Source organism: Paenibacillus sp. J5 (genome assembly GCF_054955055.1).
The window spans coordinates 518,418-572,121 of sequence record NZ_JBUEDD010000003.1 but is presented as its reverse complement, the minus strand read 5'-3'; the positions used below and the strand labels follow the sequence as shown (position 1 = coordinate 572,121).

28 protein-coding genes and 1 rRNA gene are annotated in these 53,704 nt (G+C 54.1%); 3 read left to right on the top strand and 26 right to left on the bottom strand.

What is annotated here, in order from left to right; translation table 11 throughout:
* The 5 genes from ACY1JZ_RS07555 to ACY1JZ_RS07535 all read right to left on the bottom strand — a co-directional run.
* Positions 1-92, bottom strand: a 16S ribosomal RNA gene (locus ACY1JZ_RS07555); the annotation flags it as partial.
* A gap of 362 nt (positions 93-454) precedes the next feature.
* The gene (gene ligA / locus ACY1JZ_RS07550; protein ID WP_462628701.1) at positions 455-2,467 is read right to left on the bottom strand and encodes an NAD-dependent DNA ligase LigA; all 2,013 of its coding nucleotides are present in this window, start codon (positions 2,465-2,467) and stop codon (positions 455-457) included.
* A 257-nt stretch (positions 2,468-2,724) separates the two neighbouring features.
* Complete coding sequence (gene pcrA, locus ACY1JZ_RS07545) at positions 2,725-5,106, bottom strand: DNA helicase PcrA (RefSeq protein ID WP_462628700.1); 2,382 nt, start codon at positions 5,104-5,106, stop codon at positions 2,725-2,727.
* A gap of 72 nt (positions 5,107-5,178) precedes the next feature.
* Entirely contained in the window at positions 5,179-5,892 is a 714-nt protein-coding gene (gene pcrB / locus ACY1JZ_RS07540; RefSeq protein WP_462628699.1) for a heptaprenylglyceryl phosphate synthase, read from the bottom strand.
* 216 nt (positions 5,893-6,108) lie between these two features.
* Complete coding sequence (locus ACY1JZ_RS07535; RefSeq protein ID WP_442954786.1) at positions 6,109-8,634, bottom strand: U32 family peptidase; 2,526 nt, start codon at positions 8,632-8,634, stop codon at positions 6,109-6,111.
* A gap of 311 nt (positions 8,635-8,945) precedes the next feature.
* On the opposite strand from ACY1JZ_RS07535, the gene ACY1JZ_RS07530 reads away from it, so the two are divergent.
* The gene (locus ACY1JZ_RS07530) at positions 8,946-9,914 is read left to right on the top strand and encodes a sugar phosphate isomerase/epimerase family protein (RefSeq protein ID WP_270166154.1); all 969 of its coding nucleotides are present in this window, start codon (positions 8,946-8,948) and stop codon (positions 9,912-9,914) included.
* Positions 9,915-10,194: 280 nt separating this feature from the next.
* Here ACY1JZ_RS07530 and ACY1JZ_RS07525 read toward each other — a convergent pair whose 3' ends face one another.
* The 6 genes from ACY1JZ_RS07525 to ACY1JZ_RS07500 form a co-directional block, all read right to left on the bottom strand.
* Entirely contained in the window at positions 10,195-10,413 is a 219-nt protein-coding gene (locus tag ACY1JZ_RS07525) for a hypothetical protein (protein ID WP_270166156.1), read from the bottom strand.
* Between the two features lie 324 nt (positions 10,414-10,737).
* Positions 10,738-17,202: a PKD domain-containing protein gene (locus ACY1JZ_RS07520; protein WP_462628698.1), complete on the bottom strand. Its 6,465-nt coding sequence runs from the start codon at positions 17,200-17,202 to the stop codon at positions 10,738-10,740.
* Positions 17,203-17,209: 7 nt separating this feature from the next.
* The gene (locus tag ACY1JZ_RS07515) at positions 17,210-18,163 is read right to left on the bottom strand and encodes a stalk domain-containing protein (protein WP_462628697.1); all 954 of its coding nucleotides are present in this window, start codon (positions 18,161-18,163) and stop codon (positions 17,210-17,212) included.
* Positions 18,164-18,982: 819 nt separating this feature from the next.
* Positions 18,983-21,868, bottom strand: coding sequence for an excinuclease ABC subunit UvrA (gene uvrA, locus ACY1JZ_RS07510; RefSeq protein WP_462628718.1), 2,886 nt, complete (start codon positions 21,866-21,868; stop codon positions 18,983-18,985).
* A 16-nt stretch (positions 21,869-21,884) separates the two neighbouring features.
* Positions 21,885-23,882: an excinuclease ABC subunit UvrB gene (uvrB, locus tag ACY1JZ_RS07505; RefSeq protein WP_462628696.1), complete on the bottom strand. Its 1,998-nt coding sequence runs from the start codon at positions 23,880-23,882 to the stop codon at positions 21,885-21,887.
* A 432-nt stretch (positions 23,883-24,314) separates the two neighbouring features.
* Positions 24,315-24,515, bottom strand: coding sequence for a cold-shock protein (locus tag ACY1JZ_RS07500; RefSeq protein WP_028560888.1), 201 nt, complete (start codon positions 24,513-24,515; stop codon positions 24,315-24,317).
* A gap of 452 nt (positions 24,516-24,967) precedes the next feature.
* On the opposite strand from ACY1JZ_RS07500, the gene ACY1JZ_RS07495 reads away from it, so the two are divergent.
* The gene (locus tag ACY1JZ_RS07495) at positions 24,968-25,978 is read left to right on the top strand and encodes a copper amine oxidase N-terminal domain-containing protein (RefSeq protein ID WP_462628695.1); all 1,011 of its coding nucleotides are present in this window, start codon (positions 24,968-24,970) and stop codon (positions 25,976-25,978) included.
* Between the two features lie 106 nt (positions 25,979-26,084).
* Here the strand turns inward: ACY1JZ_RS07495 and ACY1JZ_RS07490 are convergent, their stop codons facing one another.
* Complete coding sequence (locus ACY1JZ_RS07490) at positions 26,085-28,085, bottom strand: ABC transporter ATP-binding protein (RefSeq protein ID WP_462628694.1); 2,001 nt, start codon at positions 28,083-28,085, stop codon at positions 26,085-26,087.
* On the bottom strand, positions 28,082-29,842 hold the full coding sequence (locus ACY1JZ_RS07485; RefSeq protein WP_462628693.1) for an ABC transporter ATP-binding protein: 1,761 nt from the start codon (positions 29,840-29,842) through the stop codon (positions 28,082-28,084). Before ACY1JZ_RS07485 ends, ACY1JZ_RS07490 begins: the two co-directional genes overlap by 4 nt.
* Before the next feature lie 106 nt (positions 29,843-29,948).
* Between ACY1JZ_RS07485 and ACY1JZ_RS07480 the strand changes: the two genes are divergently transcribed.
* Positions 29,949-32,162 carry an MMPL family transporter gene (locus ACY1JZ_RS07480; protein WP_462628692.1) on the top strand — a complete coding sequence of 738 codons (2,214 nt, stop codon included), beginning with the start codon at positions 29,949-29,951 and terminating at the stop codon, positions 32,160-32,162.
* A 286-nt stretch (positions 32,163-32,448) separates the two neighbouring features.
* On the opposite strand, the gene ACY1JZ_RS07475 is transcribed toward ACY1JZ_RS07480, so the two are convergent.
* The 13 genes from ACY1JZ_RS07475 to ACY1JZ_RS07415 all read right to left on the bottom strand — a co-directional run bounded on the left by ACY1JZ_RS07475 (position 32,449) and on the right by ACY1JZ_RS07415 (position 53,693).
* Positions 32,449-34,617 (bottom strand): endonuclease MutS2, encoded by a 2,169-nt coding sequence (locus tag ACY1JZ_RS07475; RefSeq protein WP_462628691.1) that lies wholly within the window; start codon positions 34,615-34,617, stop codon positions 32,449-32,451.
* Positions 34,618-35,302: 685 nt separating this feature from the next.
* Positions 35,303-36,718, bottom strand: coding sequence for an argininosuccinate lyase (gene argH / locus ACY1JZ_RS07470; RefSeq protein WP_462628690.1), 1,416 nt, complete (start codon positions 36,716-36,718; stop codon positions 35,303-35,305).
* Between the two features lie 41 nt (positions 36,719-36,759).
* Positions 36,760-37,995: an argininosuccinate synthase gene (locus ACY1JZ_RS07465; RefSeq protein ID WP_462628689.1), complete on the bottom strand. Its 1,236-nt coding sequence runs from the start codon at positions 37,993-37,995 to the stop codon at positions 36,760-36,762.
* 17 nt (positions 37,996-38,012) lie between these two features.
* Entirely contained in the window at positions 38,013-38,969 is a 957-nt protein-coding gene (gene argF, locus ACY1JZ_RS07460; RefSeq protein WP_270166180.1) for an ornithine carbamoyltransferase, read from the bottom strand.
* Positions 38,970-38,983: 14 nt separating this feature from the next.
* Positions 38,984-40,186: an acetylornithine transaminase gene (gene argD, locus ACY1JZ_RS07455; RefSeq protein ID WP_462628688.1), complete on the bottom strand. Its 1,203-nt coding sequence runs from the start codon at positions 40,184-40,186 to the stop codon at positions 38,984-38,986.
* 6 nt (positions 40,187-40,192) lie between these two features.
* A complete protein-coding gene (gene argB, locus ACY1JZ_RS07450; protein WP_462628687.1) occupies positions 40,193-40,996 on the bottom strand; it encodes an acetylglutamate kinase in 804 nt (267 codons plus the stop codon).
* A gap of 26 nt (positions 40,997-41,022) precedes the next feature.
* Positions 41,023-42,261 (bottom strand): bifunctional ornithine acetyltransferase/N-acetylglutamate synthase, encoded by a 1,239-nt coding sequence (gene argJ, locus ACY1JZ_RS07445; RefSeq protein ID WP_462628686.1) that lies wholly within the window; start codon positions 42,259-42,261, stop codon positions 41,023-41,025.
* 92 nt (positions 42,262-42,353) lie between these two features.
* On the bottom strand, positions 42,354-43,403 hold the full coding sequence (gene argC / locus ACY1JZ_RS07440; protein WP_462628685.1) for an N-acetyl-gamma-glutamyl-phosphate reductase: 1,050 nt from the start codon (positions 43,401-43,403) through the stop codon (positions 42,354-42,356).
* A 214-nt stretch (positions 43,404-43,617) separates the two neighbouring features.
* Positions 43,618-44,529, bottom strand: a complete 912-nt coding sequence (locus ACY1JZ_RS07435) for a YitT family protein (RefSeq protein WP_442954787.1) — start codon at positions 44,527-44,529, stop codon at positions 43,618-43,620.
* Between the two features lie 246 nt (positions 44,530-44,775).
* A protein-coding gene (prfB, locus tag ACY1JZ_RS07430; protein ID WP_270166190.1) for a peptide chain release factor 2 occupies positions 44,776-45,889 on the bottom strand; the annotation gives its coding sequence in 2 pieces (ribosomal slippage) (positions 44,776-45,816 and positions 45,818-45,889; 1,113 coding nt in all).
* A gap of 163 nt (positions 45,890-46,052) precedes the next feature.
* Positions 46,053-48,566: a preprotein translocase subunit SecA gene (gene secA / locus ACY1JZ_RS07425; RefSeq protein ID WP_462628684.1), complete on the bottom strand. Its 2,514-nt coding sequence runs from the start codon at positions 48,564-48,566 to the stop codon at positions 46,053-46,055.
* 374 nt (positions 48,567-48,940) lie between these two features.
* Positions 48,941-49,489: a ribosome hibernation-promoting factor, HPF/YfiA family gene (hpf, locus tag ACY1JZ_RS07420; RefSeq protein ID WP_270166194.1), complete on the bottom strand. Its 549-nt coding sequence runs from the start codon at positions 49,487-49,489 to the stop codon at positions 48,941-48,943.
* A 199-nt stretch (positions 49,490-49,688) separates the two neighbouring features.
* Positions 49,689-53,693: a hypothetical protein gene (locus ACY1JZ_RS07415; RefSeq protein WP_462628683.1), complete on the bottom strand. Its 4,005-nt coding sequence runs from the start codon at positions 53,691-53,693 to the stop codon at positions 49,689-49,691.
* Positions 53,694-53,704 lie beyond the last annotated feature (11 nt).

The following is a 53,704-nucleotide window of genomic DNA, read 5'->3' as shown; positions in this document are numbered from 1 at the left end:
AAGAAGCAAGCTTCTCTTCAAGTCCGCTCGACTTGCATGTATTAGGCACGCCGCCAGCGTTCGTCCTGAGCCAGGATCAAACTCTCCATAAAAGTTATGAATAAGCTTGGTAGCTCATTTAAATTGCTGACTTGCAAATAATAGATCGACATGATCCATTTGTTCAGTTTTCAAAGAACTTGTCCGTCGCTTCAAGCCTCATCAACTTGCTGCAACGTCTATTAACTTTATCACTTTCAGACTAGCTTGTCAACATCTTTTTTTGAAGAAAAATGTTGAATGTTTGCTTTCATTAAGCTTTGTCAGAAGCGACAATGAATAATATATCATGACCAGATGAGTAATGCAAGCTTTTTTATAATATTTTTCGCGAAACCTGCTAACCCATATTATAAGACGGAGAAACCGCCGATAGGCATCGACGGCTTCCCACTATCTCCTCGCTCGAATGGTATCATTCAAGCAGCTTCATAAACTCTTCTTCATTATCAATCACGGTAATCCCCAGTTCAGCCGCCTTCTTCAGCTTGCTGCCCGCCTTCTCGCCCGCAATTACATAGTCTGTTTTTTTTGAGACGCTGCCTGACACCTTGGCTCCCAAAGCCTCGAGACGTTTGGCCGCCTCGTCCCTGGTCATGATAGACATCGTTCCCGTGAGCACCACCGTCTTACCGCTAAATAGGCTATCGCTACGCACCTCTGCGCGCGCTTCTGCTTCCGCCTTCACGCCCAGTGCGCGCATCCGGTCGATACTCGCCTGAATGACGGGATCGCGGAAGAATGTCGTAATACTCTCAGCCACTATCGCCCCCACGTCTGGCAGACCAACGAGCTCATCTTCTTCCGCAGCCATAATATCATCCAGCGATCTGTAATGATCTGCCAGCATCTTGGTCGTCGCCTTGCCCGTATTTGGTATGCCCAGCGCGTATAGGAACGCTGCGAGGTCTCGTGATTTGGACTTCTCCAGCGCCTCTAGCAGATTCCGGGCCTTCTTATCCCCGAAGCGCTCCAGCTTAATCAGATCGTCGTAGCCAAGCGCGTACAGATCCGCCGGATCACGCACCTCACACTCCGCATAGAGCTGCTCCGCCGTCATGACGCTGAACGTCTCGATGTCCATCGCATCCCGCGAAGCAAAATGAGCAATACGCCCGATCGTCTGCGGCTTGCAGCCTAGCTTGTTATTGCAGAACAAATGGGCTCCGCGCTGCTCAAGCAATGTCCCGCATGCGGGACAAGCCGTCGGGAAAACAATTTCTTCCCCGTCCTCTTCATCCGCCCGGCCTAATATCTCCGGAATAACATCATTGGATCTCCGAATGAACACACGAGTACCCAGCGCATGCTTGAGCCCCTTGCGTTCTATATCTCCTATATTGTTCAATGTGCAGTTCTGCACCGTCACTCCAGCCAGTTCAACCGCTTCTACACGGGCAACAGGGGTTATTTTGCCTGTACGGCCAACCTCCCAGTTAACCGACTCCAGCACGGTCGTCGTCTCTTCAGCTTCAAATTTAAAAGCCACCGCCCAACGCGGGAACTTGTCTGTGTAACCAAGCGCCTCCCTCGTCCGCATGTCCGTAAGCTTAATCACGGCCCCATCAATGAGATAATCGAGGGAGCTGCGCTCCTCCGCAAGCCTGGAAACCTCTGACAGCACCTCATCTATAGTAGACAGATACGCAGAATAAGGATTGACCTTCAATTGATTATCACGCAGGAACTGAGCCATCTCCATATGCGTGTTGAAGGTAATGCCTTCTGCATAGCCCACATTGTAAAAATACGCATTCAGCTTGCGCTCTGCCGTGGTCTGCGGGTTTTTGTTGCGCAGAGCGCCGGCAGCAGCATTGCGGGCATTCTTGAGCGGCTCAGCCGCCGTGGTGTTGTAAGCTTCCAGCACCGACAGATTCATGATGCCTTCGCCCTGAATCTCCACCTTGCCCTCCTTGAACGGTATCGTGAGCGGCACCGACCGGATCGTCTTGACCTGCGCCAGAATGCCTTCACCGATTACGCCGTTGCCGCGCGTAGCGGCCTGAACCAGCCTTCCGCCCTCATAGGTGAGATTGAGCGTTAATCCATCAAACTTGTACTCCACCACGTAAGACGGGTCAGGCAGCGGCAGTTCGTCGGGATGCTTGGCATTGTAGTCCGCTATGGTCTTGAGCACACGCTGGTTCCAGGCAAGCAGATCATCGGCATTTTGCGCCTTGTCCAGACTCCACAGCCGGGACAGATGACGGTGAGGGACAAATCCCTCAAGCAGCTCTCCCCCTACCCTTAATGTCGGAGAATCTGGCAAAACAACGCCGCTCTCACGCTCCAGCACGACCAGCTCATCATACAGCGCATCATATTCCTTATCGCTGGCAATCGGATTATCCAGTGTGTAGTAGTGATAATTCAGCCGATTAATCTCGGCAATCAGTTGCTCCATCCGGGCCTGCAGCGCCTGTTCCATGAGGGCTTCATCCTCTCAGGTAAAATAATATTGGGTGTTGCACACACAAAATCAAGCTACGAAATAATCTAGGGCGTGTCTGAAAACTCTGAACGGAACAGATCTGGCCGAATTTTCGTTCCAAGCAACGCAGCATGGGGCGAAAAGGCGGGGAGAGATGCCCTTGAACGGGTGTTCAGACACGACCTAGTGACAAGACTGCACTTATATAGCGACAGCATACGGCGAAATACTTATCCTCCGCCATATGCTGCGAATCATACCTTCGTAATCGGCGCAAAGCCAGCAAGCAGCCGCTTCAGCCCGACCGGGGCCGGGAACGCAATCTGCAGCTCCATGTCATTGCCGCTGCCCTTGACGGCTACGATCGTTCCCGTCCCCCACTTGGCGTGCGCTACCTTGTCGCCCGCCACAAAATCACGCGGCCCCTGCGCAGCTTCGGCCGCGCCCGCTCCGGCCGCCTGGCCGGCGCCGGGCAGCCCTGGCGTGACGCGCACCGCGCCACGCGCAGCCCCGCCGCCGCCGGCGGCCCCTGCCGCCCCCGCGAAGCCGGGGCGGCCACCCGGGCCTGGCGCCATGCTGCCAGGCCCGCCGCTTGCGCCGCGGAACCCGAAGCCTGCGGCATTCGGGTCAGCGGCGTAGCTGCTGCGGCGCGGCGCAAAGCCGGCGCCGCCGGCACTGCCGCGTGCCGACTTCAGCTCGGTCGGCACCTCCTCCAGGAAGCGCGACGGCGCATTGGCCGCCGTCCGCCCGAACAGCGTCCGCATGCGCGCGCAGGTTAGATAGAGCTGCTTCTCCGCGCGCGTGATGCCAACATAAGCAATCCGCCGCTCCTCCTCCAGCTCTTTGTCATCGGTGAAGGCACGGCTATGCGGGAAGACGCCCTCCTCCATCCCGATAATGAACACGATCGGGAATTCCAAGCCCTTGGCGCTGTGCATCGTCATGAGAATGACGGCATCGCTAGGCTGCCCTTGCTCCTGCTCGTCCTTGTCCATCGAATCGATGTCCGCAATGAGCGCCAGATCGGTAAGGAAGGCGACTAGCGACTTGTCCTCATTGCGCTTCTCGAAGTCCTGTGTAACGGACAGGAACTCCTCGATATTTTCCAGCCGCGACCGGGATTCAATTGTATTCTCCCTCTGTAGCTCCAGTTTATATTCACTCCGCTCCAGTATCTGCTCGGTCAGCTCCGTTACAGACAAATAATCGACCATCGATGCCAGCTCGCGAATCATCGTATGAAACTCTGTGAGCGCCGCCTTGGTCTTGCCGGCTATATCCAGCCGTTCGAGGTGATCGAGCACCGTGAACATGGATACCCCTCTGGACGCAGCCTCCGCTGCAATCTTGGCGAGTGTCGTATCCCCGATCCCGCGCTTAGGCACGTTAATGATCCGGGTCAGGCTAATATCATCGTCAGGGTTGGAGATCAGACGCAAGTAGGCGAGCATATCCTTAATTTCCTTACGATCGTAGAACTTGATTCCGCCCACAATCTGGTATGGAATGTCTGATTTAATCAAAATTTCCTCAATGACCCGCGACTGGGCATTCGTCCGATACAGAATCGCATGGTCGGCATACTTCCTGCCCGCCTGGTGATGCTTGCGAATTTCCGAAGTGACGTAGTACCCTTCCTCATGCTCCGAATCGGCCTGATAGACGATAATCGGTTCACCCTCGCCGCGGTCGGTCCACAGATTCTTGGCCTTGCGTCCGGCATTGTTCTCGATGACGGCATTAGCCGCATTCAATATATTTGAGGTTGAGCGATAGTTCTGCTCCAGCAGGATCGAGCGGGCATTCGGGTAATCTTCCTCGAAGTTGAGGATATTCGTAATATCCGCTCCCCGCCAACCATAGATGGACTGGTCGCTATCGCCGACGACGCAAATATTATGGTGCTTGTCCGCCAGCATGCGGCAGAGCATATACTGCGCACGGTTCGTATCCTGATATTCATCCACATGGAGATAGCGAAACTTGTTCTGATAGAACTCCAGCACCTCAGGCACTTCCTTGAACAGCTCGATCGTTGACATAATCAAGTCATCAAAGTCCAGGGAGTTATTGCTCTTGAGCCGCTTCTGGTAAGCCTTGTACACATCATGCACAATCTGCTGATAGTAATCGCCAATCTTGCTCTCATACCGCTCGGGGGTTAACAACTCGTTCTTCGCGCTGCTGATGACAGCCTGAATGCCCTTGGGCTCAAATTTTTTCGTATCGATATTCAGATCCTTCATACAGTTGCGAATGACGGACAATTGGTCTGTAGAGTCGAGAATGGAAAAGTTCGAGGTGAATCCGATGCGGTCAATGTCCTTGCGCAAGATGCGGACACACATCGAGTGAAAGGTTGATACCCAAATGTCCCGTCCGATCGGCCCGACCAGCGTCGAGACCCGATCCTGCATCTCCCTGGCAGCCTTATTGGTAAATGTAATCGCCAGGATGCTCCATGGAGCCACACGCCGCTTCTCAATCAGATACGCAATCCGGTGTGTGAGCACGCGCGTCTTGCCGCTGCCTGCACCGGCCATAATTAACAACGGCCCTTCCGTATGCTGAACCGCTTCCCGCTGGCGATCATTCAGCTTCTGAACCGCCTGGTCGATATCCATATGATTAAACATCGCGATCTCCTTTGTTCCCATTTCTGTTCGCATGTCTTCTTCAGTCTAAATTATGCTGTTCCCGCTGTCAATTCAGCCATCCACCTTGCTTTTAGACAGCTTGACCGCATTCACAGTAGCTAACGCTGCTGCCAGATCGGCATAGACCGCATTGCCGACGATAACCGTGTCGGCAGCAGCCGCAGCCGCAGCAGCCGTGTCCGGAGATGCAATCCCGCCCCCGTAGAACAGCCTGCCCTGGGAGAGCAGCCCGCGAGCCCGCTTCACGAGCGCCAGGTCACCGAGCTTCCCGCTATACTCCAAATAGACGATCGGGAGTCGGAGCAGCCTGTCTGCGAGCCGGGTGTACGCCAGCGTCTGGCTGTCATCGAGGGCAGCCTCCGCCGCTGACACCTTGGCAGCCTCCGCTTCCCCATTCAATATGATGTATCCTTCCCCATACGTAATCTCCCATGGAATATAGGTACCGAACTGCCGAACGGCCTCCGTCTGGCGGCCAACCAGCCACTGGGGATCGCGACTATTCAGCACGAGCGGGATGAAATACAGATCGAACCCCGGAACCGCCGCTTCCTCCGACGTCACCTCCAGCGCACAAGGCACCTCATAGCGGCGAATGCGCGATAACAGCTCAACCGTATTCTCAAAGGTAACCCCGCTCGAGCCCCCTACTATAATCGCGTCTGTCCCCGACATACAGATCGCCTCCAGCGCTTCATCACTAATCTCCTTGTCCGGGTCCAGCTTGAACACATGCTCCCAGCTCGCAAATTCAGGTTGATTCATAACGTCCTCCGATATTGTAAAAATCCTGTTCAACGGCCTTGCCACACGCAAGCCTAAATGGTTGTCGTTCCCTCTGACCGGCAAAGCTTTGTTTCGCGTCGATATAAAACGTCTTTAAAAAAAGCTATCCTCATGCCGACCGGCTCCAACAGGATGTCCGGACTAGCCGGCAGGTTGCCCGTACATGAAGATAGCTTGCACAATGTTCACCCTGTGCTATTTCACCAACTGCCCCCGCGTCACGCCAAGCTGATTCGTTGCCTTTAGCGTCCGCCAGACCTGTGTGCCGCTGACTTTACCTTGCAGCGCCTCCTGATAGAGGCTGACAACCTCCAGCACCTTATCTCCTGTCTCCTCCAGAAACTCCAGACGGAATGAGGTGATTCCCAGCTCGCGGAAATGATTCAGATACTCGGCACCAGATTGCTCCACTGCGTTATATACCGTATTCCGACAGCCTTCATCGACCCGCACCGGATGGGACATGCCAATCCGATCCTGCAGGGATGCGCGATGCTCCTCACATGGGCGGCCGCAATTCGTAAAGTCGGTGCCCTCGCTCATGAAGGTGCAATAGACACAATGCTCCGTATGGAACATCGGCAGATGCTGATGCAGCACGACCTCCATCCGCGATGTATCCGACGCTCCCAGCATGTCTACCATCTGCTGGACATTGAGGTCATAGGAAGGCGTCACCTTCTGGCAGCCCGCCTCCAAGAACAGATCGGCTGTCTTATGGTTGGCAATATTAAGGGAGAAGTCCCCGATCAGTTCAGGGAAGAAGCCTTCCCCGCCTTCCTCTTGCCACTGGGCACGCGCCCTCAGGTAGAAATACAGCGCTCCGGTGTTGCGCACCAGCACCGCATCTGGCTGCAGCTTCAATATATTCCGGTGATAGCCGTTCTCGTTCGGCATATGAATGCGCGGGGTTGCCAGCGCGATTCGTTTGCCCGCTTGACGGGCCGTCTCAATTGCCGCCGGGAACTGCTTAATGAATTCAAAATCAGCATAGATCAGCTCCACGCCCGTCTGCACGGCCGCCTCCACCTGCTCCAGCGTCCGGCAGAGCACGGTCAGCGCAGCAGGCTGGACGCTCGCAGCGCCTCGCCGCCCGCCTAGCTGCACGTCGGCCTGCATATCCGCCGGATTGCGCCGATATACGGGCGGCTTCGGCCGCTCGCCCTCCAGCTTCTCAACGGCTTCGCGGCGCAGACGATTCAACTCGCGAATCGGCACGATCAGATCGCCATTCAGCGCCACATCCAGTTGCTCCAGTTGATAGATGGTGCCGCCAAGCCGACCAAGCTGCTCACGCAGCAGCTCCTCATCCATCGGGCGCTTCTGTGCCAGCTCAAGCTCCAGCTCCGAGACAACCTCAACCGTCGTCCCCTTCTGCACATCCGTCCACCAGGTGCGCAGCGGCTGTCCGAGCGCGCCTGTCACCTTCACATGAAGCGGGAATACGCGATAAGGCTTGTCCGTCTCGTAGATTTGGCGCAACCGCTTATCGAGCGCCGGATCACTCGTCTTCCATATCCGATCGCCTACATGGACACGCTTCAAGTCGACATCATTGCGTCCTGGCACAATCTCCAGCACGACACCCTCCTGCGCCTCGCCCTCCAGCTTCACACCCTGACGGCGCAGATCATAGATGCGGCCGCCCTCCTCCTTCTTCGTCGGGTCGCCGGCGTCGAAGACGATGCCATCGCCACGCTTGAGCGGCGCCTCGATGCGGCAGACGACAGCATCGCGCAGGATGCGCTCCACACGTCCCAGATAGACGCCGCGGCTTTTGGGGAAGGTGCCCTCCACCAATTGCTTATTGTTGGTGCCCTTGAGGAAGCCGTGCGTAAATCCGCGCGAGAAGCTCTGCTGCAGCTCGCGCAGCTCCTCCTTCGTCGGGCCGGAGAGATCGCCCTCGAAATATTTGTCAATCGCCCGCCGATATTTGCTCACTACATTAGCCACGTACTCCGGGCTTTTCAGCCGTCCCTCGATCTTAAATGAGGTGACCCCGGACTCGATCAGCTCCGGTACCAGCTCGACCGCCGCCAAGTCCTTCGGAGACAGCAGATAGGCGATGTCACCCATCGGCTGCTGAACGCCATCCACCATCAGATCATACGGCAGGCGACAAGCCTGCGCGCATTCGCCGCGATTGGCGGAGCGGCCGCCCCACATCTCAGAGGTCAGGCATTGCCCGGAGTAGCTGACACACAGCGCCCCGTGCACGAACACCTCCATCGGCAGCTTCGCTTGCTCACCGATCATTTTGATCTGCTTCAGATTGTTCTCGCGTCCGAGCACCACCCGCTCCAGATCCCAGGGCTTCGTGAACTCGACAGCCTCTGGCGATGTAATCGTCATCTGAGTCGACCCGTGAATCGGGAAATCCGGGGACAGCTCGCGAATCATTTTTACCAGTCCCAGATCCTGCACGATCACCGCATCCACGCCGGCATCCATACACGCCTCGATCAGCGCTCTGGCTTCCTTCAGCTCATCCTCAAATACCAATATGTTAAAGGTCAGGAAGCCCTTCACCCCGTAGCTGTGCAGGAAGGCCATAATCTCCCCCAGCTCATCCGTGCGAAAATTATTCGCCCGCGCCCGTGCATTGAACTTCTCCACGCCAAAAAAGACCGCGTCCGCCCCAGCCGCAACAGCAGCTCTCATACAGTCCCAATCCCCGGCGGGGGCCAACAGCTCAATATCTTCCCTACGCAATGTTGCCATGTATTCCATCGTTCCTCCAAGCTCAAGCGCCCGCACTCGGCCAAATCATAACCGGGACACCGCTTATTCATAGTACTTCTATTTTAACAAAGCGCATCGCCCGAAGCTACCTAAGAAATGAAGAAACATCTTCCGTATCTCATCGGACAGGCCACATTTTATCCAACCGTTATTTTAAAAGGCTCGGAGGGTTCTTGGTCACTTTATATGTAATCTTGCTATTTCCCTCGTAAACGGTTTCTAGCAGCATCAGCCCCATGCTATAATTGAGGTTGGAAAAGACCACTTATGAAAGCGAGGTTTTTTACGTTATGAAATTGGGTGTATTCGCTGTACTATTCGCGCAAAAATCGTTTGAAGAAGCTCTCGATTATATCGCTGCACAAGGCTTGGACGCTGTGGAGATCGGCACTGGCGCCTATCCAGGCAACGCACATTGCAATCCTGCGGAGCTGCTCGCGGACGAGAGCAAGCTGGCGGCCTTCAAGCATGCCGTCGAATCTCGCGGACTGATCATCAGCGCATTAAGCTGCCATGGGAACCCGCTCCATCCGCAAAAGGAAATTAGCGAGGATCATGACCGCACGCTGCGCCAATCCATCGAACTGGCTGGTAAGCTCGGCGTACCGGTTGTCAATACATTCTCCGGCTGTCCGGGCGACCATGAGGGCGCAAAATATCCGAACTGGCCGGTCGCACCATGGCCCAACGACTTCCAAGAGATTCTCGATTGGCAATGGAAGGAAAAGGTCATTCCATACTGGCAGGAGATCGGCAAGCTGGCTGAGGCGAATCATGTCAAGATTGGCCTGGAGCTGCACGGAGGCTTCTCCGTTCATACCCCGGCTACATTGCTGCGTCTGCGCGAGGCCGTGGGTGAAGTGATTGGAGCTAATCTTGACCCAAGTCATATGTGGTGGCAGGGCATCGATCCGGTCGAAGCGATCAAAATCTTGGGTAGAGAAAATGCGATCCATCACTTCCATGCCAAGGATACGATGATTGACCAAGTGAATGTGAATCGTCACGGCGTCACCGATATGCAATCCTACACCATGATGATGGATCGGGCATGGCAGTTCCGCAGCGTCGGATTCGGACATGATCTGAAGACATGGGCAGACATTATTAGCGCCCTGCGCCTCGTAGGCTACGACTATGTGGTCAGTATCGAGCATGAGGACGGACTGATGTCCGTTGAGGAAGGCTTCAGCAAGGCCGTTCAGAACCTGAAGCAGGTACTGATTCGCGAGCCGCTGGGCGAGATGTGGTGGGTATAAGGGGATAAGCACTCCTCTGAGAGCAAGCTGTCGTGGTGTTACAGCGAACCGATTCCGCGGCAGCCTCCCGGGTTGCGCTCATACCCGTGAGAGGTGCTAGAGTCATATAGTTTGCGGCAAAGGCCCATAACAATATAAGCCCGCCGATGCGCGCTAGTGCGTATCAGTGGGCTTATATTGTTATGCGAAGTGGATGCTTCCGCACCTTGGACGGCAAAGGTTGCAAACGCTGCCGCTTCATATTATGCCGCGCCTCGCGCAAGTGCGTTCGGTACCAGTCTTACCAGGTCTGGGTGATCATAATAAAATCAACAACCAGGAACAGCACCAGGGAAACAAATGTAAAGCCGATTGCGAATACATTTTTCTTCGGGCGTGCCATCAATAGACGGACAAAACCGATGAAAATGATGACTGTGAACAGCAGCATAATAATATCAAACGGCTCAATGCCGCCCGATGCTGCTGCAGCCGCTGAATCTTCTGCCAAAAACCACATACTAGGGGCCCCCTTTTTCCACAATACAAGGCTATACATCTACAACCTCATATTCAGCTTTTATTGCAACGCGAAACTCAGCTGCGCCAGTCTTCCAGACGATCAGCCGTTGACGCTCGCACGTACCCTATTCTTATCCTATGTTAGCCTCTACGCCCGTCCGATGCAAGCACCAAACTTCAAGTGTACCGTTTTCGTCACAATTTGTTCACTTTTACCATTGTATTATGATTCCCTGCTTTACAAGCTTTATCCTCCTATCTCCTGTGGCTGTTTAACCAATAACTGCCTGCAGCCCATAACGCAGCATGCAGGCAATTATCATTAATATCTGCGATGAATACGAATGACCTCGCCCCAATGTCCGGCAATGCGTATCTCTACGGCTGCGGTTCTTTGGACGCCATTGCTATACGTAACCGTGAATGTAAATGTGTAGACGCCATCCTGCAGCTTTTCCAGGCTAACAGCAGCCTCCTTATCCCCCATATAGCCAGACCATGCTTCCGTTTCTTTAGAGGGGGGGCTTGCAGCGGTCAGCTTGGCTGCACCGATTGAGGTCGCGTCCACCTTCACTTGAACTGCTCTGGTCTCACTGCCACCGGTAGCATCGGTGCGCGTCGGGAAGGCCGTCAGTACGAACCCTTCACCTGCCCAAAATGTATCCGGGCTTCGCTCAGCCTTTGGATTCGCTTTGTTCCACGCCACCCGGTACGCCTCCCATTCTGTTGTATGCGTTACTTGAGCCGTCAGTCCCAATGGCAGCACTCGCACCGTCCCTGTGGCGTCTTCCTCATTCGGGGCTCCCTTGACATCCGTCACGCGCAGTCTTACTTTATACGTCCCGGGTCGCTGGTCAGTTACGCTGCCAGGGATCATGATATGCTCTGTTTCATAGGAGCGACTGTAACCACCAGGGCCAACAAGCGTCCACTGATACGTGAGTTCATCGCCATCCGGGTCGGTAGAGCGATTCCTGCACGTAATATCGTCCCCTTCGTAGGCTGGGTTAGGCGTACAGATGAAATCAGCGACTGGCGGCTGATTCGTCTCAATATAGAAAAATTTCCGCTCGCTCCAATCGCCCCATTCAATGCCGTCATGTACGCGCACCTGAATGTAGAGATTCATTTTCTCAGGCAAGTCCTTCGACGGCTTCCAGGTTAACGCGGCACCCGTCAGCTCGCCCGACTCCTGCTCCAGAATGCCTCCATACCGATATATTCGTACAACATACCTCGTCTGGTTGTCCCGATCAGCATCGCTATACGTCCAGCGGAACTCAGGCCGCAGCTCGGTGAGCTTTGTTGGCTCATTCTGGTTGTCGCTCTCGGGCACAGTCACGCGGGCAACTGGCTTGCGGTTGACGATATGCACTTTGGATTGATAGGTATCCGTCTGACCCAATGAATCCTCCACCACCTGACGAATGTTGAACGTGCCCAGGCTGTTGAAGGTCTTCACCCAGCTTTCCCTTGCTGTACTGTGTAACCCCTCGAATCCGCCAATGCTCTCGTTCCGAATGTAATACCAGTGCGGCAGATTCTTGCTCGCTCCATCCTCTTTGTCATAGGCCGTGGAGGTGATGGTGATCGGCACCCCTCGGTAGGTAGTGATGGAGCTGGTCGTAAAGCCCGCTACAGGCGGCTCGTCGGCTTGCGGGATAACCTTGACATCGATCGTCTTCTCCAAGAACGGACTCCAAGCATCATATTCGTCGCGCACCGCCATCCCTACCTTGTGCAAGCCCTTTTCCTCCGGTGTGACGAGCTTCGCGTCAACGGTTCGGCCTGAAGGTGTCACGTAATAGAACTTCTTCTGCAGAATGCCTCGGGTCGCCTTATAATCGATACCCGTGTCCTCGGTCGAATAGTTGGTTGCCGTCAAATATCGATCCTTGTCATGGCTGCGATCCGTCCATTTAATCGTGCCATCCGGGTTCGCCGCGATGTCATAGTCCACGGTAGGCGCTCGGTGTACAATGAGCTGCCTGGAGGCCAGGTTGGAGGTCTGACGGTAGTCGGCAAAAGTTGGATCTGGATGGAGATGTTCACTATGCGGATCATCCGTAGTCTGGTACGTCACCTGGTACAAGCCTACCTTGTCCATCACCGCTACAGGCTCGGTATAGCTTTTGTTCTGATGCTTGGACACGCCCGACTTCCCATCCTTGGCATCCAGAAACTTTTGATCGAGCTGCTTGTACGTCCATTGTGTTAATTCCAGGATGGCCGGATCTTCCTCGGTGTCCGTGTACATCGTCGAGTAGATCATCTCTTCCCCGACTAGCGCAATGCCTTGCAGCTTGTTCTTGCTGCTCAGTGCCGACAGATCGGCATACATGACGTTCAGAAATTCAGTCATCGGCTTTTCGGTGTACGGGCCGAAGGCTCCCCCTGTGAACTCGGAATCCGCAACCTCCAGCAACGGTACATTACGCACGTAGACACGAATCACGCCATCGAGCGTCTGAACCTTGAGCGCATATGCTTCTCTCTCTTTAAAGGCATAGTCCGTCTTCTGCAACTCGGTACGCTGACCGTTCGCGATCTTGACCAGGCGCAAGGTATGGTCATTGGCCTCTACGCGATACATGTTGCGATTATCCTGGGCGTGGAAGCCGAAGCCGGCATAACGCTCATGATCATAATGAGTGTTCATGCGCAGACTGAACTGGAACGTTGCATCCGACAGGCTGGTCTCGCCCAGCAGTTGCTGTTGCGTGAGCAAGCTTTCCTTGACCATTGGGGTCTCATTCTTTATGACGTATGGAGTCCTATCCAGATACGTCTGCTCGCCACAACACATCGTGCTCTCATAGGTGTGCTTATGCTCCGTAAAGAGCAGCATCCCATCTCCAGGGACTTCAATAACGGGATAATGTTTTCCCTCTATGAAACTTACATCGTAATCGTCCCTCCAAAACTCTTTAAGATCAATAATCAACTGTTTCGCCCCTGTTCGCGCATTCACGCGGTAGAGCTTTTTGTCCATAGAGGTATAATAGAAATACCCCTGGGCATCGATGTACGTCACTGATTTAAAGCCAGTGGCTGGTTTGTCATCCCAGAACACATCGCTCAGTGTCGTTACGAGCTTGAGCTTACCGTCCTTCTGCCACTGGTACACGCCAAAACGGGAGTGATTGGTGGTATGCTGCATCACGATCATATCTTTAACTGGATTGATGGTGCCGTATGGAGGCAGCTTGTAGGAGCTGACAGCGGCTACTTGTGCTCCAGTGTCGGTACGGTAGACCACTCCATCTCCATTGATCGTGTATTTCCCATCATCCGAAGGATAATAATACAAATTTCCCGGTAGGTTGGTCAGGTAATCGGTCGTTTCTTTTTGTGGGTCATAGATGTTGTATCGCTCGTAAATTCCTTGCATCGTTCGATAGTAATGATGCAGCCGTCCAAGCGCATCGGGAATGCCACCGCTAACCACGTTCATTTTTTCCACATTCAGCGGAATTTCCCCCGTGATCTGGTCTGGATTTGACCATTCGGACACATAGAGGGTTCCTCTGTAAAAATCGCTTTTCACCTTCCATGTCTGATAGGATTTGCTTCGTTGTCGCGTATTCAGCCATTCATTGCTCACTTTCTCCGTATAAGTGCCATTGGGTTTGACAAACTCCTCAAAGGTATAGGTTCGGGAGCGAGTTAAACCGTAGTTCTTCGTTTCGATGGTTCGCAACGCATAATTCACATTACTATACGCATAGACTTCGACATCGTTCTTCGTATGCAGGTACGTATTGCCTTTGTAGATGCTAATTCCATATGAGCCTCGGATCATCCAGTAATCGTCATATAAATACTCGTTACGATTGGTGGTATAATTCGTAGGTGACGCGATCACCTCAATATTACTCGGGTTCGGCCCGATGTGATCCAGCCCTCTTCCCTGCAAATAATCGAGATTCGCCAGCGCCTTCGTCGTCGGATTGACTGCCCAGCTCATCGGCAGCTCGCCGTAATAGTCGTAGTTCTTCCACTTTGTCACCATCGTATTCGCACTCACCGGAATATCCTTGATGACGACTGGCTCTACGGATTCGGAGCTGACTTCAAATGATACGAGCGGCTTGTCGTTGATGACCTGCAGATCAAAGGTGCGACTGGCCTCCTTGCCCCAATCTTCCTTCGCATAGACAGTGATCTTGTAGCGCCCCACCTGCAACTTCGGAATGGTAAACTCTCGGCTCGCATTGAGCTTCACCTCATACACCTTCTGATCGCCAAACAGTCCTCTGTTGCCCGCATCGTAGACGTAGGATACCTTCTCCTCCACGATCTGGTCATTATCTGGACTGTAGGACGTGACTTTGAATGTCGCATCCTTGGCTTGCCCCAAGCGAATCATCGGCGTGGTATAGTCCAGTTGTGGTACGGGAGGCAGATCCTCCTTCACCGTCAGCACATGGGTAGCCGGATGGATCGATCGCAGCCCTTGGTCATCATAGACATGCAGGGTGATCGTTTCTTTGCCTGGTGTGTCATAGACGGTCTTTTTATTCGTCCAGACATCGCGACTGTGATTGATCTGCCGATCGATCGGACTATAGCTGCTGCTGGAGGAGAACGGCTGCTTTAACGGTCGCCCTTCTACCACCTCAGACGGCCCTGTAATGATCGCGACTGGCTCCATTGGAACAACTTCAATCTGTGTCGTGCGAACGGCTTTAGCGCCGAATTCGTCCCTCATATACGCCCGTACCAGATGCGTGCCGACTGTATCCATTTTGATACCTCGGTAGCCATCATCGTACTTCTCATATTTCCCTGGAATCGACTTGCCCCACGCGGAGCTAATCGAGAAGTCCATGCCCATGAAATAAATTTTGTCTCCGTCCGGATCCATCGGGGTCGGAACAGAAGGATTGTCAATGTAGATTAAGTCCATGACGGTTCCCACGACCACTTTGCGCATCGGCACCGTCGGAAGGTAAGGGTAGACAAAGCCAATCTCAAATTCTGGCGGCCTATTGCTTGACGGCCCTGTAACATCCAGGGTCTTCGGCCCAATCCACTGCGAGACACCGCAGCTCGTCGTGACCTCAATGTACACCTGATGCGTACCAACTCCGATCAGCCATGGATAGTTCGTATAAGGGAATGTTGAAGTGCTGTTGATTCCGTAGACAGGATTTGTCGCTACGCTGCTGCCATCCCGTGTAATGCGGTAGCGGTGGGAGATGTACTGGCAGCCGTTCATGACGATCTTCGGCACAAAGCTGAATGTTTCCCGATATTCAATTTTGTTCGGTACAATGGTAAAATCCGCAGTATAACTAGCTGAATTCTTGGTTTTATTGTAAAAGAACGTCACGTATGCGGTCTTATTGGTGGTGGTCAGACTCACTGACCGCGTTTTATCCGTGCTGCTTGTCACGGCGCTGCTGTAGCCTGTAAAGCTGAGACTGTACCCCACGATCTCTCCGTATTCCTCGTTGGCCTTGACGGTTTTGGTGCCTGGCAAGCTGGCTACGATCTCGGATTCTTCTCCTGCCAGCGTATAGCTGCCTGTCGTTCCCATCCGATTCATATGGCGAATCTTGATCTCGCCTGTATTCGCGCCGCTCTTGAGTCGGTACACATGGTATAGGTACATGGTGCTGAAATTGCCTTCAAACGGGCTTAGCTTGTACGTGTAATTGCTTGGGCTACTCAGGGAAGCAGGCGGTTGGCCTGTCGTTGAAATCTTAAAGCCCAGGTACTCATAATTTGCGTTGGTCGGAGCTGCGAATTCATAATTCTGCCCCTTGATCAGCTTCGTCTCCTTGTCTGGAAAGACGCTGGCGAGACTGGCTGCACTCTCGGTGACGTGCTTGACGATGGCTTTCGAGCCTTCTTCGTAGTAAAGAATTATTTTTCGTGTGTCGAAGCTGCCGTCAAATTTGATACTGGGAGGGTTACCACCTACTATGGAACCGCTAGGTGTGCCATTATTACTCTCTTTAGGTGTCTTGTAAGTGGCTTCCTTGTATCCAACATAGGTGTAGGCGCTGTTTGTTGGCACCGTGACCGTTGTTGTTTGATTAATAACCAGATCTGTTGTTTTGGTTGGGAACACATCCGACAAGCTTTTTCCACTAGGTGTAAAGTGCTGCACGGTCTGCTGGCCGTTCAGGTGATATTCAAAGACGACCGGAAAGTAGTAGCGGTAGACTTTTGCACCAGGAGCGCATCGGATCTGCTCTTTGCCGTTGACAATGACTTTATCTTTACAGTAATCAGAGCCAGTCATATCTAAATGAGTCCCTGGGGTCAACTCTCCCGACAAGCTGACCTTGAACGTGACTTCACTTGTTTCCTTGCCTGATAAATTTGAGACAGTGGGGGCATTAATGGTTTTGGAAATATAAAATTCATACTGGCCATATGTCTGCCCTGTTCCTCCTCCCCTAGATTCATCAAAATACGTCCTATGTTTTTGGTTAGTCGGTTCAAACTTATACACCTTCACGTCGGTAATGGTTCGACCAGGAGCCGAAAAATTATACGTATGATATAAATCCTCCGATCCCACAATACTGCCGGGGCCGATGGTAAATACGCCTTTTGTGTTGCTCCATGCTTCGTAGTACATGAATCCCACTACGTATCGTTTGGTTGGAAAATCTTCGTCTGTGTATGGCTTGAGCGATGAATTCCCAAAATCCGGGGCTGCACTGACCGTCTGCTTCTGCAGGACATCGAGTAATGGAACAAATGGAGATACCAGTTCCAATATAAATGCAAACAGAAGCACCCATGACAGCCCTTTTAATTTTCGTCTCAAGAATGACCTACCTCCATTCATTTTTCATAAGCAAAAGCGATTCTGTATCTAAGTTGATGCCGATGTAATGAATATCTTTTAACGTCGTAGTCACATCATCGTCGTAGTAGTCCACAGGAACATACTCTAAGGTCGCTTTCGTTAAAACTTCTTTTGTATAGGCAGGAATTAACTTGAACTGCCCACTGTATGGAATAAACAATCCGTTATTCATCGGACCACGATTATTACTGGAAAGGCGAATGAAATCCCCGCCATCACTGCCTTTAGATTTGTCCATTCTGTACACAATTGCGTTTCCAAATGCTAATGGAAGATCATCGGTTTGGACAAGTTGTACTTTCGTTCTCTTCTTCCCATTCAATTCAGGATCGGAGCTGAGAATAGTAAGCTTAGAGAACCCCTCCGGATAATACTTCAAATACGGCTTCGCATCCACCGGCTTAATCACATCCTCGATCTTCGGTACATCCTTGCTGCCGATCCACACATACTGATTCGGCTGATCCCACTCGACGTTCACGCCCAATCCTTCACTCACCGCCCGCAGCGGCACCAGGGTTCGGCCTCTGTCCACCATGGCCGGCTGCGCCAGCGTGACCGCTTTACCGTTGAAGGATGCCTTTTTGGAATCTCGGGTCAGCTTCAGCACTTTGTCACCTTTGGTGATCGTGATGTCTTTACCGTCCAGCTTCAGCTTGCCGCCCATCTTCTCGGCCACGAACCGGATCGGCACCAGGACGCTGCCCTCTACCATTTTCGGCGGAACGTCAAACTGAATGCGCCGCGCATCGTACAGCACTTCCAGGGATACATCTGTTTTGAAATGCAGCAAATGTGGCTTATCTGGATAGCCGCCGATTAACACGGCCGCATCTGCTTGCGGCAGCGCGGCTCCCATTCCACTCAGCAATACTGTCGCAGTCAACGCAACGCTCATCATTTTTTTCACTTTATTCATATCAGACCACTCCTCATTTATGCTTTTCAGTCATTCCTAATTGCTTGCAATAAATCAATATATCTCATAATTAAGCTGCGCAGGATGCTCCATGCTGCACAGACATACTCAATATCAGGAGAAGTAACTGTAGTACACATTCATCAACGCTGTCACCCATCCTTGACAGACTCGGCTTCGTCTCGCGTAGATATAATAATCCTGATATAGGCTACTTGAATCATGTTACATAGATCAAAAAAAGCACAAGCATACAAAGGAAAATCTCCTTGTAGGCCGGTGCTTCCGACTCACTCTTACCATTCATCCTATTTCCTAGTATAAAAGACCCACAGAATTATTACAACCATAATATTCATATTATTCTCTCATTCGATACATTCCACCTTAATCTTCCTCTACCTGCCACTCTCAAACTATTCGCCCATCCTCATGAAATTCGTCTTAATTAACTGAATTTTCAATAATCAAATGTAATTCATATTCGATTCTTTTCTGTCTATACGATTGAAATACTCGCATACTCAGACCAATGATAATTATTTGACAATTTGTTTTAAATAACTGAATAATAAGTTAATTTATACATATCAAAATCACCACTGCCTATCCGACTGTTACTTGTCTCACTTGATTAACACACAACTACAATTAAGAATGAATATTCAGTTTTTTTAGACATTATCTATAGCCGCACCTAAAAAAAGCAGCTCCCACGCTAACCAAATGCTGCGCAGGATGCTGCTCTCTTTGCTTCTTTTTGGCTTCTCTTTGGATTCTCTTTGAACCCTTGTACAAGCGTGTACTACTCACCCAACTCTATTCGTCCACTCCAGCCGCCACGCCATCCTGCACATTGCGTTGTTGTTCCGTCCGAAGTCGGTCACGCTCCAGCACTGGCTTCAAATACCGTCCGGTATACGAGGCTTCTACCTCTACCAGTTCCTCCGGTGTTCCTGCCGCGACCAACTGGCCACCGCCGCTGCCACCCTCTGGGCCAAGATCAATCAAGTAATCTGCCGTCTTGATCACGTCAAGATTATGCTCAATCACCAGCACAGATTCCCCGGAATCGACCAGCCGATGCAGTACCACTAGCAGCCGATCAATATCATCAACATGCAGCCCTGTCGTCGGCTCATCCAATATATAGAGCGTCTTGCCTGTGCTGCGACGGTACAGCTCCGCCGCCAGCTTCACCCGCTGTGCCTCGCCCCCGGACATGGTCGTCGCGGGCTGTCCTAGCTTCATGTAGCCCAGTCCTACATCAAACAACGTCGATACTTTGCGGTGAATGCGCGGAATGTTCTTGAAAAATTCTACGGCATCCTCGATCGTCATCTCCAAAATATCCGAAATACTCTGTCCCTTATACTTGATCTCCAACGTCTCGCGGTTATAGCGTTTCCCCTTGCATACTTCACAAGGGACATAGACGTCCGGCAAAAAGTGCATCTCTATCTTGATAATGCCGTCCCCACGGCATGCCTCGCAGCGCCCGCCTTTGACATTAAAGCTGAAGCGGCCTTTTTTGTAGCCGCGAACCTTCGATTCATTCGTCGCTGCGAACACATCCCGAATATCATCAAACACGCCGGTATACGTCGCCGGGTTGGAGCGTGGAGTGCGGCCGATTGGAGACTGGTCAATATCGATTACCTTGTCCAGATTTTCCAGACCGCGAATCTCCTTATAGGCGCCTGGCCGGGATTTGGCCTTGTTCAGATCGCGCGCCAACGTCTTATACAAGATTTCATTGACCAACGTGGATTTGCCGGAGCCCGACACACCCGTCACGGCCGTGAATACGCCCAGCGGGAAGCTTACATTCAGATTGCGCAGATTGTTCTCCTTTGCTCCGCGCACCTCCACCCACTTGTCACTGGTGCTACGACGAGACAACGGCACAGGAATGAACTGACGTCCGCTCAGATAACGTCCGGTCAAGGAATCCTCATTGGCCATAATCTCCTGCGGTGTCCCCTCGGCTATGACCTGGCCTCCGTGAATGCCCGCTCCTGGACCCATGTCGATAATATAATCCGCCGCCAGCATCGTATCCTCGTCATGCTCCACCACAATCAGCGTATTGCCCAGGTTACGCATATGCTCCAGCGTCTGAATGAGTCGGTCATTGTCCCGCTGATGCAGCCCAATGCTTGGCTCATCCAGGATGTACAGAACCCCCATCAGGCTCGAGCCGATCTGTGTCGCCAGGCGAATGCGCTGCGCTTCGCCACCCGATAGAGTGCCGGCTGCACGACTCATCGTCAAATATTCGAGACCAACGTTGACCAGGAAGCCCAGTCGCGCATTGATTTCCTTCAGGATCAGGTTGGCAATCTTCGTCTCCTTCTCATTGAGGGACAACCCTTGGAAAAACTGCTGCGCCGCTCCAATCGACAATGAAGTGACATAAGCAATGTTGCTCTGTCCTACTGTAACCGCCAGCACCTCCTTGCGGAGACGCTGCCCCTTGCAGCTTCCGCACGGCTTGGCACTCATATAACCCTCAATATGCTCCCGTATGCCATCAGACGCCGTCTCGCGATAGCGGCGCTCCAGATTGCGTACAATGCCCTCGAACGGAACGTAGGCTTCCTTAGACTGGCCAAAGTCGTTCTCATAACGGAACTTGACCCGCTCCCCCCCAGTACCATATAGCAGCTTCTTCAGGTGCTCCGGCTCCAGCTCACTTACCGGCTTGTCGACCGGAATCGCATAGTGCTTGCAGACCGCATCCAGAAACTGCGGATAGTAGTTGGAGGTGCTGCCTGCCCAAGCCTCGAATGCCCCTTGCTGGATCGACTTACTCATGTCCGGGACAAGCAGATCGGGATCAACGATCATCTTCATGCCCAGGCCGTCACATTCCGGGCAAGCGCCGAATGGACTGTTGAACGAGAACATCCGCGGAGCCAGCTCCTCCATACTGAAGCCGCACTCCGGGCAAGACAGGGTCGAGCTGAACAGCAGCTCCTCCTTGTCGATAACATCGACAAGAACCCGCCCCTCGCCGAGCTTCAGCGCGGTCTCCAGCGAGTCGGCAAGCCGTGTCTGAACATCCTCCTTGATGACAATCCGATCCACGACGACCTCGATGCTATGCTTTTTATTCTTCTCCAGCTCTATAGTCTCGCTCAGATCGCGCATCTCGCCATTTACCCGTACCCGTACAAAGCCCTGCTTCTGAATATCGGCCAGCAGCTTCGTATGCTCTCCCTTGCGCCCGGAGACGACCGGGGCAAGAATCTGCAGACGTGTCCGCTCCTCATATTCCATAATTCGGTCTACCATCTGCTCTACAGTCTGAGCAGCAATCTCGATGCCATGCTCCGGGCAGTGCGGCTTGCCGATGCGGGCAAACAACAGACGCAGATAGTCGTAAATCTCGGTCACCGTGCCTACTGTAGAACGCGGATTGCGGCTTGTTGTCTTCTGATCAATAGAGATTGCTGGAGAAAGCCCGTCAATCGAATCGACATCCGGCTTCTCCATCTGTCCGAGAAACTGTCTGGCATAGGCCGATAATGATTCCACATAGCGGCGCTGCCCTTCGGCATAGATCGTATCGAAGGCCAAGGACGATTTGCCCGACCCGCTCAATCCGGTGAGTACGACAAATTTGTCGCGAGGTATAGTTACATCGATATTTTTCAGGTTGTGGGCGCGCGCGCCCTTAATCACGATCTGATCGCTAGCCAACATATTCCCCTCCCAATTAATCCTCAGCTTTCAATTCCAGCAATGCATCACGCAATTCGGCAGCCCGTTCGAACTGCAGATTTTTGGCTGCTTCCTTCATCTCTGCCTCCAGCCGCTGGATGACCTTCTGCCGTTCCTTCTTCGACAGCTTGCCTGTCGTGCCGCCTGTCAAATACTCGGCCTTCTGCTCTGCCACCTTGGTCGCCTCGATCACATCATGCACCCTCTTGCGGATCGTCTGCGGCTCTATGCCATGCTGCTCATTATGAGCAATCTGCAACTGTCTGCGCCGCTCCGTCTCCCGCATCGCACGATCCATCGAGTCGGTTACTTTGTCGCCATACATAATAACGCGCCCGTCACTATTGCGGGCCGCACGGCCAATGGTCTGAATAAGCGAACGATCGGAACGCAGGAACCCTTCCTTATCCGCATCCAGAATCGCGACCAGCGACACCTCCGGCAGATCCAGCCCTTCACGCAGCAGGTTAATCCCTACCAGCACATGGAATACGCCTAGCCGCAGATCACGCAATATCGTCATGCGCTCCAGCGTCTTAATATCCGAATGAAGGTAACGGACTTTGATGCCCACTTCCTTCAGATAGTCGGTCAAGTCCTCTGCCATCTTCTTGGTCAGCGTCGTCACCAGCACCCGTTCATCCTTGGCGATTCGATCTCTGATCTCGCCGAGCAGGTCGTCAATCTGCCCTTTCGTAGGACGCAGCTCTATAATCGGATCAAGCAATCCTGTCGGGCGGATGATCTGCTCCGTCATGACTGGGCAGTGCTCCAGCTCATAAGGCCCTGGTGTTGCCGAGACGAATACGATCTGCCGAATCTTCTCCTCGAATTCCTCAAAGCGCAGTGGCCGGTTGTCCTTGGCCGAGGGAAGGCGAAAGCCGTGGTTTACCAGCACATCCTTACGCGCCTGGTCACCATTGTACATCGCCCGAATCTGCGGGAGAGTCACATGCGACTCATCGACGACGATGAGCAGATCGTCCGGGAAGAAATCCATCAGCGTATACGGTGTAGCGCCTCGCTCGCGGAACGTCAGCGGCCCGGAATAGTTCTCGATCCCAGAGCAGAAGCCCATCTCCTGCATCATCTCGATGTCATAGCGCGTCCGCTGCTCAAGCCGCTGCGCCTCCAGCAGCTTGCCCTCCTCACGCAGCTCAGCCAGCCGCTCCTCCAGCTCACGCTCAATGTTCAGCAGCGCCGCCCGCATCGTATCCTCGCGCGTCACAAAGTGCGAGGCCGGGAAGATGGCCACATGATCACGCTGCCCGACAATCTCGCCAGTGAGCACATCGATCTCGGTAATTCGTTCGATCTCGTCTCCGAACAGCTCCACACGAATCGCCCGTTCATTGTTAGCCACCGGGAAGATCTCGATGACATCTCCGCGTACCCGGAAGGTTCCACGTATAAAGTTGATATCATTCCGTTGATATTGAATATCGACCAGCTTATGCAAAATATCGTTGCGCGAGCGCTCCATCCCCACACGCAGCGACAAGACCAGACTCCCATACTCCGTCGGCGAACCGAGGCCATAGATGCAGGATACACTGGCGACAATGATGACATCTCGCCGTTCGAACAGCGCACTGGTTGCAGAATGGCGGAGCTTGTCGATCTCATCATTAATGCTGGAGTCCTTCTCAATGTAGGTGTCGGAGGATGGGATGTATGCCTCTGGCTGGTAGTAGTCATAATAGCTGACAAAGTACTCGACAGCATTATTAGGAAAAAAAGATTTAAATTCGCTGCAAAGCTGGGCAGCGAGCGTCTTGTTATGGGCGATGACCAATGTAGGTCGGTTCACCTGAGCGATCGTGTTCGCAATCGTGTACGTCTTCCCCGTTCCTGTCGCGCCGAGCAAGGTCTGATACTTGGTTCCTTGCCGGATGCCCTCCACCAATTGTCCGATCGCCTTCGGCTGATCGCCCTGCGGCTTGTACTCGGACACCAACTCAAATGTTCGGTTCGATACTTGCAGCTCGCTCATTATTCTACTCATCCCCTCTCCAGCGCTCCGAACTTCCAGCATCAGGCCCCCGGGCCCAACATCAACGGGAGCCGCCCTTCCTATGCCGCTCCCTCGTCCATTCAGCCTTCATGCCGCGCCGCCTGCGCCGCATCAGTCATACGCTGTATGCAATTGCTCTATATGAATACTATCATAGCTAATATTAATCAGTGTAACCCAATTGGTAGTAATCTATAGCAATAAGAATATGTGTTCCCGTAACATTATACCGCTTCGTGCGCTCTCTTGCAATCGGGTATTCCTGGTGAAAATAAGAATTCATAGATGTTTTTCGGCTGGACGTAAAGCTCGACATGGTGATTGGGGAGTTGATTGAACGCATGATGCGGGGGCTGATACGCTTAAACTAAAAAACCCCATCCTCTCGGATGGGGTTGTCGTTAACTGATATTACAGTTTAACAACGTTTTCTGCTTGTGGTCCGCGGTTGCCTTGAACCACGTTGAATTCAACGCGTTGACCTTCGTCAAGAGTTTTGAATCCGTCGCCAACGATTGCGGAGAAGTGAACGAATACGTCGCTTCCGCCTTCAACTTCGATGAAACCGAAGCCTTTTTCTGCGTTGAACCATTTAACTGTACCTTGTTGCATGTGGATGACCTCCAAAAATTAAATTAACATGTTCATTTTTTGCCGGTAAACAAAAATTCACATATTGAGAAAAGTTTCATTGCCCCGCTGCTTCTAAAATATAGACATCCTTTACGACCTATAGATCATTCGCAGAGTGAATGTCCATTGGGCGGAATGCAATGTTAACCCTTTTCAATATACAAATTTCCAAACCATCACATTTATGATTGTGAGTTGATCATATCACAGACCCAGACGGAAAGCAAATAAATAACGCTTGAAATCACCTAAAAAAAACGGAAATATTTAGATAAGCCCGAAAATGGACATCGTCACCTGACAATTCAGGCACATCCGGTTCCCAAGTTTGATCAACCTGCACTACTATTTTAAACAAAACACGTCTTAAATATACACTATGAACATATGATTGCAGTAAAAAAGAATCTACCGACCATGGAGGTATCCTTATGTTGAAAGCGACTGTCAAATGGTTCACGTTGTTGCTCATCAGCACCCTGCTCTTCCCGATCGCCGCACAGCCCGCTCTGGCTGACAGTCTGGAAACATCGGAGCAGCATATACAATTGGTTATTAACGGTCAGTTGTACAAGCAGCCTGATGGAGAGCCCACACCCTATATCAATATGCAGAACCGCACCATGGTACCGGTCAGTCTGCTCGTCAAGGCAATGAACCTGCCTGGTGCTTCTATTGAATGGGACGAGCCTGCTCGCACAGTCACCGTGCGCTACACCACCCATACCATCGTCTTCACTCACGGAGCAGCATCCGTTGATATAAATAATCATACCGTCGTCCTTGACTCCGCGGCCGAGATTCGCCAGGGCAGGCTGTTCGCTCCTGTGCGAGCACTGGTCGGCGCCCTGGGTGGCTCGCTGCAATGGGAGAGCGCTCGCGGGCTGATCTACATTGCGACCGAGCCGAGCACAGCAGCCCCTCCGACGGGCTCAGAGGCCGACGCGCTCATTGGACAGCAAGCCACCGCCACGCTGGAGGCGCTGGCAGAGCAGGACTGGGGCGCTTTGGCTGAGCTTGTTCACCCTGACCATGGCGTGCGCTTCTCTCCGTATACGGATGTTGATCCGGTTGAGCAGACCCGACTTATGCCCGAGGAGCTACTGGATGCTGCAGAACGCAGCAAGCTGCGACAATGGGGCTATTACGATGGCACAGGTGACCCGATCGAGCTCAGTATTCAGGACTACTGGCTGCAATTCGTCTATCCGCACGATTATCGGACAGCGCCGGAGCGCAGCTATAACCGCCAACTATTTCACGGGAATGTGGCTAACAATGCATCTTGGGTCTATCCAGGAGCCATCATTGCAGAATACCATTTCGACGGAATCGATCCGCAGTACGGCGGACTGGACTGGCGCAGCCTGCGACTTGTGTTCCAGCCGTTGCATGGTCAATGGTATCTTGTCGGCATCATTAACGATCAGTGGACCTCCTGACACTGCTGCGCCGCAGATGCCCAATCAGACAGACACCCGACCCGCCAAAGCCAGACAGCTAAACAGCCATATAGCCAGACGCCAGGCAGCTCAGCCATGCCTTATCTCATGCCCCTTCGCTCCCAGTAGCTTGCCGCTCTTCGCCGCTCTGAAGCTGATACATTCGGTAATAGCGTCCTTGCTTCGCCATCAGCTCGGCATGTGTGCCACTCTCCACGATGCTGCCGCGGTGCAGAACTAGAATCCGGTCAGCGTCTTTGATGGTGGACAGGCGATGCGCAATGATAAAGGTCGTCCGCCCGTGTCGCAGCACCTCAAGCGCCTTCTGGATGACGGCTTCCGTCTCGCTGTCCACGCTTGAGGTCGCTTCGTCCAGAATCAGTACCGCCGGATCGTAAGCCAGTGCTCTCGCGAAGGAGATGAGCTGGCGCTGTCCGGCGGACAGCGTTGCCCCGCGCTCCACGACTGACTCTTCCAGCCCATGCTCCAACTGGCGGACAAAATCAGCCGCCCCTACCTTCTCAAGCGCCTCCAGCACTTGAGCACGGCTTATCTCCTCATTGTATAAGGTGACATTAAACCGAATATCCCCTGTGAACAGGAACGGGTCCTGCAGCACAATACCCATGTGGCGACGCAGCTCCTGCCTAGACATACTGCGGATGTCGATGCCATCGATCAGAATCTCGCCAGCATCAGGCTCGTAGAAGCCGAGCAGCAGATTCATGATTGAGCTTTTGCCAGAGCCGGTATGACCGACGAGCGCGATCGTTTCCCCCCTGCTGGCCTCGAAGCTGATCCCACCGAGCACAGGCTGCCCCTCAACATAGCCAAAGCTCACCTCCCGAAACGCCACATGCCCGCGTGGACGGGGGACATCGGAAGCCGCAGCTACATCCTGTCCAGGCTCATCCATCAGCTCGAATACCCGTTCTGCCGAAACAACGGCTCGCTGTGCATTCATCAGTTGGTCAAATATGCCGATAATCGGCTCGAAAATCCGCCCCAGGTAATCAATAAAGGCATAGAACACTCCAAAGGATACCGCTCCTTCCAAGGAACCGCTGCCAAAATACCAGATAATAGCCGCTGTAAAGATGCGACCGATAAAATAGACCGCATTGCGACCGGAGAAGGCGAAGATGCGGAATTGAGTCCGCTGATTGCGATAACGGTCTTCATTGATCCGCTCGAACTGCTCCTGTATGGACTGCTCGCGGCGGAATGCCTGCAGCACCGGCATAATTAGTATCACTTCGCTCAGCATCGCATTCATCTCCGCCAGGCGAGCGCGGATAGCAGCAATATATTTGCGCGAATATTTCAGATGCAGCCCCATAACCAGCACATAGATCGGAAGCAGCAGCGCGCAGACCAGCGCCATTCTCCAATCGAGGAACAGCAGTGCTGCAAAGACCCCTGCTATATTCAACCCGCTAACCACGAAGGTGGACAAAAAGCTCATGTACAGCTCCTTGATGTTCTCTGTGTCATTGGCGACACGCGAGACCACCTGACCCACAGGCGTCTGGTCAAAATATCGAATCGGCATGCGATGCAGATTGCGGAACACATCCATACGGATGCGTTGAACCGCCCGCTGCGCGATCGTCTGCAGCATATAGCTTTGCGCAAAATTCAAAATACTGGCCGCCATCGCCAGCGCGATGATCAGCCCCACCAGCATTAATACCGGCTGCATATCATAACGGTAAAAAGCAGCTGTCTCCGCTGCGCTCAGCCGAACCTCCCCATGCACCGGGCTTTGCAGGGCGAAGCCGCTCCCTTGCTGCACAATGTGAACAATGGCATGTTCGGGCAACGCTCCCCGCTCCTGGTCGCTCAGCCAATCGCTGCGTATGTATTCATAGCCGTCGTATGGAACAGAAGGTTTCCCAGCCGGCAGCTTAGCAGGCTCCAGCTCCACCCATTCCTGCTCGATCGCCAATATATGATCATCAATGATACTCTTCGCAATAAGCGGCCCCGCCAGTTGCGCCCCCATCGCAAGGATGAGAATCGTCAAAGCGCCTATGACCTGACCTCTGAACAGCATAATATAATCGAACAGCCGTCTGCTCACGGAACGTTGTTTCAGATTGCTCATAACTCCTCCTTCTCATCCGCCAGCAACGATTGCTCCAGCTTCTGCCTGTTATATTGCAGGCAATACCAGCCTCCCAGACGCAGCAGCTCATCATGAGTACCAGACTCCAGCACCTGACCGTCCTCAAGTACAATAATCTGGTGCGCATGGGATACGGCGCTTAAACGATGGGTTGCGATCAGCGTCGTCCTTCCCTCCCGCGTGCGCCGAATTTGTTGCAGGATCGCTTGCTCGGTACGGGCATCCACGGCGGACAATGCATCATCAAGAATCAGAATCTCCGGGTCAATCAGCAGCGCGCGGGCAATGCCGATCCGTTGCTTCTGCCCCCCGGATAGCGAGACGCCATTTTCCCCGATGATGGTGTCCAGTCCGTCCTGCATCCGGGCAATGTCATGCTGGAGTGCTGCAAGCTCCACTGCTGAGGCAATCTCCTGCTCTGTAGCGTCGGGCTTGCCAAGTGCAATATTTTGCCGGATCGTGCCGGATAACAGCAGATGCTCCTGCGGCACGTAGCCGATCCATCCTCGTATGCTATCCAGCGCAATCTGCTCGATCGATACACCATCGATAAGCAGTGTTCCCTCCGGTATCGGATATTGACGCAGCAGTTGCTTCAATAGTGTGCTCTTGCCGCTGCCCGTCCGCCCGACGATGCCGAGCGTCTCGCCGCGATGTACGGCTAGCGACAGCTCCCGCAGACTATCCACAACTGCGCCTGGATAACGGAAGGTCAGACCGCGAAACTCCACACGTTGCGGCACACGGGGACGAAGCGGCGCGGCAACATCCGCGACCTCCTGTGGCTGCTCCAGATTATCCGCAATCCGATTAACCGATGCATTGCCCCGCTGCAAAATATTAATGAATTCACCGAAAGCAATCATCGGCCAAACCAGCATCGTCAGATATATATTGAAGGTAACCAACTGTCCAAGTGTAATCTCGTTATAAAAGACGAGAAAAGAGCCATAGCCGATGCCCACTGCAAAGCTGACGCCAACAATAATCGAGACGGCAGGCTGAAACAGCGCATTGATAAAAGCCACCTTAATATTTTTACGCATGACCTCGCCGGTCACACGGTCGAAGGCCTGGATGTCCTGTTCCTCTTGCACATAGGAGCGGAGCACGCGCATGCCGGAGATCGTCTCCAGCACATGATCATTCATCTCGCCAAAGGACTGCTGCGCAATGATAAAGCGGGATCGCATCGCCAGGCCCAGCCGATTAATAGCCAGCGCCAGCAATGGCAAGGGCAGCAACGCCGCAACCATCAGCTTGAAGCTGACAAACCATATCATAGAGAACATCACGATTGCACTAACCACGATCGTATTCACCAGCGTGAGCACTCCGAACCCGGCGGTATTGCTTACCGCCTGAATATCATTGGAGGCCAGCGCCATCAGCTCGCCGGAGCGGTTGCGTTGGAAGAACGAGGGCGTCATCCGCGTCCAGTGTCTGAACAGACGGTCACGAAGCTGCTTATCCAGCAGCACCGAGCTGCCGAACAAGAGATTATTCCACAAATAGATACATATATACATCGAGATCGCGATAAGCAGCAGCAAGCCGACCGTATGCCACAAGCTCTCGCGGCTAAGAGTACCTGCCTGCATCTGATCGATCGTATGACCGACCAGCCTCGGGGTCACACTATTCAGGAAGCTGGTGGCAGACATCAAGATCACAGTTAGGACATAAAACAGCCAGCGCTCACGAAAAAACCAGCTCAGTTTCGTTAGGAACGGCACAGCCAGGCCTCCTTCATCTATATTTTCCTATATTGTACAAGCAAGCACTTCTTTTGGAAAGTACGGCAGCACGAAATGAAATAACAATAGCATAGGTGGGATGTTAATGGGAGCATGGCTTAACGGATTAGGGTCTGCGGTCTACGCCCTCCGCAAATGGATCATCGCATTATGGATTGCTGTGGTGCTTGCCCTCGCGGGCTTCGCCATTCAATTGCCAGATGTGCTCAAGGGAAATGGCTTTATGGTCGAAGGCTCCTACAAGGAAGTAAACAAGCTGCTCAAGGAGCATTTCAATGTGTACTCCTCTACAGTTATTCTGCTGTTCGAGCAACCGGATAGCATGAGCGACACAGCATTGGCCCACCATGTCGAACAAGCATCAGACCGGCTGCAGGCGCTGGAATTATCCGGCTTGGTGCAGATTGCCTCCCCCTATCCCGGCGACGGAGTTGTGGTGCAGCCGTCTATGCTGAAGGATGGAGTAGCCTACATGGCCTTCAGCTTTGATCTGGAGCAAAAAAATATGAAAGACAATCTGAAGAAAATTCGGTCTGCTGTTGATGTACTGAAGGAAGCAGGCTCACCTGTTAAGCTGACCGGGGCGCCTATCGTCGAGGACGATCTGAATACTGCCAGCCAGGAGGACCTGACTCGAGCGGAGATGATCGGTCTCCCCGTGGCACTGATTGTGCTGCTCCTGGCGTTTGGCGGGCTTATAGCAGCAGCGCTGCCGCTCGTGGTCGGACTAATCAGTGTCGCAAGCACGTTGGGCGTATTATATTTCTGGGGTCTGCAGATGGAGCTGGCCGTTTTCCTGCTCAATGTGGTCTTCATGCTTGGACTGGCGCTCGGCATCGACTTCGCGTTGCTGTTTGTGAATCGCTTCCGTCAGGAGCTCGGCTCACATCCTGTTGCGGAGGCAGTTCGTATCTCCGTGCAAACCGCGGGTGAATCCATTATTTTCTCCGGGATCTGCGTGTTTATCGGTCTCGCCGGCTTGCTGTTCATCCAGATCGATATATTCAGAGTGGTGGCCCTCGGCGGTATGACGGTCGTCTTCTTCTCGATCGTGTCCGCACTGACACTGCTGCCTGCGCTGCTGTCCGTGCTTGGGCATCGAATCAATCGTTTCATGCTCCTTAAACCCCGTGCCCATGCGGAGGGGGATGCCAGCTTGTGGCTTCGCTTCTCGCGGACTGTTATGAAGCGGCCTATCTTCATGATGCTGGCGGCGCTGGCCATTCTACTTACAGCGATGCTGCCTGTACGCAGCATGGAGCTGAGAGTCCCGGATACCAACTCGCTGCCCGAGCATTATGAATCGAGGATTGCTTACGACCTCTATAAGCGAACCTTTATGCCAGATGATAACGCCGAAGCGGTACTGATCGCCACAGCAAGCAGAGCGGTCACCGAGTCGCAGGAACTGGAGCGGCTATACCGGCTGCAGAAGCGGTTACAGCAAGACAGCTACGTAGCGCGGGTCGAATCACTGTTCACCCTGGCTGGCAATATAACGCCGCAGCAATGGCAAGCAGGCATGAGCAACCCGGTGCAGGCTGCCGGATTAAAGCAGGCTACTGCGGCCATGACCAGCGGTAACCTGGCTCTGCTTCGCGTTCATCTGAAGGGCGGTAACTTTGATGCCCAGACGAAGCAGTGGGTCAAAGGCTGGGAGCGCGAGCAAGATGGCTTGAACATCAAGGTTGGCGGGTATGCCAAATTCAATCAGGAGATATTCGATGAGATTGCCGCCAAGGTCGGGTATAGCCTGACGCTGATCCTGGGGGCGACCTACCTGGTGCTGCTGGCTGCATTCCGCTCCGTGCTCATCCCGCTCAAGGCCATTGTTATGAATGCGCTCAGTCTGGGCGCTACGTTCGGGCTGCTTGTATGGATTTTTCAAGATGGTCTGCTCGGCATGGAGCAATCCAGCATTGCGCTGTTCATTCCGATCTTTATATTCAGCATTGTATTTGGACTGAGCACCGATTATGAGGTGTTTCTGATCTCGCGCATTCAGGAGATTTACCGCAAGACTGGAGATAATGATCAAGCGACTGTCGAGGGGCTGGCGTTAACGAGCAAAATCATCACGTCCGCCGCTGCGATCATGATCGTCATCACTGGCGCCTTTGCCTTCACAGGTGTCATGCCGGTCAAGCAGCTCGGCGTTGGCATCGCACTGGCGATCTTCATTGATGCTACACTCGTGCGCATGGTGCTCGTCCCGTCGATGATGAAGCTGCTGGGCCGTTGGAACTGGTGGGCGCCACGCTTCCTGCAGTTTCGCTCGGCGCGTCGAGAAACCTCCTAGCATACCAGAGCTTACATCGGATACCTGCAAATTAACAGAAGCCTCCCTTCCGCTTGCCTGACGGTTCGCGCATATAGGGAGGCTTCTGCGGCTTCCTTCGCCGGAAGGCTTATGCTGTTCTCATAGACGCTCTCTTCCTGCAAGGCTGGGAGGCTCCTGCCCCCATATTGCTGCACGTCGCTGAATCAGCCACACCTGATACGGATGGCGTCTCATAGAAACCCGTCACTGACCATTTTGCGCTCAGCCCCCCGTGTAGAACCGATCATCCGCTCATGGCCAACCTTTAGCTGCGGCCATCACGCTCCTCCCCTGCCTGCTCGATGAAGAGTCCTTCCACATGCTTGCGGCTCATGAGCTTGCGCTTCTTGCGATTATCCTTCGTCTCGAACACGATGTCCAGATCATAATCCGGGGGATACAGCTCGGCAGCCGGGATATGAAGCCGCAGCCGCTTGTGATTGATGCGCAGCTTCTGCCCCTGTACCTGTACGCCGACATGGCCCAGCGCGTCCTGGAGAGCATAGACAATTCCTGTCTTATCCAGATACGGGATATAGACGGAATCCCCTAACTGCAGCTTCACACGGGCTGATGCTTGCTCTGTCTTACCTGCCTGCTCCTCAGACTCATTAGGTGCAGCTAGCTCTTCAGACTCTGCAGACAATTCGGGCTGCTTCTCTTCTATCTCAATCATAGGATCGTGATTGCGCTCCGCGGTCATTCGATTCGACTGTTCACTTGCTCCTGCAGGAGCAGCCTCCATATGCTGGTAGTCCGACCAAGAGGAGGCTTTCCGCTCCTCTGCGCAGGAGTTGACTGCCCCTGCCGGCTGCTGCTCTTCTTCCACAGCTCCAGGCATACTGGCTTCAGCGGACAGGGTCTTCTCCAGCGGTTCTGCCTGTTCTCCTGCCGACGGATCGCCTTGCCGCATCCTCGCCATTACATCTCGTGAACGGGAGATGATGCGCGGCGGCAGGCCGAGCCGGGCTGCGATGGCCAGTGCATAGCTCTCCCCGGCCTCGCCGATCCGCAGCCGATATAGCGGCTCCAGAGTTTCGGTGTCGAATTCCATGCGGGCGTTCTCAAAGCCCGGCGTCACCGCTGCAAAATGCTTAATCTCGTTAAAGTGTGTCGTCACGATAACGATCGAACCACGCTCATGCAGCTCCTCCAGCATGGCAATTGACAGTCCGACGCCTTCTCCAGGGTCTGTACCGGAAGCCATCTCATCAATCAGCACCAGCGTCGAGCGATCGGCCTCTGCCAGCACCTGCTTCATATTGGTGATATGGGCGGAGAAGGTGCTCAGCTCATGCTCAATACTCTGTCCATCCCCAATATCTGCTGCTAGCTTCTGGAATAGAGCGAAGCAACTGCCCTCGCCTACGGGCACGAGCAGACCCGATTGCACCATTAAGGTCAGCAGGCCAACCGTTTTCAGTGCCATCGTCTTGCCCCCGGTGTTCGGCCCAGTAATAATTAATGTCCTGTAGCTGTGGCCAATGCGGAACTGCAACGGCACCATACGTTCTGCCAGCAGCGGATGCCGCGCATCGCGCAGCTCCATCCTGCCCTCGTCATTCAGCTCCACATTGCACCCGCCGATCGCCTGCGCATATTTGCCTCTGGCTATAATATAGTCATAGACGCCCACCGTCTCTGCATTGGCGCGCAGCTCGGCCGATGACAGCTCCACGAGTTCACTTAGCTCGCTCAATATTTTCGTCTCCTCGCGCGCTTCCTCAGCTCGCAGCGCAGCCAGCTCGCCCTGCAGCACATTTAGCTCGGTCGGCTCCATAAACACGGTCTGGCCGCTCGCTGATTCGTCCAGCGCTACCCCCTTGACCAGGCGACGATGCTCCTTCTTAATCGGCAGCACATACCGATCGCCGCGCTTGCTGACTAGCGGCTCTTGCATCAGCTTTTTGTACTGGTTCACCAGCGCATCGACCTTGCGACGCAGCTTATCCTCACACATGGCGATGCGCTTGCGCGCCTTGGCGAGCTCCTTGCTCGCGCTATCCACGATTCGCCCGTTGCGAATCATCTGCTCCAGCTCGCCAAGCAGCGGCCTGAGCAGACGGATCGAGCTTGCATAGCTGCTCAGCCGCGGAGCGACCTCCTGCTTGGCCGCCATATACTTGACCAGTTGGCCACAACTGCGGAGAAACTGTGCCAACTGCTCCAGGTCGCGTTCACTGTATATATAGCCGGTGCCGAGCAATGCCAGAATTGTCTCCATCCCCTCCAGGGATGGAATCGGCACACTCGCCCCTTGCCTCACCATGGCAAGCGCCTCCGCCGCTTCGTCCAGTTGCTGCCGCACCCGGCCTGCCAGCGCCGAGGGCCTCATCTCCTGAATATGCTGCCTGCCCAGGTAAGAGACTGCGAATTCCTCCAGCCTTTCCTTTACCTTGAGATAATCTAGCCGTTCCATGACCTTCTGATCCATGCATCCGATCCTCCACTTCTATTGGAAAATAAAAAGAGGCGGAGAATGAACATACGTTCACTCTCCGCCTCACATATAGAGACACCTCTCCCCGAATAGTCCAGGCCCCCCCGCAGCTTCGGCTAAACCTCCATCGACCACCCATGCGCATAGGGCGATCAAGCGATAGCGGCTTAACGGTAATCATCGCGATATATGGTGCCAGAAAGACAAAAAATCCGCGCTGAACCAGCACGGATTGAATAGACATCGGGTATAGGCTCCCCAAGGCTTCAATTGATTCCCGCAGTTCTTAACTAAAGCACAGGCACTACTCGCACATCACGAAACAAACATCGCCCACAACATGGCTATGCTCGAATCACTGTGCTGCTTATGCCTGATATGCAATTCATTAGTTAAGAACAACCGCCGACATCAACATCTCTCCTTGATTGGGATACCCCTACTATAGCCTTTAGCAGTTCGTCTCGTCAAGCCCAAACGCCGACGCCGCTCGATATGATGTTAAAGCCGCGCTTCGCGTAGGGGTAGAAGCCCAAGCCAAATATACACCTATAGCTATACTTATCAGATTTCAAGCGCAAATACCAATGTCGTGTGGTAAGACGACATCAGGCAGAGACAATGACTGCCTCTGCCTGATGTCCGCTCTGTAATGAATGTCAGACCTCTGATGCCGCTATTACTTGCTGCGCTCCAGATACTCCGCTACCCATGCGGCTGTCTGCTCAAGCTGCTCCTGGGCGCGCCCAATAGCTGCCTCTACTTGTACTGTAGCGGTCCCGCCATAGACATTACGGGCATTGACCACCTGCTCGGGCTGCAGTACCTGATAGATGCGGTCATCGAACAGGGTGGAGAATCGCTTGAACTCATCCAAGGTCAGATCCAGCAAATATTTGTTGTTCTCGATACAATACAGCACCGTCTTGCCAATCACCTCATGCGCTTGCCGGAACGGCAGCCCTTTGCCTACGAGGAAGTCTGCAATGTCCGTTGCATTGGAGAAATCCTGGTTCACCGCCTGACGCATCTGCTGCTTGTTGACCTTCATCGTCGCGATCATCGGCGCGAACAACTGCAACGCTCCCTGAAGCGTCTTCACCGTGTCGAACATGCCTTCCTTGTCCTCTTGCATGTCCTTGTTGTAGGCCAGCGGCAGCGACTTGAGCACAGTCAGCAGACCGACCAGGTCGCCGTATACCCGCCCCGTCTTGCCGCGCACCAGCTCCGGCACATCGGGATTTTTCTTCTGCGGCATAATACTGCTGCCTGTGCAGAAGGCATCATCCAGCTCGACGAAGCGGAATTCGGTGCTCGACCACAGGATCAGCTCCTCGCTCAGACGGGACAGATGCATCATGATGAGCGAGGCATGGGACAGAAATTCCACGATAAAGTCACGGTCGCTTACAGCGTCCAGGCTGTTCTCGTAGACCCGATCGAATTTCAACTGCTCCGCCACATAATGGCGGTCGATCGGGAAGGTTGTGCCCGCCAGTGCGCCTGCGCCAAGCGGCAGTGTGTTGATCCGCTTGTAGCTATCCTGCAGACGCTCAATATCGCGGCCAAACATCGATACATACGCCATCAGATGATGAGCGAACAGAATCGGCTGCGCCCGCTGCAGATGCGTGTAGCCCGGCACAATCGTATCGAGATTTTCCTTGGCCTGGCCGATCAGCGACTCCTGCAGCTTGTGCAGCAGCCCGACGAACTCGACCACACGCTTGCGCAGGTATAAATGCATATCGGTTGCTACCTGGTCGTTACGGCTGCGTCCGGTATGCAGCTTCCCGCCGACAGGACCAATATCGTCGATCAGCGACTTCTCGATATTCATATGAATATCCTCATCGGCAATCGCGAATTCAATCTCGCCGCGTCTGATGCGCTGCAGCACGCGATGCAGCCCGTCTTGAATCTGCTCCACATCCTCCGCCGACAGGATACCCTGCTTGCCGAGCATCGTGACATGAGCCAGGCTGCCCTGGATGTCTTCCTCCGCCAGCTCCTTGTCGAATTCGATGGATGCTGTATATTCCTCAACCAATTGGTCGGTTTTTTTAGTGAAGCGCCCGCCCCATAATTTGCTCACGGTGTGAATTCTCCTTTCCCTTTCAAGCCTGCTTCAATGCACTACTTGCGGCTTTGCTCCACGCCAGAGGATACCTTCAGACGCAGCGCATTCAGACGGATAAAGCCAGTCGCATCGCCCTGATCATAGGCCTGGGAAGGATCCGCCTCCATCGTCGCAATGTCGGGATTGTAGAGGCTGACAGGGCTTTTGACACCCGCACCGATGACATTGCCTTTATATAGCTTCAAGCGAACAACACCGCTCACATTCTTTTGACTTTCTGTCACCAGCGCCTGCAATGCCAGACGCTCTGGCGCGAACCAGAAGCCGTTGTAGACCAGCGTGCTGTACTTGGCGATCAGCGAATCACGCAGATGCATCACCTCGCGGTCCATCGTCAGCGACTCCATCTTGCGGTGCGCCGTGAACAGAATCGTGCCGCCCGGTGTCTCGTATACACCGCGGCTCTTCATGCCGACGAAGCGGTTCTCCACCATGTCGACACGGCCGATCCCATGCTTGCCGCCCAGCTCATTGAGCTTATCCATTACCTGCAACGGATTTAGCTGCTCGCCATTGATCGCCACACAATTTCCGCCCTCGAAGGACAGCTCCACATATTCTGCCTGATCCGGCGCTTCCTCAGGGGAGACGCTCAATACATACATATCCCGGTTCTCTTCTGCACTCGCATCAAACCAAGGGTCCTCCAGCATGCCGCTCTCAAAACTGATATGCAGCAGATTGCGGTCCATGGAGTACGGCTTCGCCGCCGAAGCCTGCACCGGGATGCCGTGCTGCTCAGCATAAGCGATCATCTCGGCGCGTCCCGGGAATTGCTCGCGGAAGCTCTCCAGGCGCCATGGCGCGATCACATTGATCTCTGGAGCGAGCGCCGCCGCAGTCAGCTCGAAGCGGATCTGGTCATTGCCCTTGCCTGTTGCGCCATGAGCAATCGCTGTTGCGCCTTCAGCTCTGGCGATGTCCACCATCCGCTTGGCGATCAATGGACGAGCGATAGAGGTGCCCAGCAGGTATTGACCCTCATACAGTGCGCCAGCCTGGAACATCGGATAGATGAAATCCTTGGCGAACTCCTCGCGCAGATCGTCGATGTACACCTTGGACGCGCCTGTAGCGAGTGCTTTTTCCTCCAGTCCGTCCAGTTCATCCTTCTGTCCGATGTCCGCCGTGAAGGCGATGATTTCCGCGTCATACGTTTCTTTCAGCCATTTCAGGATAACTGACGTATCCAGGCCTCCGGAGTAGGCCAATACAATTTTCTCTTTTGCCATCTCTCTCTCCCTCTCCTCTACATAATTGCAGCCATAATGGCCTTCTGTGCGTGCAGGCGATTCTCAGCCTGGTCAAAAATTATGGAATTTGCGCCATCAATGACACTCTCGCTTACTTCCTCGCCGCGGTGTGCCGGTAGACAGTGCATGAACAGGTAATCCTGCTTCGCATGCTGAACCAGTTCATCATTAACCTGATAGTTGGCAAATGCCTGTTCGCGCTCCTTCTGCTCCGCCTCAAAGCCCATGCTCGCCCACACATCCGTATACACGACATCCGCGCCTTCAATCGCCTCGCGCGCATCGTTGCAGACATGAATCTGCGCACCGCTCTCTGCTGCCACCTCTTTGCTCTGGCGAATAATTTCCGCATTGGCCTCATATCCCGCCGGGCTCGCCACCGAGATATGAACGCCCAGCTTGGCGGCGCCCATTACGAGTGAATGCACCATGTTGTTGCCATCTCCGATATAAGCCAGCTTCAAGCCCTCCAGCTTGCCCTTATGCTCCAGAATGGTCTGAAAATCAGCCATTACCTGGCATGGGTGCGAGCGGTCGGTCAGGCCATTAATAACCGGAACGGTCGCGCTTCTCGCCAGATCAATAACGGTGCGGTGCGCATAAGTACGGATCATGATGCCATCCAGATAACGGGACATGACCTGCGCGGTGTCCGCCACAGTCTCGCCGCGCCCGATCTGCAGATCATTGCGGCTCAGAAACAGCGCATGGCCGCCCAACTGATACATGCCGACCTCGAAGGATACGCGCGTGCGGGTTGATGATTTCTCGAAAATCATGCCCAAGGTTTTGCCCTTCAGCGGATGGTAGACCTCTCCCGCCTTCTGCTTGCGCTTCAATTCAATACCCAGATCGAGCAAATAACGCAGCTCCTCGGGCGTATAATCCGACAGGCCGAGGAAATCCCGACCCTTGAGGCTCACGGCCAATTCTTCCTTGAGTGTGCTTTGCATTCCCCTCACTCCTTCTATTCGGATGCCACGGGAGCGGCCTGCTCTGCCAGCAGCGCTGTCAAGATGCGCACCCCATGATCGATATCTTCATTGGTGATAACCAGACTTGGCAACAGACGAATTACGTTCGGCCCTGCGGTGATCATCAGCAGCCCGCGATTACGAGCTTCGGTGATCAGCTCACCGACCGGAGCCGCACATTCAATACCGATCAGCAACCCTCGGCCGCGTACTTCCTTCACGAATGGATTGGAGGCAAGCGCCGTCCGCAACTGCTCCATCAGATAGCTGCCTGCAGCCGCTGCACGCTCAGCCACCTTGTCCCCCACCAGCGTCTCCACTGTTGCCTTGACGGCAGCGGTCGCCAGCGGCGTACCGCCAAACGTCGAGCCGTGGCTGCCAGGAGCGAACGCCTCGCGCAGCTTCTCCTTCGCCAGCATCGCGCCAACCGGAAATCCGCTTCCGAGCCCCTTGGCAAGGGTGAAGATGTCCGGCTCCACGCTGTAATGCTCGTAGGAGAACAGCTTGCCTGTACGCCCCATACCGGTCTGAATCTCGTCGATAATCAGCAGGATGCCATGTCGGTCGCATAGCTCGCGCACAAACTCCAGATACGCTGGACGCACGGGATAGACGCCGCCTTCGGCCTGTACAGTCTCCAGCATGATCGCTGCCGTCTTATCGGAGACGGCAGCCTCCAGCGCCGCCTCGTCATGAAGCGGCACATAGGAGAAGCCCTCCGGCAGCGGGCCGAACCCTTCCTTGACCTTATCCTGTCCTGTCGCGGTCAGCGTCGCCAGCGTGCGACCGTGGAACGATTGCGTCAATGTGATAATCTCATAGCGACCGTTGTCCTGCACCTTCTGCTGATAGCGCCGCGCCAGCTTGATCGCCGCTTCATTCGCCTCTGCACCCGAGTTGCAGAAGAAGACAGCATCGGCGCAGCTATGCTGCACGAGCAGACTTGCCGCCTGCTCCTGATTCGGAATGTGAAACAGATTGGACACATGCCACAGCTCATCAAGCTGCTTGACCAGCGCTTCCTTGACCGCCTGTGGCGCATGTCCCAGATTGGTGACGGCAATGCCGCTCATAAAGTCCAAATATTTATTGCCCTGATCATCCCACAGCCAACTGCCCTCGCCCTTGACGAGCGCCAGCGGAAATCTGGCATAGGTCGGGAACAGCGCTTCTCCCCTTGCTGCCGTATCCGTCATACGCTTCTACGCCCCCTGCTCCGATTTAATAATGCGGGTGCCCGCATCGCCGCCCTGCAGCACCTTGCTCAGGATCGCTTCCTCTTCCCCGCTCACGATGACGACTTCACTGACACGCCCCTGAATGCATTGAATGGCAGCACGCACCTTCGGAATCATGCCGCCGTAGATCTCGCCCGATGCAATCATCTCCTCGATCTCGGCAATCGTCACGGTCGGCAGCACCCTCTTCACTCCGTCCATCTCCTTCAGAATGCCTGGTACATCGGTCACTACGATCATTCGTTCCACATTCAGGTGAGAGGCCACCGCACCAGCCGCCGTGTCCGCATTAATGTTATAGCGTTGGCCTGCTGCATCGATGCCGATCGGAGCAATGACCGGAATATATTCCAGCTCCATGATGCCTTCGATGATCGCGGCGTTCACATCCGTCACATCGCCCACATACCCGATCTCAGCATGATTCGCTACAGGCTCCGCCTGAATCAGTCCGCCGTCTACGCCGCTCAGCCCGATCGCTTTGGCGCCACTCTGCCCGATCTTGCGCACAATCTCCTTGTTGATCCGTCCAGCCAGTACCATCTCCACAACATCGAGCACCTCGTTGCTCGTCTTGCGCAGGCCATTGACAAATTCAGATTCAATGCCGAGCTTACCTAGCGTCTCGGAGATAGCCGGCCCGCCGCCATGAACAATAACAGGACGAACCCCCTGCTCCTGCAGAGCGCGAAGATCCTCAAAAAAGGAAGGCGGAAGCGCCGCAAGCGTGCTGCCCCCGCATTTCATTACAAAACGCTGCTCCTTCATCCCTCTTGCTCCTTCATCTCTCATCATCATGTCCGGTATGCGGCGTTAATCCGCACATAATCATAGGTCAGATCACAGCCCCATCCAATCGCACGGCCTTCGCCCAGATGCAGATGCACGCGGATGACGACGGTATCGCCCTTCAAATATTCCAGCGCAGCCTCCTCATCGAACACCACGGGGCGCGATTGCCGCAGCGTCTCGATCTCGCCAAGCGCGATGTCTACGGTATCGGGATTGACGGGCTCGCCAGCACGTCCAACAGCAGCAATAATCCGTCCCCAGTTCGCATCCGCTCCAAATACAGCCGACTTGACCAGCGACGAGCCAATCACCGTCTTCGCGATAGCTCTTGCCGATGCGTCGCTCTCTGCGCCCTCGACCTGTACCTCGACCAGCTTCGTTGCGCCTTCTCCATCACGGGCGATCGCCTTCGCCAGCACCTCGCATACGTAAGTGAGCGCTGCAGCGAATTTGCCGTAATCCGGGTGCTGCTCTGTCAGCTCGTCGTTCTCCGCCAGGCCACTAGCCATAGCAACCAGCATATCATTCGTGCTCGTATCGCCGTCCACCGTAATCATGTTGAAGGTCAGGTCAGTCGCCTGCCGCAGCAACTGCCGCAGCGCAGCGCCGCCAATCTTCGCATCTGTTGTCACAAAGCCGAGCATCGTCGCCATATTCGGATGGATCATGCCGGAGCCTTTGGCAGCACCTGCGACGACTACCTTGCGACCGTCAATCTCCACCTCGACGCAGATCATCTTCTGTACCAGGTCTGTAGTCAGTATAGCCTGGCAGAAATCCTCCGCCCCGGCGCTCGTACCCTCCAGTCTGGCTGGAAGCTGTCCGATGCCGTCCAGCACCCGATCCATCTTGAGCAGCTCCCCGATCACGCCCGTCGAAGCAACAGCCACCTCTTGCTCGGACAGTCCCATTGCCTCCGCGAACGAAGCGCGCATCTGGTAGGCATCCTCCTCACCCTGCTTGCCCGTGCAAGCATTAGCATTGCCGCTATTCACCAGCACAGCGCGCAGCTTGCCTGCCGTACCAATGCTGTCCTGCGTCACACGGATCGGCGCCGCCTGCACTTTGTTCAGTGTGTACACCCCGGCAGCCGCGGCCGGGACTTCACATAGGATGGCGCCCAGGTCATGGCGCGTAGTTTTCTTGAGGCCGCAGTGCAGTCCTCCTGCCTTGAAGCCCTTCGGTGTAGTGATCGATCCGTCCTTCAGGATCGCAAAGACCTCTCCAGTGCCTTGTTCCATGGCGCATTCATGCTCCTTCTATAGCAATATAGGATAGAGGGTACAGGCGCGACCCACCGCGAGAGCTGTACCATCGGATTGTAATGTATCGTTTAAGGGTATACCGGGACAAACTGCAGTCCAAGGCTTTCTTCCCAGCCCATCATCAGATTCAGGTTCTGAATCGCCTGACCAGCAGCTCCCTTGACCAGATTGTCAATCACCGCAATAATCGTCACTCTGCCTGTACGGTCATCCACCGAAAAGCCAATATCGCAATAGTTCGATCCGGCAACCTCCTTGGTGGCTGGCCATTGCCCTTCCGGGCGAATGCGGACGAACGGGCGTCCCTCATAATATCTGCGATACAGATCAATAAAGTCCTGCGTACTGTAAGCTCCAGCCACTGTTGCATACATCGTACTCAAAATACCGCGTGTCATCGGCACCATATGCGTGGTGAAGGTCGTTACGACCGATTTGCCTGATACACGGCCCAGCACCTGCTCAATCTCCGGGATATGCTGATGGTGGTTGACCTTGTACGCCTTGAAGTTCTCGTTCATCTCGGAAAAATGCGCCCCCAGGCTCGTGCCTCTGCCGGCTCCCGACATGCCTGTCTTGGCATCAATAATAATTGTTGAAGGATCGATCCATCCTGCCGCCACCGCAGGCACCAGCCCCAGCAGCGTTCCGGTCGGGAAGCAGCCCGGATTGGAGATGAGCTGCTCGTCACGAACCTCCTGCCCGAACACCTCCGCCAAGCCATAGACCGCCCGATCCAGCAACTGCTGTTCGGCAGCAGGCTTGTTGTACCATTGCTCATATACAGACGGTGACTTCAAGCGCAGGTCGCCCGACAGATCAATAACCTTCAGCCCAACCTCCAGCAGTTGCCCCGCGAGCTTGGAAGCCACACCAGCAGGAGTCGCCAGAAATACCAGATCGGCCTTGCTGCGAATCGCCTCCGGCTCGACTCCATCCAGCAGATCGGTCCGAATCTCATTCAGATGCGGATAGCCCTCAGCAATCGGAGAGCCAGCAGCGGAGGAGGAAATGACCGACGTAATCTCGACTTGCGGATGATGCTGAAGCAACCGGATCAGCTCTACGCCGCCATATCCCGTCGAGCCTACAATTGCCACCTTCAATTTGTTACTCATTGCGCTCTCTCCCATCTATCTATGCTGTACTATTGTCCAGGTCCTCTCAAGGACGCCATTATAGATTCCATATTATAAGTATAGGGAGGGCCGCCGCTACACGCTATGCCTGCTGAAGGCAATCACAAGCTCGCGCGGCAAGGCGCTCCCTCATCACATTACCGAATAACTAACATTGAATTATTATACATTAGTATTCATATAAATACAACGCCTATTCCGTCCGCTGGAAGCCCTGCCCCAGCACCTCCGCTGTATCGCTAATAATGACGAAGGCGTCTGGATCAATGGCCTGTACAAGCAGCTTCAGCCGCAACACTTCATTCTGCTGAACGACCACCATCAGCACTGGCCGCTCCGCCCCGGTGTATCCCCCTTGTGCCTGCAGCCGCGTCATCCCGCGATCGAGATCGCGCAGCACGCTGGCTCCGATCTCCTCCGAACGGTCAGAGATAATAAAGGCGACCTTGGATACCAACAAGCCCGTCTGCATAATATCAATCGTCTTGCTGGTCACAAACAACGCAATGAGTGCGTACAACGCATTTTCAGGCGAGATCACTAGTCCCGCTGTAACAATGACCAGACCGTCAAATAATGGCAACGCCAGCCCAAGCCGCAAGCCAGTGTAGCGTTGCAGCAGTTGGGCAGCCAGATCGAGCCCCCCTGTCGAGCCGCGCCCGCGGAAGACCAGTCCCAGTCCGATGCCCACGCCAATCCCCCCATAGATGGCAGCCAGCAACGGATTATGGGTTGGCGGCGGCCAGGATGAGGTCAGCAGCACAAATAACGGCAACACGAAGGAGCCCAGCAGCGTCTGCAGTGCAAATCGCTTGCCGAACACAAACAACCCTGCCAGAAATAACGGCACATTCAGCGCCCACTGCGTATAGGCCGGAACGATGCCCCATATTCGTTGCACCAGGATGGAGATGCCGGATACGCCCCCTGAGGCTATGCCCGCAGCGACAAAAAACAAGTTAAAGCTCACCGCTACAATGAGACACCCTGCAAGCAGCAGCACAAGCTGACTAGCCAGCTTGGCTGCCGGGTGAGCCTGTCCGCGCGAAGCGCGACGTCGTCTACGCACACCTGAACTCGCTTCCTTCTTATCTATAGCCGTCACGATCCCCTAACCTTCCCTTACTAATAACATATGTACCGGATTGGAGCACGCGCTGCTAGCAGCACTTGTCCACTGCCATGACAGTATACGCATGATGTGGGGGTACCATACCACAAGAACCCACCCTGTCTATCGCATGCTTCATGAAGATCATCCGATCTGTTCATCTGCAAAGTGAAAGACCGCAGGAAGGATAACCGTGCGGTCTGCTAGCAAGCCTGTGGCTGAATCATATGCATTGTAGGTCTACTGAGGCTCCTGACGAATCTGGCTGCGCAGATAGCCGTCGATGAACGGATCGATGTCGCCATCCATCACCGCGCCGACATTGCCTGTCTCGACAGAGGTTCGATGATCCTTGACCATGCTATAGGGATGGAAGACATACGAGCGAATCTGGCTGCCCCAGGCAATATCCGATTGCTCGCCGCGAATCTCTGCCAGATGCCGCTGCTGCTCCTCAATCTTCTTCTCGTACAGCTTCGAACGGAGCATATTCATCGCACGCTCGCGGTTCTGAATCTGCGAACGCTCCTGCTGGCAAGCCACAACGATCCCTGTCGGGATATGCGTGATGCGAATGGCGGATTCCGTCTTGTTGACGTGCTGCCCGCCAGCGCCGCTGGCGCGGTACGTATCCACCTTCAAGTCCTCGCTGCGAATCTCAATCTCGATGTCATCCGTAATCTCGGGCACGACATCACAGGAGACGAAGGAGGTATGACGGCGACCCGAAGCATCGAACGGTGAGATGCGCACCAGACGGTGTACCCCTTTCTCCGCTTTCAGATAGCCATACGCATTGTAGCCCTTAATCAGAATCGTCGCGCTCTTGATGCCCGCCTCATCGCCATCCTGGTAATCGAGAATCTCGTACTTGAAGCCGCGTTTCTCCACCCACCGGGTATACATCCGGTACAGCATCTGCCCCCAATCCTGGGACTCGGTGCCGCCTGCTCCGGGATGCAGCTCCAATATGGCATTCAGCTTGTCATACGGCTGACTAAGCAGCAACTGAAGCTCAAAGTCGCCGACGCGGGCGACGAGAGCGCTGACGCCCTCCACCAGCTCCGCCACCATGTCGCTGTCGCCCTCTTCCTCCGCAAGCTCCAGCATCGTTTCCAGATCCTCTTGCTCGGCATGCAGCCTCTCATATTGCTCTACGATCGATTTGATCGCATTCAGCTCGGAGATCACGCTCTGAGCCTTCTCATTATCATCCCAAAAATCCGGGGCCGTCATCTTCTCCTCGAAGTTGGCGATCATCTCTTGCTTCAGATCTAAGTCAAAGAGACCCCCTAAGATTTTGAAGTTTGGTTGCTATTTCACGCAAATCCTGCTTTACCGAAGAATCGATCATAATCGTTATTCGTCACCTCGTCGATAGATTCGCCCCGGCCCGCCGGAGCGCTTGCGGCTCCTCCCAGCCGAGGCCATAGCCTGGTCAGTGAGGAGCCGCGATGCCATTATAGTGCCTCAACAGGCTATTTCCCGCTTCGCAGCCTCACCCGCGATACGAAGGATTACTTGCCGTGGCATTGCTTGTACTTCTTGCCGCTACCGCATGGGCAAGCATCGTTGCGGCCAACACGCTGCTCTTCCTTGCGTACCACCTGCTTCGACTTCGGATCGACCTTGCTGCTATCCTGAACCGCTTGTCCTTCAGCAACAGCCTGGCGCTCCAGGTTTTTCTCGACATGTGCCTTCATGACATACTTCGTTACTTCTTCCTGGATATGCTCGATCATTTCCTTGAACATCTCGAAGCCCTCGAACTGGTACTCCCTGAGCGGATCAGTACCGCCGTATGCCCGAAGGTGAATGCCCTGACGCAATTGATCCATCGCATCGATGTGATCCATCCATTTGCTGTCCACTGCACGCAGCACGATGACCTTCTCGAACTCACGCATCATCTCCGAGCCCATCATCGCCTCGCGCTCATCATACAAGGCCGTAATCTTGTCGAACAGGTAGGAGACGACCTCCTCCTTCTCCTTGCCCCACAGCTCGTCCTTCGTCAATGTCCCTTCCTGCAGGAACGTCCCATGCGCGTAGTCGACGATAGCCTGAAGATCCCAATCCTCCGGCACTTCCTCGCTTGGACAATGCGCGTCGGCGATCCGCTCCACGACAGGCTTGATCATATCCATGACAATATCACGGATGTTCTCGGAATGAAGCACCTCGCGGCGCTGCTTGTAGATAATCTCGCGCTGCTGGTTCATCACGTCATCATACTGGAGAACAACCTTGCGCAGATCAAAGTTATTGCCCTCTACACGCTTCTGTGCAGACTCGATCGCACGGGTAATGAGGCGGCTCTCGATCGGCTGATCCTCATCGAAGCCCAGGCGCTCCATCATACCCATGATATTCTCCGCACCGAAGCGGCGCATTAATTCATCCTCCAGCGACAGATAGAATTGCGAGGAGCCAGGGTCTCCCTGACGACCGGCACGGCCGCGCAACTGGTTATCAATCCGGCGGCTCTCATGACGCTCGGTACCGATAATATGCAGACCGCCAATATCTCCTACACTCTCGCCAAGCAAAATATCGGTTCCGCGTCCCGCCATGTTGGTGGCGATCGTTACCGAGCCTGCCTGTCCAGCACGAGAAATAATCTCTGCTTCCTCGGCATGGAATTTCGCGTTAAGCACCTTATGTGCAACGCCCTTGCGCTTGAGCATCTCGGAGAGACGCTCCGAATTCTCGATAGAGACGGTACCGACCAGCACGGGTTGGTTCTTTTTGTGACGCTCTACGATTTCCTCGACGACCGCCTTAAACTTGCCATTCTCTGTCTTGTAGACCACGTCAGGAATGTCATTGCGGATCATCTGGCGGTTCGTCGGAATCTGGACAACGTCCAGGCCATAGATCTTCTTGAACTCCTCTTCCTCCGTCTTCGCCGTACCGGTCATACCGGCCAGCTTGCGATACATACGGAAGTAGTTCTGGAAGGTGATCGTCGCGAGCGTCATGCTCTCGTTCTGAACCTCTAGCTGCTCCTTCGCCTCAATCGCCTGATGCAGTCCATCGCTATAACGGCGACCCGACATCAGACGCCCAGTGAACTCATCCACGATGACCACTTCGCCATCCTGCACAACGTAATCTACATCGCGCTTCATAATGGCATGGGCTTTGAGCGATTGCTGGATATGATGGTTCAGCAGCACGTTCGCATGATCGAACAGATTCTCGATGGCGAATGCCTTCTCCGCCTTTTCCACCCCGGCCTCTGTCAAGGTGACCGAACGCAGCTTAATATCAACGGTATAGTCTTCGTCCGCTTTCAGACGATTCACAAAACGGTCTGCCGAGAAATACATCTCCGTCGACTTCGCAGCTTGTCCAGAGATAATCAGCGGCGTCCGCGCTTCGTCAATCAAGATCGAATCCACTTCGTCAATGATAGCAAAATATAATGGACGTTGAACCATCTGCTCCTTATACAACACCATGTTGTCGCGCAGATAGTCAAAGCCGAACTCATTATTGGTGCCATAGGTAATATCGCAAGCATAGGCCTGCTGCTTCTCCTCATGGGACAGGGAGTTCAGGTTGCAGCCTACGGTCATCCCCAGGAATTCATAGAGCTGCGCCATGAGCTGGCTGTCACGCTGCGCCAGATAGTCATTGACGGTGACGACATGAACGCCCTTGCCGAGCAGCGCATTCAGATACACGGGCAGCGTCGCAACAAGCGTCTTCCCTTCCCCTGTCTTCATCTCGGAGATTTTGCCGTCATGGAGCACCATACCTCCGATAAGCTGAACGTCAAAATGGCGCATGCCCAGTGTCCGCTTGGAGGCTTCTCTAACGGTGGCAAACGCTTCTGGCAGCAACTGCTCTGCTGTCTCTCCTTTTTCAATTCTGGCCTTGAACTCATCCGTCTTGGCACGTAGCTGCTCGTCCGACAGCTTCACGTAGTCCGGTTCCATTTTATTAATCTGATCGACGGTACGCATCAACCGCTTGATTTCGCGTTCATTGGCGTCCCCGAAAAGCTTCTTCACCAGTCCGAGCATCGTATATGGTAAACCCCTTTCAGTTTTTCCTCAATGCCTAAATTGTATCAGTTTGTTCCATGTCCCGCAATGCAGCACTTTAGCAATCTTTAACCATTTAACGGAAAAAGAAGGCCCAGGGTTGCATAGCAGCGCCATGAATATCCATAAAGCGCCGCTACAGCCGCAACAAGGTATCGATTGCGCTCTGAAGCAGACGCTCCTCCTGGTCATGGCAGATCGGCTCTGGCGACGCGCTCCGACTCCCATCCCTCCGCACAAAACCTCGTTGAGGAAGCGCCTCGGCTTGCACAACAGGAGGGGCAGCATACCTGTGCCTGCAAGAAAACCGGACCTTGGAGGGTCCGGTTTTCTGCTGGTCGCAGCGACTAAGATCAGCCCTGCTCAATCAGGCCGTATTTGCCGTCGCTGCGTTTATAGACGACATTGACTTCCTTCGACTCGGCATTGGCGAAGACGAAGAAGGAATGCCCGATCATATTCATTTGCAGCACCGCTTCTTCAACATCCATCGGCTTGAGTGTGAAGCGCTTGGTTCTGACGATTTCGAGCTCATCGTCCTCCTCCAGCACCTTCACGGCTCCGCCATCTTCCTTAATAAGCGATTTCAGGCTGCCCTCCTGACGGAATTTGCGGTTGATTTTCGTCTTGTATTTACGAATCTGGCGCTCCAGCTTATCCACGACCAGATCGATAGACGCATACATATCTTCATTCTTTTTCTCTTCGGCGCGAAGCATTGTGCCTTGCAGCGGGATCGTTACCTCGACGCCTTGCTTATTTTTGATTACCGATAAGGTAACATGTACTTCGGAGGTAAGGGGCGCTTCAAAATACTTGTCCAAGCGGCTTAATTTTTTCTCTACGTAGTCGCGTAAGGCGTCCGTTACTTGGATATTTTGTCCTCGGATATTGTATTTCATAAGACACTCCTCCTTTGATCTGACTCTATCATACCACATCCTTCCCCATGAATTCAAAGCCTTTACGGGATGATATTTGAATATTTTGAAAATTCAATTTTCAGAAAAAACCGTCAGGCCTCTGCCTCCTCATCGCTTGGCTCTTAATCCCAGCAGCGAGAAACAGCAGATTCACCTGACGGCTCACTTCATGCCATCCTTACATATCAATCAAAGACAGGATGAGACGTGCATCCTCCTTATCGAACACCTCATCACCCGTCACATCTGTCTTGGTCGCAATGGCCTTCATAATGTGGCTGATCGTCACCTCATTCGTCTGTGGGAACAGGTAGCGTCTTAGCTCGTTGCGAACCGCTTGCGCGGAGGTCTGATCGAAGTCATCCAGTTGCGCTCCGCTATTCGCTAGCTCGCTGCCCCGCACAGCATAGACTGCGATCGCAGCGGCTGTTGCTGGCACCTCTAGCTTATGAATGGCCACGTGATAGCTGCCCTTGGCCGTTTCACCGATGGCATCGCCAATGCGCACCCCTCTGGAATCCGTAAAGTACACCGCATAGCCAGTAATCCCCTCTTCATCGGCAAGACCGTTCCAGCGTATCACCCCACTAAGATAGCCTGCTCTAGCGTCCGTGTCGATTACGGTCAGTCCGCTGACGACTGGCTCCACCGCTACTCTCTCCACCCATACCGCTTCACTGGTAACAGGCCCGCCTTCCGTACCCTCGGCGGTTCGCAGGACAGCCTCGACCCGGAGATAATGCCCTTCGTCTGCCGAGCTGACCAGATAGCTTCGATCCGTTGCCCCATCGATCCGTGTATACAGATCATGATCGGCTGATCTGTACCACTGGTAGCTATGCTCGCCTTCCGGGGCCTCATTATTCGCACTGTAGCTTACCACTGCATTGATCAGGCTGCCAGGATGCGCATCGCCTGCTATCGCTACACTGCCAACAGGAGCAGCGGCCTCCGTGACGTGGACGGTTACGGAGCGCGGCGATACGGCGCCTATCACTTCTATAGTAAGGCTATACTCTCCCGCTTGTTTGATGGTGAGACCCGAGAGCCACCCAGCCCCTTCAGTAAAGGTCACCTCGAAGCTGCCCAGCTCTGTCTGCCCATTGTAAACGAGAACTGTGTGCTTCCCAGCCAACGCCGTTCCGTTATATCCTTTGGCCTGCTCCAGCAGCAGTTGAAACGGCCGCCCCGCTGTCAGCTTGCCCTGAACGATCAGCTCCAGTGAGGAGCGATCCGTAACGGCTATCGCATCACTGTATACATCCTCCCCGGCAGGCTGCCCCGCTGAGGTGAGCGGCCTTGCCTTGACCCGGATAGAGTGTCCGGCATCCTTCGGCTGAATAACATAGCTATCGCTCGTGGCCCCGTCAATATCCGCGAATTCCAGGCTCTCCTCTGACCCTGCGCCAGTACCAATCTGCCACTGATAGACGGGTTGAACCTGTTCCTTGCCGACCCACTCAAAATTCGCCTTCAGCTCGCTGCCTGGCGTGCCCTCTCCTTCTATACTTAGAAGGCCGTATGGCTGAGGCGCCGGGGCGATCTCCACAGCGAACGGATGGTAGCTCGTCAAGCCCTCCACACGCAGCTCCAGCTCCTGCCGACCTGCCTGCTCAAACACGATTGGGCCAATAATCGTCTCCCCAGCATCAAAGGTTGCCAGATAGCTCGCAGCCGGCAGATCCGGGTTCAGTCGCAGCCGAACGGTATGCTCGCCTTGCAGCAACTGACCGCCATAGCTCCTGACACCGCTCAGCCATAAGGAGACCGGATTCCCGGCGACGGCTTCTCCCTCCGTCTCAACCGTCTTCAGGGAAGAATAATCGCCGATCATAACGGGATCACTGGTTACAGTCTCGCCCACAGGGGCGCCGCTCGCAGCATGAGGAGTTACACTCACCCGGAAGCGCGCTCCCAGATCACTCTCCACTACCTCATAACGTGCAGTTGTTGCTCCCGCGACAGGCTCGAAGCTCAGGCCGCCTGCCTCAGCACGGAACCATTGGTATTCATGCTCCCCCTCCGGGTCTCCATCGGGGTCAGCATAGTTAAATGCAGCCTGTAACACTACGCCCGGCGCTGCATGCTGCTCACTGACAATCCGCACTTCTCCCTGCGGCGGCGTATTGCGGATCACCTCCAGCTCGAATGGCTTTTTCGTGGTTGCATTCACAATCTGTACAGCGAAGAGATTCGTGTCCGCATCCTCTACCGAGATGGCCTCTAGCGTCCCCTCGCCCTGACTGTTCAGCTCCACCGTTTGCTCCGGCAGCAGCTTATCATCATGCCATAGCTTGACGGTGTGCTTCCCTGTGACAGGCAGGCCGTTGTAATCTATAGCCGAGGCAATGTCCAGATCGAATGGCACACTCTCTGTAACCTTCTTGGACGCTATCGTAATCTGCGACTCATCCGCTACCCGCTGTGGGCTGCTTGAACGGGTCTCCCCGCGCAATGTGCCCGTCTTCGCCTTCGGTGTGACATACACGACCACCGCTCTGCCTGCATCCTCTGGTCGAATCGTATACGTCGCGTCCGTCTCTCCCTCCACTTCGTAGAAGGTGGACTGTGTCGTCTCTGCCGTTAGCCACTTGAATTCAGGTGTATCGGCCTCGTCGCCATCTTCATCCTCATAATTCGAGGTGACTACGGACAACACATCGCCTACCCGGTATTTGCCCTCGACAGTAAAGCTCAAGGTTGGCGGCGCATTCATCAGATCAAGCTGTATGCTCTCTCCGCCTGGCTCCAAGACGACACGCTTGGTGTATACCGAGTGCTCTGTCTCCGCTCTGACAAGGTATTCGCCAGGGAAGACAGGCGATAACATGTAGCCATAGGAGCTGGATCGCGTCTCATGAATTACTTCACCTATTTCATCGCGAATGTAGGAATACAGGGTGATTCGCGCACCGACCGCCACCGAACCATCGACATCCAGTACTCGGCCGCTAATCGTCTTCGCCTCACCGCTGGAACCGATTCGCAGATCGCGCTCTGTCGTTTCGTCCGCTGCCACTACGATAGCGGTCGTGCCATACATGCTCCCATTGCCAGTACGCGCATCCAACTCATAGACGCCAGGGTCTATTCCTGCCAGATAATAGATGCCATCCCCATCCGCCATCCCGGAGATGGACCAGCCATCTGTCCGATGTGTAAAGTCATCATTCATCAACCGCAACGAGTATTGCAACGAAACATCCTCCGGCACATTACCAGCCAAGTCACTGATTCTGCCTGTCACCGTCCCCGTTCCCGGCTCCGATTCTCCTCGGAATTGATAGCTGAATTTTGTATCCTCTTGTTCAATAGTCAAGTGATCGACAGAATAGTCCAGTTGGGGGGAGTAGGAGTAGACGACCGCTCTGTAGATGCCTGCAGACAGGCCGTTCACGCTATATTGACCGCTCGGATCAGGCTGCACCAGCCAGGTGTAACCTCCCTGACCTACGAGATACAAGCTTTCTACACGATGTCCTGGAATCGTCGTGGTGAGACTGCCAGACAGGTTGATGCCTCCAGCCTCTGGCCGCGAGAGAAACTTGTAATTCACATCCAGTATGCCACTGGTGAGCAACTGCTGATAGTTGCGCTGCTGCTGCACCCCCTGGTAGCGTGCCGCCAGATAATAGCTTCCGGCATTCAAGCCGATGATCGCGTACCGATTGTACGTGTATTCGGTATCGAGCGTCAGCTCAAGCTCGCCGGAACGCATATACATCCAGAAGGGATGATCCAGCGTGTCCTCATCGAACTGAATCTGACCTTGAATGACGCCATCGCCGCCTTGCGGGGCAAAGATGATGAGTGTAGATTTGCCTGCTTCGACACGAGCATCATAGACGTTGATCCGCAATGCATTATGGTACAGACTGATCTCATACTGTCCAGCCTTTAGCTCAGCGAAGTGGAAGGTCCGTGGTTCTTCGACATTGCTCCATTGCCAATAATCGTTATAGGACATCGATTCGTCCTGTGACTTAACCACCACCCTATACTGGGTAATGTCCGCGTCGCTACTCAGCTTCAGTTGCCCTTGAAGCTGACCCGGCGCTTCCTCCTGCTCCTTGGCATACACATGCTCAGACACTGCAATAGGCGGAAACAGCAGCGTTACAATGCACAGGAGAGCTAGCCATTTGTTAATAACATAATAATGACGGGGCGAACGTGTACTCATATTCTCCTCCT

What these genes read in the sequence shown, in the direction of transcription:
- ACY1JZ_RS07535 (WP_442954786.1), bottom strand. Translation starts at nt 8,634, where the DNA reads ATGGCAACATTGCGTAGGGAAGATATTGAGCTGTTGGCCCCCGCCGGG.
- ACY1JZ_RS07530 (WP_270166154.1), top strand. Translation starts at nt 8,946, where the DNA reads ATGAAATTGGGTGTATTCGCTGTACTATTCGCGCAAAAATCGTTTGAA.
- hpf (WP_270166194.1), bottom strand. Translation starts at nt 49,489, where the DNA reads ATGAAATACAATATCCGAGGACAAAATATCCAAGTAACGGACGCCTTA.
- pcrA (WP_462628700.1), bottom strand. Translation starts at nt 5,106, where the DNA reads ATGTTTAATCATATGGATATCGACCAGGCGGTTCAGAAGCTGAATGAT.
- ACY1JZ_RS07500 (WP_028560888.1), bottom strand. Translation starts at nt 24,515, where the DNA reads ATGCAACAAGGTACAGTTAAATGGTTCAACGCAGAAAAAGGCTTCGGT.
- ACY1JZ_RS07525 (WP_270166156.1), bottom strand. Translation starts at nt 10,413, where the DNA reads ATGTGGTTTTTGGCAGAAGATTCAGCGGCTGCAGCAGCATCGGGCGGC.
- argF (WP_270166180.1), bottom strand. Translation starts at nt 38,969, where the DNA reads ATGCAAAGCACACTCAAGGAAGAATTGGCCGTGAGCCTCAAGGGTCGG.
- ACY1JZ_RS07490 (WP_462628694.1), bottom strand. Translation starts at nt 28,085, where the DNA reads ATGAGCAATCTGAAACAACGTTCCGTGAGCAGACGGCTGTTCGATTAT.
- pcrB (WP_462628699.1), bottom strand. Translation starts at nt 5,892, where the DNA reads ATGAATCAACCTGAATTTGCGAGCTGGGAGCATGTGTTCAAGCTGGAC.
- secA (WP_462628684.1), bottom strand. Translation starts at nt 48,566, where the DNA reads ATGCTCGGACTGGTGAAGAAGCTTTTCGGGGACGCCAATGAACGCGAA.
- ACY1JZ_RS07415 (WP_462628683.1), bottom strand. Translation starts at nt 53,693, where the DNA reads ATGAGTACACGTTCGCCCCGTCATTATTATGTTATTAACAAATGGCTA.
- ACY1JZ_RS07480 (WP_462628692.1), top strand. Translation starts at nt 29,949, where the DNA reads ATGGGAGCATGGCTTAACGGATTAGGGTCTGCGGTCTACGCCCTCCGC.
- ACY1JZ_RS07515 (WP_462628697.1), bottom strand. Translation starts at nt 18,163, where the DNA reads ATGAATAAAGTGAAAAAAATGATGAGCGTTGCGTTGACTGCGACAGTA.
- ACY1JZ_RS07495 (WP_462628695.1), top strand. Translation starts at nt 24,968, where the DNA reads ATGTTGAAAGCGACTGTCAAATGGTTCACGTTGTTGCTCATCAGCACC.
- ligA (WP_462628701.1), bottom strand. Translation starts at nt 2,467, where the DNA reads ATGGAACAGGCGCTGCAGGCCCGGATGGAGCAACTGATTGCCGAGATT.
- argJ (WP_462628686.1), bottom strand. Translation starts at nt 42,261, where the DNA reads ATGGAACAAGGCACTGGAGAGGTCTTTGCGATCCTGAAGGACGGATCG.
- argB (WP_462628687.1), bottom strand. Translation starts at nt 40,996, where the DNA reads ATGAAGGAGCAGCGTTTTGTAATGAAATGCGGGGGCAGCACGCTTGCG.
- argD (WP_462628688.1), bottom strand. Translation starts at nt 40,186, where the DNA reads ATGACGGATACGGCAGCAAGGGGAGAAGCGCTGTTCCCGACCTATGCC.
- ACY1JZ_RS07475 (WP_462628691.1), bottom strand. Translation starts at nt 34,617, where the DNA reads ATGGATCAGAAGGTCATGGAACGGCTAGATTATCTCAAGGTAAAGGAA.
- uvrB (WP_462628696.1), bottom strand. Translation starts at nt 23,882, where the DNA reads ATGAGCGAGCTGCAAGTATCGAACCGAACATTTGAGTTGGTGTCCGAG.
- ACY1JZ_RS07465 (WP_462628689.1), bottom strand. Translation starts at nt 37,995, where the DNA reads ATGGCAAAAGAGAAAATTGTATTGGCCTACTCCGGAGGCCTGGATACG.
- argC (WP_462628685.1), bottom strand. Translation starts at nt 43,403, where the DNA reads ATGAGTAACAAATTGAAGGTGGCAATTGTAGGCTCGACGGGATATGGC.